The organism is Neorhizobium sp. NCHU2750 (assembly GCF_003597675.1).
Lineage (GTDB): Bacteria > Pseudomonadota > Alphaproteobacteria > Rhizobiales > Rhizobiaceae > Neorhizobium.
On record NZ_CP030827.1, the window covers coordinates 3276617 to 3334287 of the forward strand.

Consider the following 57671-nt stretch of genomic DNA (forward strand, 5'->3'; position numbering starts at 1 on the left):
AACTATGTCGACGCCATGGTGGAACTGCGCAAGTCCAAGGGCATGACGCCTCCCCAGGCGATCGCCCAGCTTGAGGATACCGTCGTGCTCGGTACGATGATGCTGGCAGTCGGCGAAGTGGACGGCCTTGTTTCCGGCGCGGTCCATACCACCGCAAGCACGGTGCGCCCTGCCCTGCAGCTGATCAAGACCGAACCAGGCCAGAGCATCGTGTCCTCCGTCTTCTTCATGCTGATGCCCGACCAGGTTCTGGTCTACGGCGATTGCGCCATCAACCCGAACCCGACCGCCGAGCAGCTGGCGGAGATCGCCGTACAGTCCTCGCAGACCGCCAAGGCCTTCGGCATCGACCCGCGCGTCGCCATGATCTCCTATTCGACCGGCACATCCGGCACCGGCGGCGATGTCGACAAGGTGCGCGAGGCGACCGAGCTTGCCAGGAAGGGCAATCCGGACCTGTTGATCGACGGCCCGATCCAGTATGATGCGGCAAGCGTCGAAAGCGTCGGCCGTTCCAAGGCACCCGACAGCCCGGTCGCCGGTCGCGCCAACGTCTTTGTCTTCCCCGACCTCAATACCGGCAACACCACCTACAAGGCGGTGCAGAGATCGGCGGACGTCGTCAGCGTCGGCCCGATGCTGCAGGGACTGCGCAAGCCGGTCAACGACCTGTCGCGCGGTGCGCTGGTCGATGACATCGTCTTCACCATTGCCCTCACCGCCATCCAGGCGGACCAGCAGGCACCGGCAAATGCCGATTCCGACGCCCGTCCGGCGCCCGCAAAGAAGGACGCGGTCAACGCATGAACATCGTACAGCAAGACCCGGAGAGCCGGGACAAGATGACCTCGGCCTTCTTCCGGGGGCCGGAGGCAGGTGGATCCCTGACACCCGACGCGATCGCGGTTGCCGCTGAGGAAATGGGCGTCAAGAAGGCCAGCTACGATACGCTGACACTGCTTGGCCTGGCCGTCCTTGCCGGAGCCTTTATCGGCCTCGGTGCCATGTTCGCAACGACGACAGGCGCCGGTGCCGACGGTATGCTTCCCTATGGCCTGACCCGGCTTCTCGCCGGGTTGAGCTTCTCGCTCGGCCTGATCCTCGTACTGGTCGGCGGCGCCCAGCTTTTCACTGGCGACATGCTGATGGTGATGGCCTGGGCAAGCCGGCGTATCGCTACCCGCCGCATGGTAAAGGTCTGGGTGCTCGTCTGGCTCGGAAACCTGGTCGGCGCCGTCGTCATAGCCGGTCTCGTCTTCTTTTCCGGCCAGTACACGTTCGGCAACAACGCCATCGGTGTCACGGCCCTGCACTATGCAGAGGCCAAGGCGGCGCTCCCGGTCGTCAACGCCTTCGCGCTCGGCATTCTCTGCAACGTCCTGGTCTGCCTTGCCGTCTGGCTGGCGCTCGCCGGCCGCACCGTCGCCGACCGCATCCTGGCGATCGTCTTTCCGGTCACCGCCTTCGTCGCCGCAGGCTTCGAGCACTGCGTCGCCAACATGTATTATCTCAGCCTCGGCCTGATGATCCGTTATGGCGCGCCGGAAACCTTCTGGACGGCAATCGGCCATCCACCGGGCGAAATCCCGCTGAGTGGCGTATTCACCAACCTTGCCGTCGTCACCGCCGGCAACTGGGTCGGCGGTGCGCTTCTCGTCGGCGGCGTCTATTGGTTCATCTACCGCCGCCCCGGCAAACCGGGACATCATTGAACCAAAGCGATTGATCATAAGGGCAGGAATTGCTCTTATGATCGTCATCGCAGCAAGAATGACACCCCATGATCCTCCTCGGCCTTTTCGAACGCGCAGCATTGATGCTGATGGTGCTGTTCTTTCTGGGGCGCACCAGGCTTTTCAAGAACGTCCTCTGGAAAGGTCAGCTCAGCGGCATGGAGCTGGCTTTCATATCTGCCCTCTTTTCCGGCTTTGCCGTCGGCGGCACCTATACCGGCATTCCGGTGGAAGGCGCTCTCGTCAACGTCCGCACCATCGCCATCATGTCCGGCGGCATCCTGTTCGGGCCTTGGGTGGGCATTCCTGCCGGCATCATTTCCGGCCTGCACCGTTACCTCATCGACATCCATGGCTTTTCCGCCATCCCCTGCCTGATCAGCAGCGTCTGCGCCGGCCTTTTGTCGACGGTGGTCCATTATCGTGGACGACGGAAATGGCTGTGGCTGGTCGGCAGTCTTGCCGGCATGGCCTGCGAAAGCCTGACCATGCTCCTCATCCTGCTGCTGACCCCGGGCGATACCGGCATCAACATCGCGGCCGAGATCGCCTGGCCGATGATGGCGGGTTCGATCTGCATCGGCATGATCATCAAGCACATTCAGGACATCGAGGACGAGAAGGAACTGACGGCCGCGCGCGAGGCAAGGCTCGCCCTTATCATCGCCAACCGCACCCTGCCCTTCTTCCAGAACGTGCAGGACGACACGCTGACGAAGGTCTGCGAAGTGATCCACGACTGCCTCGAGGCGGATGCCGTGGCGATCACCGACCGCAATACCGTCCTCGCCTATGTCGGCCAGGGCCATGAATATTACGACGAGCAGAAGCATAAGGATTTAAACGAGTTGACCGCCGATGCGATCCGCCACGACCGCATCACCGTCAACAACAACCTGCATCGTTACCCGGCCGCCGATTTCCGCTCCGTCGCCATCATTCCGCTGCGGGAAAACGGCCTCGTCACCGGTACGCTGAAAATCTTCTTCACCCGTCCCGATATGATCACCGATTCCATGCGCGAACTCGGTGTCGGCCTGTCTCAGCTTATCTCCACCCAGATGGAACTGTCGCGGGTAAAGGCGCTCCGCGAAATGGCTGCAAGGGCCGAATTTCGCGCCCTGCAGAGCAAGATCAACCCGCATTTCCTGTTCAACGCCTTGAATGCGATCTCGTCGCTGATCCGCCTTCGCCCTACCGAGGCGCGGCACGTCATCGCCAAACTGGCAGATTACCTGCGCCAGAACCTGTCGCTCAGCGACGGCATGATCGATATCCAGGACGAGCTGCGGCAGGTGCAGGACTATGTCGCCATCGAGCAGGCCCGCTTCGGTCCGAAACTGACGGTTACCTTCGACATCGACGATGTCCATATCGATATCCCGAGCCTCTCTCTTCAGCCACTGGTGGAAAATGCCATCCTGCATGGCATCCAGTCGCAGCCACGGCCCGGCGAAGTTCATATCGCCGTCAAGCGCCTGAACGACCGGGTCAGCGTCTGCATCCGTGACACCGGCCGCGGCATCGATCCGGACGTCATCAAGTCGGTCGCCAATGGCGAAGCCGTGCGCGACCGGATCGGGCTGATGAATGTCAACGAACGCCTCAAGCTGCTGCACGGCAACGGCCTGACCATCGAACGCCTCGAGCCCGGCACGTCCGTGAGTTTCGACCTGCCGCTCGAAAACAAGGATGCTGCATGAGGGCTCTGATCGTCGAAGATGAATATCTGGCACGCGACGAGCTGAAATGGCTGATCGAGAGCCATAGCGCAATCGAGGTCGTCGCCACCGAGGAAGACGGTCTGGCGGCCCTCCGCTTTCTCCAGGAAAACGACCTCGATGTCGTGTTTCTCGACATCAACATCCCCTCAATCGACGGCATGACGCTGGCGCGGACATTGCGTAAACAGGCGACCCCGCCGAAAGTGGTGATCGTCACCGCTTACAAGGAATATGCGGCCGAGGCCTTCGAACTCGAAATCTTCGACTACATCCTCAAACCGTTCAACGAACAGCGCGTCGCCAACACGCTGCGCAGGCTGGAAAGCCAGCAGGCGCCCGCAGCCCTTCCTGCCACCATTGCGCCTGCCTCTCCTGCGACCAAACGCACCGTCAACATTCCGCGCAAGGACAGCATTCTCGTGCTGCCCGCAGACCTCATCTATTATGCTCGCGCAGACGAGAAACTGACCTATGTCCACACCGCCAAAGGCCACTTCGTCATCCCCACCAGCATCGGCGATTTCGCCGAAAAACTCCCCACTGACACCTTCTTCCGCTGCCATCGCTCATGGTGCATCAACACCTCCAAGATCAGGGAGATTTCTCCTTGGTTTAACGGCACTTACGTGATCAAGCTGCACAATTTCGACGATGTCGAAATTCCCGTCAGCCGGTCGCATCTGAAAGAGTTCAAGCAACTCATGCAGCTCTGATTGCAGCTCATTCCAAGGATCGCGCATTTCACGCTTTTTCCGGACAGAGGTAATAAAGAGAAGCTTAGATTTCCTCCGTATTCATAAAGGAGGAAACGCTCATGAGCGCCCTTTCAAATTCAAAGCGTTATTACACACTGGTCGGCACCATTTTGTGCCAGTTCGCCCTCGGCTCGGTCTACACATGGAGCCTGTTCAACGAAGGGCTGTCGCATAAGCTGTCTCAGCCGCTCAGCCAGGTGGCCTTCACCTTCGGTCTGCTGAGCCTTGGTCTCGCTGTCGCTTCATCGCTTTCGGGCCGCATGCAGGAAAAATTCGGCCTGCGCGCTGTCGCCATCACCGCCGGCCTCGCCCTCGGCCTCGGTCTCTATCTGACTTCGACCGCAACCAACCTGACCATGCTCTATATCTATGGCGGCATTCTTGTCGGCGCGGCTGACGGTACCGGCTACCTCCTCACCCTGTCGAACTGCGTGAAGTGGTTCCCCGAACGCAAGGGCCTTGCATCGGCCTTCTCGATCGGCGCCTATGGTCTCGGCAGCCTCGGCTTCAAGTATCTCAACCTCGCCCTTCTTAACCGTTTCGGCATGGAAAGCGCCTTCGGCATCTGGGCAATCGTCGCACTCGTTCTTATCGTCGGCGGCGCGTTTCTGATCAGCGAAGCCCCGCAACCGGCCCTCGGCAATGCCCGCGCCCGCGCTGCAGCCGGCGACTACACTCTCGCCGAAGCCGTCCGCCAGCCGAAATACTGGATGCTGGCCCTGATGTTCCTCACCGTGTGCATGAGCGGCCTCTACCTGATCGGCGTCGCCAAGGATGTCGGCGAACGCTACGTCGGCCTGTCGACCTCGGTTGCCGCCGATACCGTTGCCATCGTCGCTGCTGCCAACCTTCTCGGCCGTCTGGTGCTCGGCGTCCTGTCGGACAAGATCCCGCGCATCCAGATCCTCAGCATCGCCCTCGCCTGCGCTTTGGCCGGCATGCTTCTCCTGCTCTTCGTGCCCCTCAACGAATACTCGTTCTACGTTGCGGTCGCCTGCGTCGCCTTCTCCTTCGGCGGTACGATCACCGTCTATCCCGGCCTCGTCAGCGACTTCTTCGGACTGACCAACCTCGCCCGCAACTACGGCCTGATCTATCTGGGCTTCGGCATCGGCAGCGTCATCGGCTCGATCGTATCGTCAGCACTCGGCGGCTTCCTGCCCACCTTCTACCTCTCGCTTGTGCTGCTGGTCGTCTCGCTCCTGTGCTCGGTCAGCCTATGGCCCAGCCATTCGCATGGCTCGAAGCCGGTAGCAGCGGCTCACTAACCCTCCAGTCGATCCCGAAAAATCGACCTTGCCGTCCGCCGAAAGGCGGGCGGTTTTTTGTTCTTCTGATCGGGGAGTACCCAACGCCTAAGGCGAGGTCAGGCCTTGGCGGATACCTGAGACACACCGCCTCTCGCCCGCAGACCCGCGAATGCGAGCAGAAAGAAGACAAATAGCGGCGAGAAATAGATGCGTCCGTCATGCAGCGGGAAGATCACGAATTTGGCGGCTATCGCCAAAAGCAGTGCCAACATCAGAGCCTGACGGCGCCGGTTAGGCAAAAGTCCCTTGAAATAGATCATCGCACCGCAACCGATCGCCACGATATAGGCGGCAAGCCACGTATTGAGGAAAAGTGAACGATAGAGGTTGAGCGCGATCGCCTCGATATAGACCTTCAACGAGAAGGCCGGCTCGAACCCCGTCATGTCCTCCTGGATCTTGTAGGTAGAGAACCAGAAATGCGGCCACCAGCCTGTCGGATGAAAGGTCTGGCTGAGTATGACATAAGCGACAAGACTGGCGGCAAAACTCGCAGCAAAGACGAGGATGCCCCTGTCACGCAGGAACCAGACACAGGCCATCAGAACGCCCGCCACGGCAACCTGATCGGGTCGCAGCAGAACCGAGATCAGCATCAGGATGGATCCGAGAACGTCCCGGCCCCGATCATAGCTCAAAAGCGCAGCCACCAGCAGGGCATTGGCCAGGAAATCCGGCTGCTGCGTGACGGCAAACCCTTGGAACTGCAGCAGGAAGAGCAGGCCCACGACCAGAGGCGCATAACCCTGCAGCTTCGTCGCATTCAGCCACAGGCCGATCGCAATGGTCAGGATGATCAGCGCCCCGCCATTGATCACGTCGAATGCGAGAACCGGGCCGACCACCGGGATGAGCAATTTCAACAGGAAGACATAAAGCCATTTGACCTCGTACATGCCAAGCATGGAGGCAAAGGCCTGAGGGTCGGCAAACTGGCGTGTGCGGTAGGCATCCGCCTGGATGAGTTGGGTGAAGTCCTGCGCCGGTGCAGCGTTCTTCACGATCGAATAGGCGTAGGAATGAATATCGGTCGCACTTCCCATGCGGCCGAGTTCGGTCGACGCCAGATAGGCGAGCATGTCCCAATTGTAGATCCGGTGCACTTGGCCGAGCACCAGCATCATGGCCGCGAAGGCGACAAGCACGACGACAGAGATCAGGCCGGCATGTCGCCAGTAGATGCCGTTCAATCGGGAGAGCATGGCAAAGAGGATGGCGCGGGTCACATCCCGCAGGTCGGCCCTCAAGGCAGGCTGGTGGCTCGCCACCTTGCCGTCGTTTCCGATCTCCGCCACCTCACTTCACCTGCGCAGCAACGAAATCCTTCACGATGCGCACGATTCCGCGCGACATGACCTCGTCGAAGGCTGCGATGAACTCGTCCACATGGCTCTTCTCGCAGACGAGCGGCGGCTCGAGCCGGATGACATTGCGATTGTACTCGGTAAACGCCACGAGCACGCCGTGGTCGCGCAGAAGATGGCTGCCGATAAAGCCGGGCAGCGAGCCCTTCAGCTTGTCGTCCAGCATGGCGACGACCGGACGCAGCACCAAAGGCATGGTCTTCGACAGGTCGTGGAACTCGATGCCGATCATCATCCCCTGGCCGCGCACGTCCTTCAAAAGCGAGGGATAGCGTGCCTGAAGCTCTTTCAGGCGGGAAAGCAGATAATCGCCCATATTGGCCGAATTGTCGATCAGGTGCTCGTCATAGAGCACGTTCATCGCCTCGATCGCCGTGACGCAGGCCTCGCCGATGCCGCCGAACGTCGCCATGGCATGGATCATCGCCGTCTTCGGCGTGCCATAGGCCTTCATGTAGACGTCGCGCTTGGCGATCATCGCGCCCATGGCCGACTTGCCGCCGCCGAGAGACTTGGCAAGCGCCGTCACGTCCGGCACCACGCCGTGATGTTCGAACGCGTAGAACTTGCCGGTCCGGCCGAAGCCGCACTGCACTTCGTCGGCAACCCACAGCACGCCATGCTTGTCACAAAGGGCGCGCAGCTGCTGCCAGAAAGCGGTTTCCGCCTGGATGATGCCACCGCCGCCCTGCACGGTTTCAAGCACGATCACGCCGATCTCCGGATCGTTGCGGAAGGCATTCTCGATCGCATCGATATCGCCGAACGGCACGCGAACGGTATTGTCGACCAGCTTGAACTCGCCGCGATAAAGTGAGCCGTCGGTGATCGACAGGACACCCTTGGTCTTTCCGTGGAAGGAGTTTTCCGCATAGACGATCTTCGGCCGCTTCGGGCCGGCAGCGCGTTCGGCAACCTTGATCGCCGCCTCCATGGCTTCCGAGCCGGAAGAGCCGAGGAAGACCATGTCGAGTTCGCCCGGCGAGCAGGCGGCGAGGTTATGCGCCAGCGCCGTCGCATATTGCGACATGAAGGCGATGGCGATTTCCTGGCGATGCTCGTCCTGGAACTTGCGGCGCGCGTCGAGAATGCGCGGATGGTTGTGGCCAAGCGCCAGCGAGCCGAAACCGCCGAAGAAATCGAGGATCTTGCGGCCGTTCTGGTCGTAGTAATACATCCCCTCGGCACGCTCGATCTTCACCTTGTGGAAGCCCAGGAGCTTCATGAAGTGAAGCTGGCCGGGGTTGAGATGGCGGGTGAAGAGATCGGTCATCTTCGCCACGTCGAGCGCCTTGGCGTCCTCGACCGAGAGAAGCGCCGGCTTGGCGATCGGCTCGTGGACCGCGTTGGCGGAAACGTCGATCATCGCATCGTCATCGTGATTGTTGAGGCTGACTGCATTGGCCATCGTTCTTGTCCTCTCAGGCTGCCTTTGCGTGGGAAACATTGTCCTGCGAACCGCCGGCAAGCCCCTTGCGATATTCGGAATAGGCGGCGATCAGCATGTCCTCGTCGCGGTATTGCGGCACCCAGCCGAGCTCGCGCTCGCCCTTGGATACGTCGAGAACGCACATTTCGTCGGCAATCAGATACTGTTCCGGATCCATGATCGGCATGTTGATCATATCGAACAGGTCGAGCGTGCGCTTTACCGCCCAGGCGGGCGTCGGCAGCAGGATCGATCGGGAGCCCGCATGCTTGACGAGATCGCCCAGCAGCTTGCGCACCGGCGGCGGATTGAGCGAACCGAGATTGTAGACCTCGTTCGGCACGCCAGCGGTAAAAGCGGCATGGGCGGCAGAGGCGCAGTCGAACACCGAGATGAACTGATAGGGGTTCTTGCCCGAACCGATCATCGGCACCGGAAGATTGTTGTCGATCAGCTTGAACAGCTTCGACAGGATGCCGAGACGACCGGGACCGATGATCAGACGCGGACGAAACAGCGAGATGTTCATGCCGCGCTTGCGCCAATCGGCTGCCAGTTCCTCGGTCTTGAGCTTGGAAAGCCCGTATTCGCCGAGTGGAGCGACGGGATGTTCCTCCGTCTGCGGCCAGACATAGGTGTGCCCATAGACCATGTCGGTGGTGAAATGGACGAGCGATTTGGTGCCCGCCTGATCCATCGCCTTGATGATGTTCTCGGTGCCGTAATAATTGACCGGGAAGAAGAAGTCGTGCCGCTTGGCGCGCACCTGTAAGGGCGACAGCATCTTGGCCGAGAGATTATAGACCATGTCGTCGCCCGTCATGCCGACCTTGGCAATCGATGCCGGATCCGTGACATCGACCTGGTCGAAGCGCATGTCGCGGTAATGCGGCAGATCGCTCTTCGCGATATCGGCGACGATCACCTCATGACCGGCGGCCTGCAGCCTTGGCGCCAGATGACGCCCGACGAAACCGTCTCCGCCGAAAATGATATGTCTCATAGCTTAATCCCCCGTCGTTCTGTCGGTTCGTCGTTGGTCTGATCAGGAATTGCTGCGCTCGAGCGCCGCAGTCTCAGTGTCTGCCTGTTTCGTTCCGCTCTGCGCGATCAAGACGGTACCGACGCAGATGAAGGCGATCCCGGCAATCTTCAGCGCCCCCAGTTCCTCCTTGAACAAGAGCCAGGCGCAGATCGCCACGGCCACATAGGCAAGGCTCAGGAACGGATAGGCATAGGAAAGATCGACCTTGCTCAGCACGTAAAGATGCGAGGCCATGGAGATCACGAAGGTGGCAAGTCCGGCAAAGACCCAAGGGTTGAAGACGATCTGGAACATCCGCTGGATGAACGTGTCGGCCGAAATGCTGATCGAGCCGAGCGACATCATGCCCTGCTTCAGCAGCAACTGTGCGGCCGCGTTGGTCATGACCGTGAAAAGGATGAACGGAATATACTTCATGATTGTCCCCGTGGGTGGTCCAAGGTGGAAAGCGCCGTCCGGCGCCAGAAATCCGAGCAGAAGCTCGTGTCGCGCAAAGCTTCAAGCCGCGGCCATTCCGGAAACGCCGACGTGAAGACTTCGGCGCTCATCCGCTGATCCTTGTAGGGATTGATCCGGCCGCCGGCCTCAAGCGTCATCCGGTCGAGCCGCTCCATCAGATCGAGCGTCGCACGGCCGTGATTGGGAAAATCCATGGTCAGGGTGTAGCCAGGCCGCGGAAACGACAGGATGCCAGGCGAGCGGACATCGCCGAACCGCTTCAGCACGGTTAGGAAGGACGACAGCCCCGCCTTACGGCTTGCCTCGAGCATGGCCGGAACGACGGTACGCCCTGCCTCGAACGGAATGACACTCTGGTGCTGATAGAGGCCCGCCGGACCATAAAGCCGGTTCCAGTCCCCCACGCCATCGAGCGGATAGAAGAACTTGCCATAGCCCGCGAGATGCGGCGTGGACTTGCGCTTGTTGGCGCCAAAGTAGGCCGCATTGAACAGGCTGAGGCTCAAGCGGTTGAGTGCCGAAAACGGCAATTCGAAGGGAACGCGCAGCGCAGCGCTTGCCGCCTCGGTTCGAAAATTGCCGTTGTCGGCATGATTGCCGGTGATCAGCACGCCACGCCCCGCGGAGGAGCCGGATGCGAGCTGGTCCACCCAGGCGACGGAATACTCGTTCTCCTCGTCGGCCGCTGCCGCGAGATCGAAATACCCCTCCATGCTCGAAAAGGCGGTAATCTTCTCGTCTATATCGAGCGAGCCGACCTTCATCAGCCTCAGCCGGGCGGAAAGGATCAGGCCGGTCAGGCCAAGTCCGCCGATCGTTGCCGAATAAAGCTCGGCATTTTCGCCGACGCTGCAGCGATAAACCTTTCCATCGGACCGCAGCAGGTCGAAGCTTTCGACATGGCAGCCGAAAGTGCCGCGCAGATGATGGTTCTTGCCATGCACGTCGTTGGCGATCGCGCCGCCGAGCGTCACGAACCGCGTGCCGGGCGTCACCGGCAGGAAAAAGCCGTGCGGTGCGATCTGCGCGATCAGCTCCTCGAGCGAGATCCCCGCCTGTGCCTCGACCACAGCGGCTTCGACATCCAGATGCAGGAGTGAACTCTGCTGCCGCATGGCTACCAGTGTGCCTGCATCGTTGTGGCAGCTGTCGCCATAGGATTTGCCATTGCCGAAAGCCAGGAAACTCGACAGCACGCCTGCACCATCACGCAAGGCGCTCACCGCCTGATCGGCGGTGACCGACTGCCTGAAATGGCGGCTTACCCGGCCGAAGCTGTCGAAGCTGGCCTGCATCAGATGACACTCGCGATGATGAACAGCACGGCACCGGCCGCGATGAACAGCTGGCTGCGCCAGTCCGTTGCAATGAACACGACCGGATCGTCATCCATCTCCTTGCGATGAGCGAGGATCCAGATCCGCACGTTGATATAGAGAACCATAGGCACCAGCGGCCAGATAACCCAAGGCTGGTGGTAGAGCGCCCGGATATCCGGGGACTGGATATAGAGCGACAGAACCATCGCCGCTGCGAAGGCCGATGCCACGCCGGACTGGGCAACGATGTCGATGTCTTCCGGACGATAGCCGCGGCCGGCAATGCGGTCGCCTTCGTCCACCGTCGCATAGCGCAGCTCGACATAGCGCTTCACCAGCGCGAGCGACAGGAAGAAGAACAGCCCGAAGGCGATCAGCCAGAAGGACAGCGGCAGGTCGGTCGCCGCCTTGCCGCCCAGAATGCGCAGGCTGTAGAGACCGGCAAGGCAGATCACGTCTATCAGCAGCATACGCTTGAGCGCCAGCGAATAGGCCGTGGTCACGACCAGATAGAGCACGATTGTCGCGGCAAACTGTAGTGGCAGCAGCGTGCAGATCGAGGCCGTCGCCACGAGCAACAAGACAGAGATCAGCAGACCGTAGGGAATGGAAATCGCACCGCTGGCAAAAGGCCGGTTGCGCTTTGTCGGATGCTGCCTGTCTAGAGGCAGATCGAGGATGTCGTTGATGATGTAGATCGCCGATGCCGACATCGAGAAGGCCACCAGGGCCAGCGTCGTATCGACAAAAGTTTCCAGCTGGAAGACGGTATGCGCAAGAACCGGCGAGGCGAAGACCAGGAAGTTCTTCAGCCACTGATGCACGCGCAGCATCTTGATATAGGTCTTGATCGTTGTCGGCTTGCTGTCGAAACGCGTGGATGAATGCGCCTTCTGATAGCGATCGGCGGCAGCATCCGGCGCCACGACGACCGCATCGCGCGCGGCTTCGAAGACCGCGATATCCGCCCGGTCGTTGCCGGCATAGTCGAAACCCTGCGGCCCGTAGAGCTTGGACAGCAGGGCTGCCTTTTTCTCGGACGCCAGATTGGTCTTGTCGTCGGTGTGATAAACGGCGCTGAACAGTCCGAGATGTGCGGCAACCGCCTTGGCGAAAGGCTCTGCCGCAGCCGTAACCAGCACGAGTTCACGCCCGCGCACGCGCTCGGCCCGCAGATAGGACACAAAGTCTTCCCGGTAAGGCAGATGGCTTGCATCGATCGTCACGCGCCGGGCGATCTCGCTCTTCAGCCGCGCCTTGCCCGACAGAAGCCAGATGGGCAGAAGAAAGAAGTAAAGCGGATTGACACGGAGAAGTTGGAATACGCTCTCCCAAAGCAGATCGGTCGAGATCAGCGTACCATCGAGGTCGACTGCCAGGGGTATGTTAACGATGTTCTGCAAGCGTACATTCATTGTCGATGTCATTCCCCTTGCCGCCCCTCGTCATCCACGCGAACACTATCAGATCTGAACGGGAGAAGGCTCCGCATATTCTCGTGTATCCGAAGCGGAACACACGGATCAGTGAAGTTTCACGCAAGAAAACAACCCTAGACTTGTATTTCAACTACGCGAAAAATATGCCGCAAGCACGAACCAGATATTAATGGCGACCGCCATCGCGCCATTTCGTGCCACGTTTTTGGAAGCAATTCCGTTTAGGGTTTAGAATTTACTCGGACGCGTCACTAACGAAGCGTTACCTTATTCCCGACAATTACTCGGAAAATTGCAGCTTCACTTCCCAAAAAGTCGCAAAATCGGACAAGTTTACTACAGCAGCGCCAAGCGAAGACACAAATGTTCAAGATCAAGTCATGGTTAAGGCTGCGGCCGCGGGCAGAAGGCACTTTCACCCGTCTGTCAGCTACGACCGGCAAACCGGTCTATGACCTGCATCAACGGCTTGACCTTGTAGTTGCGATCGAGCGGCAGGGGCCGATTGAGGCTGCCATCGTCACGGGTGAAGTACATCGGCACCCACGTGTACTTGTCTGAAATCCCCCAGGTGAGGATAGCGGTCGGCGGCGCCACATCGAAAACCGCCTGCAGCAGGTCGGTGACGCGACCGGCAATCGCCTCGTCGCGCAATGTTTCATCGGCGGGCAGAAGATTGTCGATCACATCGAGTTCGGTGACAAGAACATCGACATCCATGGCCTTAAGTTCGGCAACGAAGGAGGAAACACCTTCCTTGTCTATCTCCAGCTGTCCCTTCAGATGTCCCTGGAAACCGACGGCATGGACCGGCGCATCGCGGTCGCGCAGGTCCCTGACGACCCGGAGCAAGGCCTCGCGCCTCGCCTTGGACCGTGCATCGACACACTCGATGTCGTATTCGTTGATCACCAGCTGGGCCGATGGGTCGGCCGCGGCCGCCCGGCGGAACGCTGTGTCGATATAGGTCTTGCCCATATTGTCGAGCCAGAGGCTTGGACGCAGGTAATCGGATTTCGTCGGCTTTTCGGCAATCGCCTCGTTGATTACATCCCAGCTCGGAAGCTTCCCCTTATAGTGTCCGACAACGGTGTCGATATGCTTGCCAAGCGCTTTCTCGGTAGCGCTCTTGCCGCGGATCGACGAAGTCCAGTCGGGCATCGACGCATACCAGATCAGGGTATGCCCGCGCATTTTCATGTCGTTCTGGTCGGCGAATGCGAGAAGCTTGTCACCCTCGTAAAACTCGAAACGGTCCTCCGACGGTCGCACGGTATCCCATTTGAGACCACCTTCCGGCACAACCAGATTGCAATGCTCTATAAGCGCCGCGCGATAGTCCGGATCGTCCACCAGCGCATCGCCGCGAACGGCCGAACCATAGGGAATTTTGGTCTGCGGCGCAGCGCCGGCGGAAGCCATCGGCAGAACAGCCTGGGCGGCAATGGCGAGGCCGCCCTTCATCAAATCACGTCTGCGCATCCGTCGGGCCTCGCGATGGTCTCTTTGCAAAACGGCCGGCATCGCCGCCCAGCATTATATACAGGGAAAACTAATCTTCAGGCGTTATGATAATATTACCTGGTCATTGTGGCGGTTCTTCATCGCCGATTAACCTCTGTCGGGCTCCAGTTGAAGGAAGCGCGGCATATCATCTGCGAGGACGACGTTTTTGGCTGTGAAGGAAGCGGCGCAAATTTCCGGCACTGGATCGCCGGCTGGCGCGGGCACGGCGCGCGCCACCTGGAATGCCGGCTCGTTCATCCTGCTGCTGATCTTCGGCTATTTCTGGATCGGCATTGCGCCCTTTGCTCATTACGACGGCAAGGAGGGCCTGCCGACGACGGGCAACCTCCTCAACCAGGTCGTGGTCATCCTGCTGTTCACTTTTTCGATCGCCAATGTCTGGCGAAGCGACAGCAGAGAGGCGCTCTTTGCGCCGCGCTCCTTGTTGCTCGCTATCATCTGCTGGTTCTGCTTCGTCTCGCTGATCTCCTTCGATCCTGCCACCGCGCTGCGAAGGATCGTCTACACGCTGCTGGTCTGCGCCTGCGCCAACGCAGCCCTCCTGCTGCCGCGCGATACCCGCGATTTTGCAAGAGTCATCGCCACCGGCACGATGGCGGTGTTGTTCCTGAGCTATTTCGCCGTCGTCGCCATGCCGGTCGTCGGCATGCACCAGGCGAGCGAAGTGGAAGGAGCGCTCGCCGGAGACTGGCGTGGCATATTCGGCCACAAGAACGCCGCCGCCGCCGGGATGGTCTATCTCATCATCCTCGGCCTCTACATACGCAAGGCCTATTACCCCAAGATTGGAACGTTGATCATCCTTCTGGCGGCGATTTTCCTGTTCTTTGCCCGCGGCAAGACATCCACCGGCATGCTGCCGGTCGTGCTGGTGATCGCCTGGCTGTTCGAGCGCTTCCGGCCATTGCGCGTGCCGCTCACCATCGGCCTTGTCTTTGTCATCAACGTCGTGCTGATCGGGCTTTCGAGCTCGCCCGCCGCGAGTTCGCTCCTCACCAGCGTCGGCATCGACGCAACCTTTACCGGGCGAAGCTCGATCTGGGCCTTTGCCCTGCAGCGCGTGGCCGAGCATCCCTTTTTCGGCTACGGCTTCCAGCTCCTCTGGGGCAGCCAGTATCTGCGCAACATCACCACCGAATCCTGGGCCTACCTTGCAGCTCATTCTCACAATTCGTTCCTCGAAACCTTGCTGAACGGCGGCATTCCGGCGCTTCTTCTCATTCTTGTGTGGCTGTTCGTCCTGCCGCTGCGCGATGCCGGCCGCGCCTTCGCCAGCGAGAACGATGTCGTGCTGACCCGCCTCTTCCTGCGCCTGTGGATCTTCTCGATCCTGCTCGCCTGCCTTGAGAACCTGTTCTTCGCCAATAGCGGCCCGCTGTGGTTCACCATGCTGATTGCCGTCTTCGGCCTCAGGCTTCAGGCCAGGGCCAGCCTCAGGAGAACGGATGAAGGCTCCGTCGGCGCCGCAGGCAGCCACCCCACATGACGTTAACTGAACGGGCAACATGAATTTGTCATCGCTGATACTCTCCCGTATTGAAACCTGATGGAACCCTGTTCTGCCTCTCCTCTTCAAGGGTGGCGAACGTGAGATAGCACGGAGAGTCCAGCGTGCCGGACGACAGCAGGACGTCGGTTGAAGCCGTCATTTGCATCCCGACTTTTCGCCGCCCGGCAGGAGTGGCGAAGACGCTCAGATCGCTGCTCGCCCAAGAGGGCGACGTCAAGTTTGCAATCGTCGTCGTCGAGAACGATGCCGAAAAGGCGGCCGGTGCCGAGGCAGCCACAGCCGTGCTTGAAGGCTTTGATGGCCCGTCCTTGGTGACGATCGAGCCGCGGCAGGGCAATTGCCACGCCATCAACCGGGCTTTCACCGAGGCAAGGGAACGTTTTCCCACGGCAGACTATCTGCTGATGATCGACGATGACGAGATGGCAACGCCGCAATGGCTGTCGCAGATGGTTGCCACGGCACGCCGGACCGGTGTGGAGATCGTCGGCGGCCCGGTCATCCGCCAGTTCGACGTGCCCGTGTCGGAGGCGGTGAGCCGGCACAGTCTCTACGGTTTCATCGGCGGCCCGACCCGCGCGGTGCCGGTCATTCACGGCACCGGCAACTGCCTCATCCGCCGGGATGTATTCTCCCGGCTGGCCGATCCGCTTTTCGACGTCACCTTCAATTTCCTCGGCGGCGGCGACATGGATTTCTTCGCCCGCTGCCGCACGGCAGGCTGCCGTTTCTGGTGGTGCGAGGAAGCGGTCATCTACGAAACCGTCGCAGAGGAGCGCACCAGCGCCAGATGGCTGATGCGCCGCTCGGTGAGGACCGGAAGCATCAATTACGAGATCGACCGCAAGCGCGCCACGTCGTCCCTCGCCGTCGCGGGGCTTCACGCCAAGAATGTCATCTCGCTGGGGCTGAGCCTGTTCAAGGCGATCGGCATCCTCGCCCGCACGCGGCATCTCCTGCCCGCGACCCACCCGCCGCTGATGTCGGTCGGCAGGTTCACCGCAAGCTTCGGCTTTCTCCCCGCGCCTTACAAGGCAAGCCAGATCGCCGCAGTCGAAAACAAGACGACGCTGCCGGCAAGCGCCCACATTACCAAGCGCTGACGCCGGGATTTGACACCGGCGGTTCCCAGGCATGCCGCAAAAGTTTCAGGCGGCGCGTGGATCGCTTGGTTCGGCGCGATCGTCGACATCGGTCGGCGGCGTTTCCGCCATGACCGCCTTCTGTGCCGCAAACAGCGCCTGCCAACCGAGAACCGCGATGAGGATTTCGATCCCATAGGTCGCAACGACGACGCCGGTAACGCTTGCATAATAGGCGGCAGCAGCCACCAGCACCGCTCCAACGATGTTGGAGAGGTTGAGTATCCTTGCCCGGATGCTCTGCAGGCTCGAGGCACCGAGCGCCTCGAAGGCCGTCGCACTCACCGCAATCGGAATGACCGCCCAGCAGAGCGAACGGGTGATCCATGACAGCGACACATATTCATGACCGAACAGCATGGGCAGCCAGGGCGTGACGATCCAGACGAACAGGCCGCTGGCAATGCCGATGACGGTCGTCAGAAGCAGCATCTGCTTGGCCCGGCCGAGAACCGCGGCGATCCCGTTCAAAGCCGCCGCCGCATAGCTTGGATAGACGATCCGGTTGAGCGCTTCGACAGCCATGTAGGAGGCTTCCGTCAGCCGCCGCGCGATCGAATAGCTGCCGACGATCTCGGAGCCCGCGACCGCGCTCAGGACCAGAATATCGGCATTGCTGCGCCCGGCCTTGAAGAAGAACTGGCTGGCGAACATGATGCCGATCGGCACTTCTTCGCGGACGATCCGGAATTTCGGGCGCCCCAGCCGGCGGATCGCCACAAGCGCCACGGCCGCGACGATCGCATGCGCGGCAAAATTCCACACCGCCCATTCCGCCACGGTGGTGATGTTGAACACCAGGCAACTGACGACGGCCGCCGCCATGCGCAGGATGGCGAACAGGAATTCGATCCGGTTGGCGACGGAAAAGCGCGAATGCGCAATATAGCTGTTGGTCGCAAGCCAGATGATCTTCAATAGGACGATGTTGGTGATGAGGATCAGCGCCGTGGCGAACAGCGTCGTGAAGAGCTGCTCGGACACCGGATAAAGGACCGGAATGGCGATCATGCCGACGACGACAAGGACTGCGCCGGACACAAGGTTGAGAATATGCACATGGCCGAGCATGTCGGGATAGAAGCCGGGCTCCTGCGCCACCCGCCGCACCAGCGATTCCTGCGATCCGAGCCCGCAGATCTGAATGCCGATATTGGTCAGCGCCGTGATCGTCGCATTGAGCGCGAATTGTTCATGACCAAGATGGCGGGCGAGAAGGCCGAAGGTCAACAGCAGCGCGACACTGGAGGCAAGCAGGGCCCCGCTCGATCCTATATAGGAGCCGAGATGGCGGGCGAACTGCCGAAACTCTTGGCCAGACCTCAATTGCACTTGCTCTCTCCAAAGGGGCCTTCGCGTATCGCTCTCCGCACTGCCTCCGCAGGTGGCACGTCTGGAGAACAATATACGGGCATCATGCCCGCTGAGCATCGTTTATACGCAGTGAGTGGAAATCGCCACGACTATGCCATAACGGGATTAACGTAGCCTTAGATCGTTGCTTGGCAGTCTTGCGATCGGTCTTTGCATCAGACCATGAACCATATCAGAGATCAGCGAAACCGGAGCCACAAACCGCATGAGCGCCAATGTCAGTCTCGTGACACCGACCTATTTCCGGGACTTCGAATCCTGCCGCCTGCTCTGCGATTCCATCGATGCGTTCGTCACCGGCTATGACCGGCACTACCTTCTGGTGGCCGATAGTGACCTCGAGCTTTTCTCGCAGCTGGGCAACGAGCGGCGGCTCGTCCTGTCCGACTCCGTGCTCTTGCCGGATGGCCTGAAGCCCCTCCCCGCCTTTCTCAAGTGGAAGGGCCGGCAATATTACTGGGCCCGCGGTGCCGGCCTGCCGGTCTATGGCTGGCACGTACAGCAATTGCGCAAGCTCGCCATGGCCCAGCTGCAATCCTGCGCGCGGGTGATGTGCATCGATTCCGACAATTGCTTCGTGCGCCCTTTCGACGTGGGCAAGTTTGCGGGCAACTATTTGTCGCCGCTCTATGCCGATCTCGCCGGTGTCAATCAAACGCGGCCGAGCCATGTCCTGTGGCAGAAGAATGCCTATCGCCTGCTTGGCGAGCGCGAGCCGCCTTTGCCGGGTGACGATTATATCGGCCAGATGATCGTCTGGGACCGGGAAAGTCTGAACGCCATCCTTGAACGGATAGAAAAGGCGACGAGCCTGCCCTGGTGGAAAGCACTGTGCAGGGCGCGGGACTTTTCCGAATATATTCTCTATGGCGTCGGAATTGCCTCCAATCCCTCGCTGATGGGCCGTCACCAGATCGTCGAACGCAGCCTCTGCGCCACCTACTGGAGCGGTCCGGCACTCGATGCGGCGGGGATCGGCGCACTGATAGACGGGATGCACAAGGAACAGTATGCCATCGCCATCCAGTCGCACACGGCAACCGATCCGGCACTGATCCGGCGGATCGCGCTGACCCGCAATCTCTGGAGTTAGGCCTCTCTTCTAGACCTGCCCTGAACATTATCGAGCCTGTCGATAATCGAGGCCCACAGCGCAGTCACCTCGACATTCATGTCGAGTGCCGCTGGCGTCTGGCCGATCACCCTGCGGACGGCCTTGGCCATTGTGGGAGCATCCGCGTCATGCGGGCAGATCACCACATTGCCGTTGTCGATCAGGGACTTGAAAAGCCTGTGATGGTCGAGCGACGCCGGGTCTTCCGGCGCGTTGGTCACCACGGTGCGGCCTGCAAGTGCGGCGGCCAGCACGCTGCCGCGCCGGGCGGTCAGCCCCTCGGAAAACCGGTAGCAGAAGATGTCGACCTCACGGCAGGCGGCAAACACCTCCTCGTCGGTCGCAATATAGCCAGTGACCATCACCCGATCGGCAAGGCCAAGCGCCTCGACCTGTCGGCGAAAATCCTCCTCGACATTGTCGAGCCCCTTGATGAACGAGCCGACGAAGGCCACGGCCACATCGACACCCTCGTCCTTGAGTACCCGCGCGATCTCCAGAAGTTCGGCGCAATTCTTCTTCGGATAGATCGAGCCGAACTGGCCGATGACGGTTCTTCTCCCCGCCTTCAAGGCCCTGATGGCAAGCACTGCCGGGCCGCTCTCTTCGGGGCCGCCCTCTTTGTGTTCGCTGGGCAGCATGTTGGGCGGAATGGGAACGATCGCCGTCGAACGGTGGCCGAATGCCGGAAAATGGCTCTGGCGCCATTCCCGCTCGACTTCCGGCGCCGAGAACAGCAGGCCGTCGGCAAAGAGCAGGACCGGCCACAAGACCACGCGCCGCTTCCAGTCGAGGCTCGCCCACTCATGCAGTACCACCGTCACATGCCTGCCCTTCAGCCGTGCGAGTGCTGCAGCGAGGAAAGGCTCGAAAAGGCGCTTCTTCCAGGCAACGATCGGAAAATTGAAGATGAGGGTATCCGTGTCGGCAAGACGGGCAGCAAGTGCTCCCATCCGCCCGTCAAGCACATGGCTTTCGGCGCGGGCACCAAGCCGGCTCGCCAGATTGCGCGTGAACGCCTCGACGCCGCAGACCGTGGAGGCGTCGGATCTGAGGACGAGATAACGCATCGGCGGGACAATCCATTCAAAGCGGAGAACAGCCCCACAAGAAGCCAAAAATCTTAAGCTTTTACCATCGGGACAGAATCCTGTCCCAATAAGCGCAGAAAAATGCGATCAGGCGGGGCACGCTTTACCGCTTATTAGCGTAGTTAGGGTCTTATCGACCCCGAAAGGTAGGCTAGGCCGCATGTATGCCATCCTGAGACCGCGTAGGGACAATCGAGCCAAGAATGCTTCGGATGGGAAGTCCGACGCTGCCGGCAATGATTCATCCGTCGGCGGACAGCCATCCCTGCTCTCCTATATGGGACCGGATGAGGACGCGCCGCAAAAGGCTGCGCCCCGCAATCCCGAGCCGTTCTCCATCTCGATCCCGGAAATCAGCACGGCCATGGTTATCGGCTGGCTGTGGGTCGGCAAGTGGCTCATCCTGCTGTTCATTGTGCTTGGCGCCCTTGCGGGCTACGGCTTCGGCGTATTTTCCAAGCCGAAATTCACGGTCGGCTCACAGATCTTCATCGATCCCGCCAACCTCAGGGTCGTCGCCGACGACATCTTTACCAGCAACAACCAACTCGACATGCAGATCTATGATGTCGAGAGCAAGCTGCACATCCTCACCTCGTCCAACGTTCTCAACAGCGTCATCGATGCCCTGCATCTCGACAGCGATCCGGAATTCGGCGACACCAAGCCGACCGATCCGCAGACCGCCAAGCTCGATGCATTGAGATCGCTGGAAAAGCATGTCGACGCCAAGCGCGAGGAAAACTCCTTCGTCGTCAATCTCGACGTATCGAGCCAGTCCGCTCAAAAGGCCCTGCAGATCGCCAACTCGATCATCAACAATTTCCAGGACGAACTGGTGAAAGAGCAGGCCGACGGCGCCGAACGCGCCGCCAAGGAGCTTTTTGCCCGCCTCGATACGCTGAAGGACGAGGTCGCCAAGGCGGATGAAGCCGTGCAGCGTTTCAAGCGCGATCACAACATCTTGTCGAGCTCGGGTGAGCTCGTCAGCACCATCGTCGCAAACCAGACCAACACCCAGTTGGTCGATGCGCAGGCGCGGGTGATCCGGGCACGCAGCCGCTACCAGGAGCTTTCAACCGGAAGCCCGGAAAGCAGGCTCGACAGTGCCTCGATCGACAACCAGACGATGTCGGCGCTGCGCACCCAGTATACGGTCGCTCAGCGCGAGCTCGACGCCCAGTCGGCGATCTATGGCTCCAGGCATCCGCGGATCGCCGCCATGCGTCCGCAGATAGAGGCGATACAGAGCCAGATCACCGCAGAGCAGAACCGGATCCTCGCCGCTGCCAAATCCGAGCTTGCCCAGGCCGAAGCAGCCCTGACAGCGCAGCAAGCTCAGGCGAACAAGATGAAGTCGGTCGTCTTCGCCGATAACGACTCTCTGGTGCAACTGCGCCAGCTTGAGCGGGAGTCGGAATCGAAGTCGAACATCTACCAGGCCTTCATGGCCCGCGCCAAGGAACTCGCCGAGCGGCAAAAGATCAACACGACCAATGTCCGGGTGATCTCGCCCCCGACAATTCCGAAGACCCGCAGCTATCCGCCCCGCACACTGTATCTGCTGGCCGGTGGCATGATCGGCGGCCTCGCGATCGGCGCAGCCTTGGTCATGGTCCTTAGCTTCCTGCGATTGGCATTGAGGCGTCCACAAGGGGAACGGGCGGCCTGACGGCCTCCCGCCATCAGCTTGCTGACCGCACGAGTGCCGCGAATGCGGCTGGCCACTGCCGCGGAAACTGCGGGAACCGGGCCGGCGCATCGAATTGACAAGGTACATGGAAAGAGCGATCGCCAGCGCGAACCAACTTCGTTGAGGCCCCTAAGGACTCCACACCCGGAATTTGATTATCGGGAATAGCGCAACAGCGCGTAGACGGCGACCGGATTGGTCAGCAGGTAACGAAGCGTCAGGCGACGCGGCTCGTTATACATCCGGTATGCCCATTCGAGCCCGCGCCGCTGCATCCACATAGGCGCACGCGGATTCTTGCCCGAGAGGAAATCGAACAGACCGCCGGATGTCTTCACCACGCCAATACCGCGCAGATTGTCGAGATTGCGGCTGATGAACTGCTGCTCATAGGGGAAGCCGAGACCGACCCAGAGAATGTCCGGCCGCTTCTCGCGAATATCGGCGACGATCGCCTCTTCTTCCTCCGGCTTGAAATAGCCGTTACGGCGGCCGGCGAAACGAAGACGCGGATAGAGCTTGGTCATTGCCGCAACCGCCTTCGCATTCACTTCCTCGCTGCCGCCAAGGAAATAGAATGTCGCGCCGGCGTCCTGCGCGCGTGCGGCAACGGCGTGGACCAGATCCGTCGTCGCCACGCGCTCGGGCAGTGCCATATCGCACAGCAGCTTGGAATAGTGCACCATCGGCATGCCGTCGGCATGGATCTGGCCCGCCTGCAGCATGAGATCCATGAAGCCACGATTACGCACGCAAAGCGCAAGAACCTGACCGTTCGCCGATGTGGAATAAAAAGGCCGCTCGTTCTGCCCGCGGGCACGCAGTGCCTGCTCGACGAAGCCGTCGGCTGACTTGTCCATGGTCGCGCACACGACCGGCAGGCCGCCCAGCACCACATGGGGCCAGTCGATCATCCGGGACACATTGATGTCGTCTGCTTCGAGTGCCATTGGGAGCAAAACAAAGAATCCAGCTAACAGGAGACCTCCCGTCTCCGGGGCCATCAAGCACGGGAACATATTTTAGTTCAAACAGAAAAGCCGAAGATGGTTACGATCCGCCGAGGCGCCTTGGTTAAAGCTGTAATAGAATTTGAGAATTAGTTTACCGAACGATCGAGAAATGTAGGAAATTCTTAAATTTACCGTCCGGGCAAGGGGCTCCCGACGAATGACGGATGGTTAATGGATGGCTCGAAAAGGCCCGACCCGAGATGCCGCCAGCGGTAACCGGGGGCGGCAACGCTTTGGAAAACCCGCATCCGGCCCCGATTGCCGGCCCTGCACCATGCCTTCACCAAGGCGTGCATAAGCGCGTTTCACCCATCCGTTTGCGATAAGTCACGAATCACTTATATATCTTTTGAATCTAGGTGCTTGGGAGCGTTTTCCCGCCACTTGTATCGCGTAGGCCGGCCAAAGCTTTCAATCGTCGGCCTATGGAGAATAGATGCGTTCAAGTCGCACCCTTACATTCGGCGTCCTGATCGCAGCCGCCATCATCCAGACGTCCTGTAATAAGACAACGGATAAGCTCTCCGCCAAGCCTGTCACCGATCCGCAGGTCACGTCATCGATTGCCGCAAAGGGCTCGCCCGCCCCCAAGCCCGCGAACGCGATGTCCACGCCCGCGCCCGTAACGGATGTCGAAAGCGCCGTTCGCCGTGTGGTGAGCTGGCATCCGGCCATCCAGGAAGCGGCGGGCAAGATCCGACAGCAGAAGGAGCTGATTGCCGACGCCCGGTCCGGTTATCTACCCGGCGTCGGTGGCGGCGTAGACCTGGCCGCTCAGACCGGCGACAGCGGCCAGTGGGCACCCAAGCTCAATGTATCGGCCTCCCAGATGATCTACGATTTCGGCAAGGTCTCCGGCCGGGTCGAAGCGGAATCCGCCACCTACGACACCAGACGGGCGGAGTTTCTGGCCACCGTCGACGATACGATCCGGGAAACGGTGCTGGCATCGGTCGAGCTGCTGCGCAATGCAAGGCTTGCGGTCGTCGCAAAAGAGCAGATCGACGATGTGAAGGCCATCGGCCAACTTGTCGACGCCCGGACGGACCGCGGCGCCAGCACACGCTCCGACAAGCTGCAGGCCGAAGCCCGTATCCAGGCCGCCCAATCGACTGCCCTCGAAATCAACGCCGACAAGCAGCGCTGGGAAGGCACCCTGAACGCCCTGCTCGGCCAGGCGAGTAGCGTAAAACTGCGTCCTGCCTTCCCCACCGCTCTCAACAAGGCCTGCGCCGGGCCGCCGCCGGACTGGGATACCGTGCCGGTCGTGGTCGCGGCCAGATCCCGCAAGCAGGAGGCGGACGCACAGGTGAAGCTGGCGCGGGCAAACATGCTTCCCACCATTTCCATGGAGGCGACCAGCCGGTTCAAGACATGGGGCAACGACGATTCCGACTATCTGGTCGGCCTGACGGTCAAGGGTGATCTCTATAATGGCGGCGCCTTCAAGGCTCGCCAGAATGCCGCGCGTTATGCCGCCGAGGCTTCCGAAGCCGCCATCGCCTCCGGCAAGTTCGACGCCCAGAAGAACTGGATCGAATCCGCTGCCCAGGTCAACAGCCTCTCGATATTGCTGAAATCGCTGGGCTCGCGACAGGCGATGATGCGCGAGACACGCGATCTCTATCAGAAACAGTTTCTCGATCTCGGAACCCGCACCCTGCTGGACGTGCTGAACGCCGATCAGGAACTTCACGCCGCCCGCTTCGACGAAATCAACACGCGCTTCGATCTCTACAAGCTGAATGTCGAATGCGCCTATTCCGCAGGGCGCTTGCGCGACACATTCGGGCTCTCCTCGGATCCGTCGCACCCGGCCCCTGTCGAGACCTCCGCGCCGATGCGCGAGACGCATGCGGCATCAGCCCCGGCACGGCCTTCAACACAGGCTTCTGCGCAACCTTCAGACACCCCTGCGGCTCTTGCCGGAACAGGCCTGAGATTGGCCCCTAAAATCTAACGGGATTTCGGTTTTTCCGAATTTGTCGCAAAAACTATGCCGGGATGATGCGCCTCACCCGATCCGTCAGGCTGCACTGGCACAGGCGGCAAGAACACGCCGCGTGCGATTCACTCTTCGTTAAACAACTCCATACAAACATAAGCCGAAGCTAATTGAAGATAATCTGAAGTACAGCACCTTCACTCCTGTGTGCTGCTCACAACGTCTTTTTGAGCATCCGCTCTCTCCATCGGTGAGGGGGAAGAGGCGACTTCCTGGACCGGGAAGCAGCACTCCAAAACAGGGCATGACGCCCGGCGCATCAAAAAGGAGAGGATGATGGTCGCTGTAGTGTTGGATAAGGTAAGCGGTGAAACAACGACCGTTTCCGGGAATACCATCGTTCTTTCCGAGGCCAGCACCGTAAGGCTATCGCTGTCGCCCGATCAGATTGCAGCCACCACGCGTGCCGGCAATGACCTCATCATCGACATCCGCAATGGTCCGGACATCCGGATCGAGAATTTCTACAATGGCGAAGGCGGCAACCGTAGCGATCTCATTCTCGACGACGGCAAGGGCAACGTCTGGAATGGTGAATACACCGACGGCCTCGCCAATTTCGAATTCGGTGAAGCCGGCGCCGTCGACCAGCTTGCAGGCGCGGGCGCAGCCGGTGCGGGAGGTGGCGTCGGCGCGTCCATCCTGGGAATAGCTGCGGCATTGGGCGTCGGGGCAGCCGCGATCGGCATGGGCGGAGGCAGCTCTGGCGGCGGTGAGAAGGACGACAGCGACTCGGATTCTGACTCCGATGCGGATGCTGACGCTGACGCCGATGCAGACGCGGACGCGGATGCGGATGCAGACGCTGACGCTGACGCCGATGCAGATGCTGACGCCGATGCGGATGCGGATGCAGATGCTGACGCTGACGCTGACGCTGATGCGGATGCAGATGCTGACGCCGATGCAGACGCTGACGCCGATGCGGATGCGGACGCTGATGCGGACGCGGATGCCGATGCAGATGCTGACGCGGATGCCGATGCAGACTCTGACGCAGACACTGAGGCTCCAGCGGCACCCATCAATCTGTCGATCAATGCTGCCGGCACGACGCTGACTGGCTTTGGCGAGGCAGGCACGGAAGTCACCGTCACCAATGCGGCCGGTACTGTGATCGGCTCGGGCATTGTCGGCGCCGACGGCACATTCTCGATTACGCTGGCGCCGGCCCAGACAGACGGCGGAGAACTGCAGGTCGTACTGGAAGACGCGGCCGGCAACATCTCCGATCCCGGCACCCTGGCAGCACCGGACCTGATCGCGCCCGACGCCCCGACCGACCTTGAAGTCACCGATTCCGGAACGCTCCTTTCCGGCCATGGCGAACCCGGAACGACGGTCACGGTGACCGATGCGGACGGTGTCACCATCGGCACCGGCACCGTCGGATCCGATGGCACGTTCGAAATCGATCTCGATCCGGCGCAGCAGAACGGCGGCGAATTACAGGTCGTGCTGGAAGATGCAGCCGGCAACCAGTCTGATCCCGGCACGATCGAGATCGACGATACTCAGCCGCCGGCAGCCCCGACCAATCTCGGTGTCAATGACGACGGCACGGTACTCACCGGTCATGGCGAAGTCGGCACGACGGTCGTCGTCACCAATGCCGCAGGCACGGAAGTCGGCACCGGAACGGTGGATGCAGACGGTACATTCTCCATCACGCTCAGCCCAGCGCAGTTCGATGGCGGCGAACTTGAAGTCGTCCTAACCGATGCGGCAGGCAATGATTCTGCTCCGGGCTCGGTGCTAGCCCCGGACCCGGACGCGCCTCCGGCCCCGACCGATCTCGACATCAATGCGGACGGCACGATCCTGACAGGCGAGGGCCAGATCGGCGCCCAGGTGCGTGTCACCGACGCGACCGGCCAGACGGTCGGAACCGGAATCGTCGCCGCAGACGGCACATTCTCCATCACGCTCGCCCCGGCCCAGATCGACGGCGGCGAATTGCGTGTCGTGCAGACCGATGCCAACGGCACGTCGCAACCCGGCATCATAGACTCTCCCGACCTGATCGATCCGGCAGCCCCGACCAATCTCGACACCAATGATGCCGGAACGGTCCTAACCGGCCGCGGCGAAGCGGGAACGACGGTGCATGTCACCAATGCCGATGGCGATCCCGTCGGCACCGGCATCGTGCAGCAGAACGGATCCTTCTCGATCACGCTCAACCCGGCCCAGACGGATGGCGGCAACCTGACCGTCACGCTGGAAGACGCAGCCGGCAACACTTCGCCGCCGGCCACGACAGCGGCACCGGACCTGACCGGTCCGGACGCTGCCACCAATCTCGACGTCAACGATGACGGCACGGCTTTGACTGGCCGCGGCGAACCCGGGGCGACGGTCATGGTCAGGGATGCCGATGGATTCCTCATCGGCACGACGACGGTAGGCGCCGGCGGCACATTCTCGGTCACCCTCAGCCCCGCCCAGACGGATGGCGGCGACCTGAGCGTCGTATTGCAGGATAGCGACGGCAATCCATCCGCACCGGCCAGCATTGCCTCCCCCGACCTTCTTGCACCCGATGCCCCGACCGATCTCGACGTCAACGATGCCGGAACGGCCCTCACAGGCGAGGGCGAGTCGGGCGCGACGGTCATCGTCACGGATGCCAACGGCACCACGATCGGCACCGGCACGGTCGGCGTCGACGGCACGTTCACCGTCGCCCTCAACCCGGCACAGACGAACGGCGGCGAACTCGGTGTCGTGCTGCAGGATGCGGCCGGCAATGTGTCCGATCCGGCGACGATCATGCCGGACGACACTCAACCTCCGGCCATGCCGACCAATCTGGGCATTGATGACGACGGCACCACGCTCACCGGCCGAGGCGAACCCGGCACCACGGTCACCGTCACCAATGCCGATGGCGACGTGATCGGCCAGAATACCGTCAATCCCGATGGCACATTCAGCGTCACGCTCGACCCGGCGCAGACCGATGGCGGCGAACTCGATGTCGTGCTGACCGATGCCGCAGGCAACGATTCGGCACCCGGAACGGTGCTGGCACCGGACCCCGACGCGCCGCCGGCACCGACCGACCTTGAGGTCGATGCGACGGGCACGCTGTTGACCGGCGACGGTCAGGTAGGCGCCCAGGTGCGTGTCACCGATGCCTCCGGCCAGACCGTCGGAACCGGTATCGTCGCCGGCGACGGAACGTTCTCCATCACGCTCTCGCCGGTCCAGATCGACGGCGGCGAATTGCGCGTCGTGCAGATCGATGCCAATGGCACGTCGCAGCCGGGCATCACCCTGTCACCTGACCTGATCGATCCGGCCGCCCCCACCAATCTCGACGTCAACGACGCGGGCACGGTCCTCACCGGTCGCGGCGAGGCGGGCACCACGGTAACCGTCACCAACGAGAATGGCGACACGGTTGGCACCGGCACGGTCGCTGGAAACGGCAGCTTCACCATTACCCTCAATCCGGCCCAGATCGATGGTGGCGATCTGACGGTCGTGCTGGAAGATGGCGGCGACAACACTTCGCCGCCGGTAACAGTCCCCTCGCCTGATCTGACGCCGCCGGCTGCCCCCGCCGACCTCCTCGTCAGCGTCGACGGCACCGAGCTGACCGGTACAGGCGAAGCGGGCGCAACCGTGACGGTGCGTGATGCCAACGGCGTTGTCATCGGCACCGCCACGGTTGCCGGAAACGGCAACTTCACCGTCGATCTTGTTCCCGCCCAGGATGAAGGTGGCCAGCTGCAGGTGCGCCAGGTCGACGTGGCGGGCAATGCCTCACCAATAACGAGCGTCGTCTCTCCCGACACGACCGGACCGGCGGCGGCAGCCGACCTCGACGTCAACGATGCCGGCACGGTGCTGACCGGACGCGGCGAACCCGGCGCGACGGTGACCGTCACCAACGAGAACGGCGATACTGTCGGAACCGGCACGGTGGCTGCCGACGGAACCTTCAGCATCGGCCTGACCCCGACGCAGGCGGATGGCGGAGACCTCGATGTCGTGCTGGAGGATGCGCAGGGCAATCCCTCCCCCGCCGCCACCGTCACCACGCCCGACCTCATCGGCCCGGACACTCCGACCGGGCTCGATGTCAACGACGACGGCACGATCCTCACCGGTAGCGGTGAACCCGGCGCGACCGTCACCGTCACCAACGAGGCAGGCGATATTGTCGGAACCGGTATGGTCGGCCCGACCGGCGCCATCAGCATTCCGCTCGACCCAGCCCAGGCTGATGGCGGCGACCTTGAAGTCACCTTGACCGACACAAGCGGCAACAGTTCCGATCCGGTCGTCGTCGCCACACCCGATGCGACCGATCCTCTCCAGCCGGACGACCTTGTCGTCAATGCGGGCGGCACGGTGCTCACCGGTACCGGCGAACCGGGCACCACCGTGATCGTCACCAATGCGGGCGGTGCGACGGTCGGCACAGGCACGGTCGCTGCAAACGGCAGCTTCACCATTGGTCTGAGCCCCGCTCAGGCCGATGGCGGCGATCTGAGCGTCGTGCTTCGGGACGGCGCCGGAAACAGCTCGCTGCCCGGCACAGTGGAGACACCGGATCTCACCGGCCCTTCCGCTCCGACCGACCTTGCCGTCGAGGACGGCGGCCTGATCCTGACCGGCGAGGGAGAGCCCGGCGCCGCCGTCACGGTCACCAATGCCGCGGGCGACACGGTCGGCACCGGCGTGGTCGATCAGGACGGAACCTTCAGCATCGATCTCGATCCGCCGCAGATCGATGGCGGCGACCTCGAAGTCGTGCTGACCGATGCCGATGACAATCCCTCGACGCCCGGCGTCATCGCCTCTGTCGACGAGACGGCACCGGATCTGCCCACCAATGTCAGCGTCAACGCCACCGGTAGCCAGATCACCGGCTTGGGTGAAGTCGGCGCGATCGTCACCGTTTCCAACGGCACCCAGACATGGACAGGCACCGTCGGCGCCAACGGCATGTTCACCGTCGCACTCACGCCGGCACAGGACGAAGGCGGCACGCTGACGGTGACCCTGACCGATGCCGACGACAACACGACGCTTCCCGTCAATGTCGGCACGCCGGACCTCACCGCACCGGATGCGCCGGCAGATCTCGTCGCCAACCCGGAACAGACGGAACTCTCCGGTACCGGTGAAGCGGGAGCAACCATCACCGTCCGCGATGCCGATGGCGTCATCGTGGGGACCACGACCGTCGATACCGACGGAACCTTCACGGTTGAGTTAGACCCGGCCCAGACCGCAGGCGGTACGATTTCCGTCGTCCAGACCGATGCGGCCGGCAATATATCCGACCCGACACCACTCGGCCTCGATGACATCGCGCCGCCAGCCGCACCGACTGACCTGTTGGTCTCCGCCGATGGCGAAACCTTGACCGGCGAAGGCGAACCTGGCGCAATCGTCACGGTGACCAACGCCGATGGCGACAGTTGGACCGGCACGGTTGATCCGGATGGCACCTTCACCATCCCTCTGACGCCCGCGCAACTCGATGGCGGCGAGCTGGATGTTGTGCTGGAAGATGCGGCCGGCAACATATCCGATCCGACGACTGTTCTCGCACCGGACCCCGATGCACCCGCGGCACCTATTGATCTCTCCGTCTCTCTGGACGGTGAAGAATTGACAGGAACGGGTGTGGCTAACGCCACCGTGACGGTCCGCAATGCCGCCGGGCAGATTGTCGGGACAGGGACTGTTGACACCAACGGCGACTTCACCGTCGACCTCGATCCGGCCCAGACCGATGGTGGCAATCTGCAGGTTACCCAGACCAGCTTGGGCCTCACATCCCAACCCGGCATCATCGCCTCTCCCGACCTGGACATCCCGGACGCACCGACAAATCTCAGCCTCAATGCGGATGGCAGCGTCCTGACCGGACGTGGCGAACCGGGGACGACCGTCAGCATCACCAATGCGGGCGGCACCGTCGTCGGTACGGGGACGGTCGCGACCAACGGCACGTTCTCGATCACTCTTGGCACACCGGTGGATGATGGCAGCACGGTCAGCGTCACCCTGACGGATGCAGCCAACAACACATCCGATCCGGGCACGACCACCTCACCGGATCTGACACCGCCGGACGCACCGATCGACCTCGACGTGTCGGCGAATGGCTTGACCCTCACCGGCGACGGCGAGGCGGGAGCGATCGTCACAGTCAGAAATGCCGGCGGCATCGTCGTCGGCACCGGCACGGTCGCGTCGGATGGCAGCTTCACCGTCACGCTCAATCCTGCCCAGCAGGATGGCGGTACCCTGACGGTCACCCAGGCCGATGCGGCCGGCAATGTCTCTGATCCCGGCACGGTCATCACCTCTGATGGCGTAGGCCCCGACGCGCCGACCAACCTCGTCATCGATGACGACGGCCTCGTGCTGACCGGCAACGGTGAGCCGGGAGCAACGGTGACCGTCACCAATGCCGCCGGAGAAACGGTCGGCACCGGCACGGTCGATCTTGATGGCACATTCAGCATCGACCTTGGACCGGCACAGGTCGATGGCGGCGAGCTTCAGGTCGTGCTCACCGACGCTGACAGCAATGCCTCCGATCCGGGCACGATCGACAGCCCCGACCTCACCGGTCCCGAGCCGCCGACGGATCTCGAAGTCGACGCCACCGGCACACTGATCGGCGGCGGCGGCGAACCGGGCTCGACCGTCACGGTCCGCGATGCGGATGGCAACATCATCGGCACAGGCACCGTTGCTCCGGACGGCACGTTCAGCGTCGGCCTGTCGCCCTCGCAGGTCGATGGCGGTGAACTCCAGGTCGTCCTGACCGACGGCGATGGCAATCCATCAGCCGTTGCGACCGTCGATTCACCCGATCTGACGGCACCGCTCGCCCCGACTGATCTCGACGTCAACGGCCTCGGCACCGAACTGACCGGCAATGGCGAGCCCGGCACCACGGTGAGAGTGTACAATGCCGGCATCGAGGTCGGCAGCACGACCGTCGCGGGCGATGGCAGCTTTACGGTTACCCTCAACCCGGCGCAGATCAGCGGTGCCGATCTGGACGTGACGCTGACCGACGCGGCCAACAACGTCTCCCCACCGGCCACCACCGACACGCCCGACCTCCTGCCGCCCGATGCACCGACGGATCTTGCCGTCAACGCCTCCGGCAGCGCACTGACCGGCGAAGGTGACCCCGGCACGACGGTAACCGTCACCAATGCCGGCGGCACAATCATCGGCACCGGCACGGTCGCTGCGGACGGGACATTCAGCGTCGGCCTGTCGCCCGTCCAGGTGGACGGCCAGACACTCAGCGTCACGCTGACCGATGCGGCAGGCAATGAATCCGATCCGACCACCACTCTCGCCCCGGGCCTGGATTTCGCACTTGCCGATGCGAGCGACACGGCAGTCATCGATGTCTCGGTGACCCGCGAGAACGAGACGACGCCGTCGACGGCAACGAGCGAAGTCACCTCGCTTCTGTCGCTCTCGATCGGCAATCTGGCCAATGTCAACCTTGGCGCGTCCAACAATCCGGTCGTCAACTTCAACCTGGCGGGCGGTACCAACACGGTATCCTTCGGGCTGGAGATCGGCGGCATCGTCAATGTCGGCCTGCTCAGCAACTATTCCGTCATCGTCGAACGCTGGAACGGCTCCGCCTGGGTTCGTTCCGACGATCTGACCAACAATGTCGACGATGGCATATTGCGGCTGAACCTTCTCAATTCGCCGGCCGCGACGATCACTCTGAACGATCTCGATGCCGGCCAGTATCGTGCGACGCTTGTGCCCAATCCGGGCGTCACTCTCGGCATCGGCACGGTGCGGGAAATTTCCGTCACGGCAACTGACCAGACCGAGGTCACACATGTCGCCGTCGGTGAAAATGCGAACGGCAACTTCATCGGTGATTCAGCCTCGGGCGTCACCGACGACCTGCGGGTCGGGAATGTCGCGTTCGATGGCGTCAACCACGCAGTCGCAGGCAGCCCGGTGACGATCGAAGGCGATCACGGCACCCTCGTCATCAATGCCGATGGGACCTACACCTACACCCCGGATACCACGGATGCCACCGGCGGCACCGACGTCTTCACCGTCACCGTCTATGATCCCGACACGGGTCATGCGCTGACCGCCGATCTGACGATCGACGTTCAGGCAGACGACGGCTCGCTGACGGTCATGGCCTCCTCGGACGACACGGTCAGCATGGCCTTCGCCGACGATGGCGGCAGTGGTGACGTGACCGACGACGGCTCGTCGAGCAGTGCCCGCTTGGCCTCCGCCGATACGCAGACCACCAGCGCAGACGGACCATCGGCGGACCATGCCACCGCAACCGACCAGACCGATGGAGCCGCCGCAACGACCGACGATGCCTCGACAACCGAGCAAGGTGGCACCGCCGACACGACGCCGGCCGATCAGCCGGAAACCGCCAGCGCGGACACCACCCACAACGCAACGGGTACCACAGCGGATGACAGTGGCACTCAGCATGATGGTGGCATTGGCATCACCCTCGACGAGGGCGGCGCCGAGGTGGACCTGAGCGGCCTCGACAACCTTGTCGATGATCTGTCGGTTTCCGCCCATGTCGACGTCAATGCCGGCAGCGACGCCGGCGTCAGTGCCGATGTCTCCGTCGGTGGCAACGGCAACGAGGATACCGCCTCGACGGTCGACGTGTCCGTCGAGACCCCACCGCTCGATCCCTTCGACAGCCTGAACCAGAACGACGAGATCGAGACGCATAAACTGCCGGTCGTATAGTATGGAGGACTGACCTGATGGATAGCGCGCGGGCAACAGCGGAAAGACCCTCGGAAACCGGGGGGGAAAAGGTCACGGCCCTTCCCCCGCAGAACCCGCAGGATGCTCCGTCTGGCAGCCCGCCCGACAACCGGCCGAAAGACTGGATCGAGATCATGGGGTTGCTGGCGCAGCACTATGGCATCGCCCATTCGAAATTCGCAGCAAGCCACGTCTCGATCATGCAGGAAGCGATCCCGCCGGTTCAACGGATCGAAAAGCTTGCCCGCCGCTTCGGGCTGGAGGCAAGACCTGTCGAACCTCTGGTAGACGGCATTACCGCGCGCCGCCTGCCGCTGCTAATCGAACTCAGCTATGGCGACATTGGCCTCATCACCGAACTGAACGACGGCGAGGCGAAGATCATCTTCGCCGGCGACAATGGTCACTGGACCTGGATCCCGCTCTCCGAACTCGATGGCCTCGTCACCCATCTTCTGATGGCCCGTGACGCCCGCACAAGACCGGACGAGCGGATCGATGCCTATATCGCCCCTGATACCCATCACTGGTTCCGTCACCTCGCCTTGGGCGATCTCAGACCCTATGCCTATGTCCTGCTGGCTTCGCTCGTCGCCAACGCGCTTTCGGTGGCAGGTGTCATCTTCTCGATGCAGGTCTATGACCGGGTTATCCCGGCCAATTCGATGAACACGCTGGTCGTGCTGTTCATCGGTGTCGGCGTCGCCGTGATCTTCGACTTCATGATGCGCAAGGTCCGGACCGCCATTATCGACGTCATCGGAAAACGCGCCGACATCAGGATATCGGACGTGGTCTATGGCCATGCGCTGAGGGTTAAGAACCGCCAGCGCCCGAAGGCGACCGGCACCTTCATCTCCCAGCTCCGCGATCTCGAACAGGTCCGCGAGCTCTTGACCTCCACCACCGTCTCGGCGATTGCCGACCTGCCCTTCTTCTTCCTCTTCCTCGGCCTCTTCGCCTTCATCGGCGGCTGGCTTGCCGTCATTCCGGCATCGGCGCTGGTGCTCCTCATTGCACCGGGCGTGCTGGCGCAGAGAAAACTCAAGCGCAATGCCAGCCTTGCCATGCGCGAATCCTCGCTGCGCAATGCCATGCTGGTAGAATCGATCCAAGGTATCGAGGACATCAAGGCACTGCAGGCCGAAGACGTCTTCCAGAAGAAATGGAACGCCTTCAATGCCGCGAGTGCCGATGCGCAGGTGAAGCTGCGCGACATTACGAGCACGCTGACCGGCTGGGGCCATGGCGTCCAGACCAGCACCTTTGCCGTCATCGTCTTCTTCGGCGCCCCGATCGTCATGGCGGGCGACATGAGCACCGGCGCACTCGTTGCCTGCTCCATCCTCGGCTCGCGAATGATCGCGCCGATGGCGCAGCTCACCCATGTCTTGAGCCGCCTGCAGCACGCCCGCATCGGCCTGCAGAGCCTCAATACGATCATGAAGATGCCGGTCGACCATCCGCCGGCGGAGGCACGGCTGTCGGTCGGCTCGCTGCTCGGCGAATACCGTTTCCGCAAGGCGATCTTCCATTATGGCGAGGCGGTCGGCCGCCCGGCACTGACCTTGCCGGATTTCAAGATCGAGGCCGGTGCGACCATTGCCCTTCTCGGCAAGAACGGCGCCGGCAAATCGACCCTGTTGCAGGCGCTCTCCGGCCAGCTTGAGGCCCATTCGGGCGAGGCGCTGGTCGACAATCTCGCAATCGACCACATCGATCCGTCCGACCTGAGGCGCGAAGTCGGATTGCTTACCCAGAATTCCCGCCTCTTCCACGGCACGATCCGCGACAACGTTTTGCTCGGCGCACAGAATGCCTCGCAGAATACCCTGCTCGAAGCCCTGCAGATGACCGGCGCCGACGAATTCATCCGCGCGCTTCCCAAGGGTGTCGATCACCTGATCGACGAGGGCGGTCGCGGCCTTTCCGGCGGACAGCAGCAGGCGCTGCTGCTCTCGCGCCTGCTGATCCGCAACCCGTCCGTCGTGCTGCTCGACGAGCCGACCGCCTCGATGGACGAGGCAACCGAGCGGCAGTTCATCCGCCGTTTCGCCGCCTGGTCGAAGAACAAGACGATCGTCATCGCCACCCACCGCATGCGCGTGCTGGATCTCGTCGAGCGCGTCGTGGCGCTGGATGGCGGCCGGGTAGTGCTGGATGCACCGAAGGAAGAGGCTTTGCGCGTGCTGAAGGGCGAAGGCCAGAAGCCCGGTCAGGATGCCCGCAAGACCTTGCACAGCGTCAGGAACGAGGAATAGGCCATGTCGATCGCAAGACTGAACGACGAGAGCTGGCAGTTCGGCGGCGACGACGAGGTCCGTCTCTCCAAGGCGAAAACCGTGGTGAAGGTCTTCGTCGCCTTCATTCTCGTCGGCCTCTTATGGTCCTATTTCGCCGTGCTGGACGAGGTCTCGACCGGCGACGGCAAGGTCGTGCCGATCAGCAAGGAACAGGTCATCCAGTCACTCGAAGGCGGTATCGTTTCCAAGCTCTTCGTGCAGGAAAACCAGATCGTCGAGCGCGGCCAGCTGATCGCCCAGCTCGATCCGACCGTCACCGAATCCGGCGTCGGTGAATCCGCCGCCAAATACCGGGCGGCCCTGGCGAGCTCCGCGAGGCTGACCGCGGAAGTCAACCAGACGCCGCTCAACTTCCCTGACGAACTGAAAGCCTATCCCGACCTCATCGCCTCGGAGACGAGGCTCTACGAGGCCCGCCGCAGCAATCTGAACGAAACGCTGCAATGGATCGAAGAATCACTGAAGCTGACGAAACAGGAACTCGACGTCAACGAGGGTCTTTCCAAGATGGGCGCCGCCAGTAGTGTGGAAATCATCCGCCTCAAGCGCGAACAGGCCGAGCTCGAGCTGAAAAAGGTCGAGACCAGCAGCAAATACGTGGTCGATGCCCGCGAGGAACTGTCCAAGGCCAATGCGGATGTCACCTCGCTGTCCTCCGTCATCAAGGGCCGCTCCGACAGTCTCACGCGCCTGACGCTGCGGTCTCCGGTGCGTGGCATCGTCAAGAATATCGAGGTCTCCACCATTGGCGGCGTCGTGCCGCCGAACGGCAAGCTGATGGATATCATCCCGCTCGGCGACCAGCTGATGATCGAGGCGCGCATCCTGCCGCGCGACATCGCCTTCATCCATCCGGACCAGGATGCGATGGTCAAGATCACCGCCTATGACTACGCCATCTATGGCGGGCTTCCCGGCAAGGTCGTGACCATTTCGCCCGATACGATCCAGGACGAGGTCGATCCGCAGATCTATTACTACCGCGTCTTCGTCAAGACCGAGAAGGACGCGCTGGAAAACCACGCCGGCAAGCAATTCCCCATCTCGCCGGGCATGGTCGCAACCGTCGACATCCATACGGGCGAGAAGAGCGTTCTGGATTACCTGATCAAGCCGTTCAACAAGGCGCGCGAGGCGATGCGGGAGCGCTGAGATGACCATGACCGGGATTTCGCCCCTGCTTCTGCACGAACTGAAGATACTGGTTGAGGCCGGCTGCACGAGGCTGCCCGCCCCATACCCCGCTTTCGTGCTGTTCTTTTCAGTCAGCGACGGCGAGGATCGCGCCGAAGTGACGATTGCACGCGGTTCGTCCTTCGAAACCGCGTGGCAGACGGGCATGCAGGCGGTCCGCAAGAGCATGCAGCGCCAGTCCGGCCGCCGGCGATGGCTGAGGGTCGACTGGCCATCGGCCATCGAGGCATCGACCTGGAGCGAATTCCGTCGTGTGCTGGACAACACCAAGCGCAACTATTTCCGCCTCGGCCTGGCGCTCGACGAGAATTTCGATTGCGCCTTTCTGGAGCAGGAACTCAACGCCAATGCCATGCTCTATGGCGGCAACCACCGTACTGCAGCCGAATTGAACGAGAAGAACTTTCTCGTTTATTTCAGGAACCGCTTCCCGGAAAAATCCGCGCCAGATTTTGCCGCTTATGAAAAGATCCATCTGTTTGCCGGTGCCGGCGCCTTCTGTGATGGCAAATCCGTCTATCCCCTCCATGCGACGGGTCGGGACGCCGGCCGCCGGGTGATCGACCTGCTCGATGTCGGCAAGGTCAACGCGCTGATATCGGATGGAGCAGAATTTCTGGCGCGACAGGTCGGGCCCGATGGCCGTTTCATCTACGGCTACCATCCCTGTTTCGACCGCGTGATCGGCACCTACAACACGCTGCGCCATGCCAGCACGACCTATGCGATGATCGAGGCCTATGAGGTGACCCGTAGCGCCACCCTTCGCGAGGCGATCAATCAGTCGCTCTCCTGCCTGACACGCGACCTGATCGTCCATGCCCTGTTGCCGGATGGCCAGCTTGCCGCCTTCCTCAGGGAGGCCAATGGCGAGATCAAGCTCGGCGGCAATGCGGTGGCGATCCTCGCGCTGACGAAATTCGCCAGTGTCTTTGGCGACGACATGCATGACGAACTGATGGAACGGCTGGCCCTCGGCATCTGCTTCATGCAGGACAAGAGGACCGGCGCCTTCCGCCATGTGCTGAGCTTCCCGAGCCTCGAAACGCGGGAGGAATTCCGCACCATCTATTACGAGGGGGAAGCGGCCTTCGCGCTGATGCGGCTCTACGATCTGACGCTGGACGAGCGCTGGCTGGAAGCGGTCGAGCTCGCCTTCGGCCATTTCATCCGGAACGACCACGCCCGCCATCACGATCACTGGCTCGCCTATGCTGCCGCCGAACTCACCCGTTATCGCCGCAGGCCGGACTATTACCGTTTCGCCATGGACAATGTTGCCGGCCATCTCGATTTCGTCGCCGACCGCATCACGACATTTCCGACCCTGCTTGAGCTGATGCTCGCCACGCAGGATACCCTGTCGCGCCTCGATATGGATGAACGCTACCGCCATCTGCTTTCCCGGATCGACCGGCCGCGCTTCGACGAGGCGCTGGAAAAGCGCGCCCATTACCTGCTCAACGGCCACTTCTGGCCGGAAATGGCGATGTTCATGCGCAATCCCGCGCGCATTTTCGGTTCCTTCTTCATCCGCCACCATGCCTTCCGCGTCCGCATCGACGATGTCGAGCATTACCTGTCCGGTTACGTGGCCTACCGGGCGCATCTGCTGACAGCGGTGAGCCGAAGACTGATTGCCGATCCCGACCGCCCCTCCACGCCACCGACAAGCGCCGGAACGACATAAACGACCGGCACCGGCCGATCGCGCGGCAGGCACCGCACAGCGCGACCTATCGTCGCGAGCCAGACCCTGCAAGGTCGTGATTCACCAGCATAAAAACCCGAATACGCGAATATTCGCGACGGTTTTCGACCAAACCTGCCTTGTCAGCCCGCAAAAACAGCCGCTAGCTGCATATCGCGGCAACCGCGGATGAACTTCCCAACGGGAAATTCTTGGCGTGATCCCGACCGATACGATACAGCGTCGTGCTGATGCTCCGAATATTATGCGGGTTGAGACCTGCGAATTTCGGAAACAATGAAGATATGAACTGGGGACGAGACGATTGAAGATAGGGGTTCTGAGAGAACGCGCAGACCGCGAGGCACGCGTTGGGATGACGCCGGACAGTGCTCTGGCCTTGCAGAAGCTTGGCTACGACTGTTTGATCGAGACAGGAGCCGGCAAGGCGGCAGGCTTTGTCGATGAGGCCTATCGTGCCGCAGGGGTCACGGTGGTCGAGACCGCCGATGCGTTGATCGCAGGCTCTGACGTGATCGCCAAGGTGCGGCCGCCGGAAGTTGCCGAAGTCGACAAGCTCGGCCCCGGCAAGACGCTGATCTCCTTCTTCTATCCGGCGCAGAACAAGGACCTGCTGGAACAGGCAAAGGCCAAGGGCGCCAATGTCATCGCCATGGACATGGTGCCGCGCATTTCGCGTGCCCAGAAGATGGACGCGCTGTCGTCGATGGCCAACATCGCCGGCTACCGCGCCGTCATCGAGGCCGGCAACAATTTCGGCCGCTTCTTCACCGGCCAGGTCACGGCTGCAGGCAAGGTGCCGCCGGCCAAGGTCCTGGTCATCGGTGCCGGCGTTGCAGGCCTTGCCGCGATCGGCACCGCCACCTCGCTCGGTGCCATCACCTATGCCTTCGACGTTCGCCCGGAAGTGGCCGAACAGATCGAATCCATGGGCGCCGAATTCGTCTTCCTCGACTTCAAGGAACAGCAGCAGGATGGCGCCGCCACCGGTGGCTATGCCGCTCCTTCCTCTCCCGAGTTCCGCGAGAAGCAGCTGGAAAAATTCCGCGAACTGGCGCCGCAGATCGATATCGTCATCACCACGGCACTGATCCCCGGTCGTGATGCACCAAAGCTCTGGACCGCCGACATGGTGGCCCTGATGAAGCCGGGTTCGGTCATCATCGACCTTGCCGCCGAACGCGGCGGCAATTGCGATCTCACCGTCGCCGACGAACGCGTGGTGTCGGAGAACGGCGTCATCGTTATCGGTTACACCGACTTCCCGAGCCGCATGGCCGCCCAGTCCTCGACGCTCTATTCGACCAATATCCGTCACATGATGACGGACCTGACGCCGGCAAAGGACGGTGTTGTCGTCCACAACATGGAAGACGACGTCATCCGCGGCGCGACCGTGACCAAGGATGGCGAGATTACCTTCCCGCCGCCGCCGCCAAAAATCCAGGCGATTGCCGCCCAGAAGCCGAAGGAGAAGGCCAGGGAGCTGACGCCTGAGGAAAAGCGGGCGAAGGAAGTCACAGCCTTCAAGGCGCAGACCAAGAACCAGGCCATTCTTCTGGCCGTCGCCACCGTGCTTTTGCTCGTCGTTGGCGCCTATGCGCCATCGAGCTTCATGAGCCATTTCGTCGTCTTCGTGCTCTCCTGTTTCATCGGCTTCCAGGTCATCTGGAACGTCTCGCATTCGCTGCATACGCCGCTGATGGCCGTCACCAACGCCATTTCCGGCATCGTCATCCTCGGTGCACTGCTGCAGATCGGCTCGGGCAACTGGCTGGTCGTCATCCTCGGCGCTCTGTCGGTTCTGGTCGCGACGATCAACATCGTCGGCGGTTTTCTCGTGACACGGCGCATGCTCGCCATGTTCCAGAAGTCTTGAGTGCGTAGGGGGTTATTCACATGACGATCGGTATCGTTTCGGCCGCCTATATCTCTTCGGCTGTTCTTTTCATCCTGTCGCTCGGCGGCCTTTCCGGTCAGGAGAGCGCCAAGCGCGCCGTCTGGTACGGCATTATCGGCATGGCGCTCGCCGTCATCGCCACCTTCTTCGGCCCGGGCGTGGCCACCAGTTTCGGTATCGGCCTGATCATCCTGATCATGGTCGCCGCCGGTTCCATCGCCGGCTATTATGTCGCCAACCGCGTGCAGATGACGGAAATGCCGCAGCTTGTCGCTGCCCTCCACTCCTTCGTCGGCCTTGCCGCCGTCTTCATCGGCTACAATGCCCATATCGAAGCCTGGCGTGTCGGCGGGCTGGACGAGGCTGGCCGTGCAGCGCTTGAAGGCTTCTCCGCCATCATCGCCCACAAGGATCCGGTCGAGCTTGCGATCATGAAGGTCGAGGTCTTTCTCGGCGTCTTCATCGGTGCGGTCACCTTCACCGGTTCGGTCGTCGCCTTCGGCAAGCTGGCCGGCAAGGTCGATGGCAAGGCGAAGAAACTGCCCGGCGGCCATGTGCTGAATGCCGGTGCTGCGATCCTCTCCTTCATGCTGCTGCTCTGCTATTTCGGCGGCGGCGGTGCATGGACGCTGATCGCAATGACGTTGCTCGCCTTCTTCATCGGCTATCACCTGATCATGGGCATTGGCGGCGCCGACATGCCGGTCGTCGTCTCGATGCTGAACAGCTATTCCGGCTGGGCCGCGGCAGCGATCGGCTTCACCCTCGGCAACGATCTTCTGATCGTCACCGGCGCATTGGTCGGCTCGTCCGGCGCGATCCTCTCCTACATCATGTGCAAGGCGATGAACCGTTCCTTCGTCTCGGTCATCCTCGGCGGCTTCGGCGGCACGACCGGTCCGGCCATGGCAATCGAGGGCGAACAGATCGCCATCGATGCCGAAGGTGTGGCCAATGCCCTGAACGATGCCGACAGTGTCATCATCGTCCCGGGCTATGGCATGGCAGTGGCGCAGGCGCAGCAGGCCGTCTCCGAACTGACCCGCAAGCTGCGTGCAGCCGGCAAGGAAGTCCGCTTTGCCATCCACCCGGTCGCCGGCCGTCTGCCGGGCCACATGAACGTGCTGCTCGCAGAAGCCAAGGTGCCCTACGACATCGTCATGGAAATGGACGAGATCAACGACGATTTCCCCAATACCGACGTCGTCATCGTCATCGGCTCCAACGACATCGTCAATCCGGCCGCCCAGGAAGACCCGAACTCGCCGATCGCCGGCATGCCGGTGCTCGAAGTCTGGAAGGCCAAGCAGGTCTTCGTCTCCAAGCGCGGCCAGGGTACGGGCTATTCCGGCATCGAGAACCCGCTCTTCTACAAGGAGAACACCCGCATGTTCTATGGCGACGCCAAGAAGTCGGTCTCCGAACTCCTGCCGATGATCAAGTAAGGCAAGACACCAGAATGCAGAAAGGGCCGGATTTCCGGCCCTTTTTCATGCATGATGTTCTGTTTCAGGCCCCGCATTTACCGGGGATTGGCGCTCAGAGCGAAAAACGCGGATCGATGCCCGGATACTGGTCGGCAAGCTCGACAACGCCGGCCCGCACCGCATCCGCCCCGCGACGGGAAAGCACCACGTCGGCAATCAGCCCTGCCAGAACCTTGATACTGTCATCGCTATAGCCCAGCCGGGCGATATCGTTGGCACCGATGCGCAGCGCCGTGCGTGGCTTGCCATCCTCGGGCCAGATATCCGTCGCCGTGGTGAAGATGCCGATCGCTTCCAACTGCGAGCGGAACCCGGCAGCCGGGCCGAAGGGCGTCGTATTGGCCAGCAGCATATGCGATTGCGTGAAGCCCAGTTCGCGCCCGACGACATCGATACCTTCTTCACAAAGCGCCAAAGCCAGCTTCTGCGCCGTCGAAACCACCGCCCCGGTCAGCGCATGCCCGAAGGTCAGCATCTCGGCAAACACCACGCCCATCGCGGCAACGCGGTTGTTCTGGTAATTGTCGAGCCTGACCCGCGTCACCGCTCGCACCCGCTCGGCCGTCTCCGCATCGCGGGAAACGATCAGCCCGCCGATCGGGCCGGGAAACGTCTTCTGCGTCGAGCCGGTAAAGGCGAGCGCGCCGGCATCGAGCGGATTCTGGAACGATTTCCCGGCAATCAGCCCCGCCACATGGGCACCGTCATAGATGACCTCCGCGCCGACGGAACGGGCGATCTCGACCACCTTGTCGACCGGGTAGCCGAACAGGATCTTGGCCGTGCCTATGATGGTCAGCTTCGGCCGCTCCTGCTCGGCAAGTGCCCGCAGCGCCTCGAGATCGATCACCATGCCGCCATCGCTGAACGGCAGGTCGACGACCTTGAGACCCATGAAGCCGGCAAAACCTTCCGGCCGCAGACTCGCATGACCGCCGGCGACCGGCGACGGCGCGATGATCGTATCGCCCGGCTTGGCAAACGCCATCAGCAGCGTTTCATTGGCAAGCGAACCGGACATCGGCCGGTATTCGGGAAAATACGGGTGAAACAGTTTTCCCGCCAGCGAGGCGACGATCTCTTCCATCGCATCGAGCCACTTCGCCCCGCCATGCGCCCGCGATCCAAGCTCGCCCGAAGCGAACTTGGCGGCGAAGCTGGAGCTCAGGCAGGCGATCGCCTGCGGCGAGATGCGGTTCTGCGAGGCGACGAGGTTGACCGACTGCGTCAGCCGGTAGCGTTCGTTCATCGAGGCCGCCTCGGTAATGCCGCGCACGGCCTCCGACAGGAGCGACAGGGATTGGTCCGATTGGTCCACTTGCATGCCTTTCATGCGACGGCTGCCTTCTTTTTGGCGGCGCGCGGCGCCGGCGCACTGCGGCGCAGCTTGGGGCTCAATGCCTTGGTCAGACCATCGCCGAGAAGATTGAGGCTGAGGCCGGTCAGGCTGATCGCAAGCCCCGGAAAGAAGGGCATCCAGAATGAGACGAGAAGAAACTGCTGGGCATTGCTCAACATCGAACCCCAGCTGACAGTCGAAGCATCGCTCAGGCCGAAGAAGGCAAGGCCCGCTTCGAGCAGGATGGCCGACGACATCAGGAGTGATGCGTTGGCGATCACCACCGGCAGGATATTGGGGATGAGATGGCGAAGGATGATGCGCCGGTGGCTGGCACCAGCGGCAACCAGCGCCTCGACGAAATCGGACTTTCGAAGCGTCAGGAACTCGACGCGGGCAAGCCGCGCCACCTGCGGCCAGCTGACGAGACCGATCGTCAGGATGACCACCCAGATCGTCGTGCCGAACAGCGACAGGAGCGCCATGGCAAGAAAAAGCCGCGGCATGACGATGAAGAGCTGAGTGAGACGCTCCAGAACCTCGCCGATGAAGCCGCCGAAATAGCCGCCGACCGCTCCGACGAACAGGCCGACGATCGTCGCGAAGATCACCGACAAGAGGCCGACGATCAAAGCCGTGCGGGCGCCGACGACGATGCCGGCAAAGATATCGCGACCGAGATTGTCGGTGCCGAACCAGTGGCTAAACGACGGTGCGAGCATGGTCGCCGCCGAATTCGTCGTCATCGGATCGACATGCAAAAGAAACGGAGCGGCCGTACCGGAAAACAGAAGCAGGACGAACAATGCGAGACCGATCTGGCCGGGCAGTTCGAGGGCGTGAAGGAAGGAGCGCATCAGCCTGTTCCTCCCACGCGGGTTCTCGGATCGAGCATGTTCTGGACGATCCCGGTCAAGGCATCGACGACGATGGTCAGCACCGAGGAGATCAACAGCAGGCCGATCAAGAGCGGCCGGTCGCGGCCGAGCACGGCATCAAGGATCAGGCGCCCGAGCCCCGGCCAGTTGAACACCATCTCGGTCAGCGTCGCACCGGTCAGCATCGTGCCGAAGGAAATGCCGGTAATGGTGACGACCGGCAGAAGCGCGTTGCGCAGCGCATGGCGATAAAGCACCTGCTGCGAGGCGAGCCCCTTGGCGCGGGCGGTGCGAATATAATCCTCACGCAACACCTGCAACAGGCTGGTGCGGACGAATCTCTGGGTGACGGCCATATGCCAGGCCCCCAGTGCGGTCGCCGGCAGAACCAAGTGCCAGGCGACATCGACGGCCTTCGTCCACTCGCCGCCACGGATGAACAGCGAGCGCATGCCCATCACCGGGAAGACGCTGGCTTTCACCGCCAGTGCATAGATAAGCAGCTGCGCCAGCCAGAAGACCGGCAACGAGAAAGCGAGCACGACGAAGATGCGCAGCGCGATATCGCCGAAACTGCCTTCGTTGACCGCCGAATAGACGCCGGCCACCGTACCGAGCAGCGAAAACACCACGATCGAGGAGGCGAGGAGCAGGAGCGTTGCCGGCAGGCGCTCGGCGAACAGGTCCCAGACCGGCGTCTGGAAACGGATCGAATAGCCGAGATCGCCGACGCAGAGCTTGGCGAGATAATGCCAGTATTGCACAAAGATCGGTTGGTCGAGCCCGTATTCCGCCCGCATCCGGGCAATGAATTCGGGCGACGCACCGCCGTTCTCACCCACAAGCGACTGGATCGGATCACCCGGCGCCAGATGGATCAGGATGAAGCTCAGCGTCACGATGGCCCACAACAGGCCAATGACGGAAAGCAAGCGCCGCAGCAGGGCTATGGTCAGGCGTATCAACACGGAAAATTCGGCCCGGCTCTATCTCGATGAATGGGAAATGCCGGCCCACCCATCATTGGGCAGGCCGGAAATTGCAGTGAAAACGATCAGGCCTTCTCGACGTTTTCGTAGCTATCGCGATGGGTGCCGCCCGGCGGCAGGCCGGTAAACGCCTTGCGATAGGCATAGGCGAAGTCGTCTTCGTAGAGCGGCACGACCGGCAGGTCGGTCATGACAGCCTGGACGATCTTCTGGTAGGTCGCATACCGCTCGGCCGGATCAACCTGCTTGACCCCCTGGTCGAACAGCGCGTCGACCGTGGCATTCTTGTAGCCCATGCCGTTGGTATAGGCGCCCTGGCCGACCATCGCCGCGGTGAAGCCCTTGGCCATGATGGCCGGATCGGGACCGAAGGACGGGTTGCAAAGCCCGAGCTGGAAGTCACGCGCCGTGAACATCTTGTCGATGGCCGCCGCCTCGTCCATCTTTTGGATCTGCAAGTCGATGCCTGCCTCGCGGAACCAGTCACGCATCAGGTTGGCGATCGGCTCATATTCGGCCCAGCCGGTGGAGACGACGATCGACAGCGCAAAACGCATGCCGTCCGCCTTCTTCGGCAGGCCGGCAGCATCGAGCAGCGCATTGGCCTTGGCCGCATCCGGCTTGTAGCTCACGCCGGTCTGGTCGTTCGGCACATACCAGGAGATCGGGTTGTCGGCGATCTTGCCGACATTCTTGCGCACCGTCGACAGGATCTCATCCTTGCGGATGAGATGCGCGATCGCCTGACGCACTTCGAGCTTGCAAAGCGTCGGATCGTCGAGGTTGAACAGCACGCTGCCGGTGCCGCGGAACAGGTAGGAAGCAGTACCGATCACCCAGCCCTTCGGCCCGAGCCGCGTCTTCAGCGTCTCGACCAGATCGAAGGACACGCCGAGCGGGGCGAAATCGATCTGTTCGGCCTCCATCGCCGCAACCATCGTGTTGGTATCGGGAATGATGACAAAGACCAGCTCATCGAGATGCGGCCTGTCCTTCTTGAAATAGTCGGCATTCTTTTCCAGCCGCAGGAAATTGCCCTTACTCCATTCGGCCAGCTTGAACGGGCCGGTGCCGATCGGCGCCGTATTGGCCGGGTTCTGCATGATATCCGTGCCGTCATAGATATGCTTCGGCAGGATCGTCGCGTGGCGCACTTCGAGCAGTTGGATGAACGGCGCATAGGCATATTTCAGCTTGAACACGACCGTGTTGTCATCCGGTGTCTCGATCGTGTCGATGGCGCTGAAATTGACCTTGCCGACCGGATGCAGCGGCAGCAGCACCTTTTCGAAGGAGAATTTCACGTCGGCAGAAGTGAACGGCTTGCCGTCATGCCACTTGATACCGGGTGCGAGATGGAACGTGTAGACGAGGCCGTCCGTCGAGATATCCCAGGACTGCGCCAGATCGGGAACCGGTGTGCCGTTCATGTCGAAACGCGTCAGGGCGCTGTAGATATTGGCGCCGATCAGCTGCACGCCGCCGACCGTGGTCACGGCCGGGTTGAGATGGCGCGGCTCGCTGGTGCGCAGGCCGACCACCAGATTGCCGCCCTCTTCCGCCGCAAAGGCGGCCGAACCGAAGGACAGAACCTCCGCGGCCGCCGGAAGCGCCGCGAGATATGACAAAAGCGTGCGTCTTTTCATTTCCATGTCTGCTGTCCTCGTTCCCTTGTTGTCGTTGAGGAAGGTATTTGCATTCAGGCTGCTGATGCCGCCGGCTGATCGGCGAGCGGGAAATGGCAGGCCACGGCGTGATCCGGACCTTTGGAAGTCAGCGCCGGCTTCTGCACCTTGCAGATATCCTGCGCGCGACTGCAGCGGGGGTGAAAGCGACAGCCTGTGGGTGGATTGATCGGCGACGGAACATCGCCCTTCAACAGGATGCGCTGCTTGCGCACCGTCGGATCGGCAACCGGCACGGCCGAAAGCAATGCTTCCGAATAGGGATGGAGCGGCCGCGAATAGAGCGACTTTGCCGAGGCAAGCTCGACCAGCTGGCCAAGATACATCACGGCAACGCGATCGCTGACATGCTTCACCACCGACAGGTCATGCGAAATGATGATGTAGGAGAGCCCGAGTTCCGACTGCAGATCGCCCAGAAGATTGATGATCTGCGCCTGGATCGACACGTCGAGCGCCGAAACAGGTTCGTCACCGATGATCAGGTCCGGCCCGAGCGTCAGCGCCCGCGCAATGCCGATCCGCTGCCGCTGGCCGCCGGAAAACTCATGCGGATAACGCTTCAGCTGATCGGGACGCAGGCCCACCCGCTCCATCAGATAGGCAACCCGGTCGCGCCGCTCGGCACGTGTGCCGATGCGGTGTATGGTCAGCATTTCGGTGAGGATCTGCTCCACCGTCATGCGCGGATCGAGCGACGCATAGGGATCCTGGAAGATGATCTGCATGCGGCGACGGAATTTTTTCAGTTCCGCGCCTTTCAGCGTCGAGACATCCTGCCCGTCGAAGCGCACCTGGCCGGCCGTCGGCTCCATCAGCCGCAGCAGCAGACGCCCGGTCGTGGATTTCCCACAGCCGGACTCCCCGACCAGCCCCAGCGTCTCACCCTTTTTCAGGCTGAAACTGACGCCATCGACCGCCTGCACGAACTGCCGGCTGCCGAGCTTGCCTTCTACAGGAAAATGCTTGGTGAGATTGTCGACCTCGAGAATATTGCTCATGCAGCAATCTCCTCGTCATGATGGCCCACCGCCCAGCAGCGGACGAAATGGCCGGGAGATACTTCGCGCATCTGCGGCTTTTCCTGTCGACAGAGTTTGTCGCCATGCTCGAAGCGCGGACAGAAGCCGCAGCCGCCGGCCGGCGCCCAGAGCGGCGGCACGGTGCCGGGAATTTCCTGCAGCCGTTCGCCCTCACCCGCCAGTCCCGGAATGGCCTTGAGCAGCCGGCGCGTATAGGGATGCTGCGGATTGGCAAAGAGTTCGCCGACCGGCGCCATCTCCACCACCTTGCCGGCATACATGACGCAGACCCTCTGCGCGGTTTCGGCAACGACACCGAGATCATGGGTGATCAGGATCACCGCCATGCCGAGCTCCTGCTTCAACCGGGTCATCAGGTCGAGAACCTGCGCCTGGATGGTCACGTCGAGCGCCGTCGTCGGCTCGTCGGCAATCAACAGCTTGGGGCGACAGGCAAGCGCCATGGCGATCATCACCCGCTGGCGCATGCCGCCGGAAAACTGGTGCGGATATTCCTTGGCCCGCCGCTCGGGTGCCGCAAGACCGACAAGCCGCAGCATATCGACGGCCGTCTCCCAGGCCTGGCGCTTGCCGACCCGCTGATGCAGCTTGATCGCCTCGGCAATCTGCGAGCCGACGGTCAGTACCGGGTTGAGCGACGTCATCGGCTCCTGAAAGATCATCGAGATCTTGCTGCCGCGCAGATGACGGATCTCGTCTTCCGAAAGTGACGCCAGATCGACGCCGTCGAACAGGATCTCGCCACCGACCACCCGGCCGTTCTTCGGCAAGAGACCGAGGATGGACAGCGAGGTCAGGCTCTTGCCGCAGCCGGATTCGCCGACCAGACAGACCGTCTCGCCATCGCGGACCTCGAAGGACACATCATCGAGCGCAATCACCTTGCCCTCGGACGTATCGAATTCCGTACGCAATGAACGGACCGCCAGAAGCGGCACGGTCATGTCATTGCTGGAAGCATCGATCTGCATCTCGGCCATCTATGTTCGGCATCCCTGATTTATGCAGGGCAGCATAGGCCGAATATGTGGAAAGTCCACGTTAAATATGTGGCAAACCCACATTTACGGTGCAAAATTTGCGATCATACGCTCAGATTTTAGGCATACACCATGGATTTTATGTGGATTTTCCACAATCAATTCTGACTATTGACCAGCCGCAGCTCGATCGCCGCCTCATCGATTGCTTCCATCAACTGCTCGTCGGGCATCTGGTTGGTGACCAGAATGTCGATATCGGCAAGCTCGGAGATAGTCTCCAGATGCCGAATCCCGAACTTGCTCTGATCGGCGATCAGAATGACCTGCTCGACCCGCCCGATCATGGCTCTCAGGTTCCATGCGATCGGCGAGCGGGACTCGTTCGGACCGTCGGCCGTCAGGCCGCTCGCACCAAAGAACAGCTTGGTGCCATGGAACTTGCTGAAGAAAGCCTGAGTCTCGGCCCCCGAAACCGACTGCTCGACGGCATCGAATTCGCCCGGCGCCAGAAGCACGCGAACCCCTTCACGGCCGAAAAATGCGCTGGCGACGCGGACACTGGTCGTCAGCACGGTAAGATCCTCGGCAACCTGCGCCAGATGCTCGGCAAACTGCAGCGAGGTGACGCCGGAACTGATGAACAGCACGTCGCCGGGCTGCACCAGCTTGACCGCCTCCTGCGCCAGCGCGTCGCGCACCTGCACATTGGTCTCCATACGCTCGCTGAACGATGGATCGCGTCCCGGCGCATAGGCCATGGCGCCACCGTAAGTGCGGCTGATCAGGCCCTGCGAATGCAGCTTTTCGAGATCCCGCCGGATCGTTTCCTGGCTGACGGCGAACTCTTCGGCAAGCGAACTCAGCCGGACGCTGGAATTAACGCGAATGGCGGAGAGAACGAGCCGCAGGCGTTCGGCGCGGCTGATTTTCAAGCTTTGCTGCGCAGACTGTATTGTCACTGTGACGCCCCTATGCCGGATGAGAAACCCTGCCGCCGGAACCTGATAACCGGCTCCGATCTTCACGGCGCAAGACCGTTCCGATGTCAGGCCTGCAGTGTTCTTGATGCGCCCCTGGATGGCGCATCGCGGTGTATAGGGCGATTGACGGGGCATAGCAACTGCACCCGAAGACACGCCAGAAGAGCGGAAAAAATCATTGACATTACCGGCTTGAAGGAGGCCGGATTGTGGCTTGCGACAGATCAAGGATGCCGGCAGATGCTGGGGCTAGCCTTGTCGGGAATTGATGTCAGACCTGAGTGGCCATAGCCATGCCGCATGTGGAAGGCTGACGCCCATGAAATGCGAGTTGCAACCATGCCGCCGTTGAGGGTCCGCGCCGAAAGCCAGCAGAATAAGAGTGGGACGACGTGGCTTTCTCCAGTAAGACGTCCCCGGCATTCGATCCGTTTCACGGACCCTGCCAATGAGCGATGACATCCCCCGTCTGGCCGCCATCCCGGCCGAGGAAGCCGGCGACGCAGTGCCGCTCTTGCGTGATATCCTTGCGGCCCTGAGAGCGGATGGCCGGTCGATTGCCGGCAATATCCAGCGCGAGATCGCCACCGATGGCATCTGCTGCCCCGACATGGTTCTGGAGGATATCGAAACCGGCGAGCTTCATTGCATATCGCAGTCGCTCGGTCCCGGAGCCAGCGCATGCCGGCTGGACAGTCAGGCACTCGCCATGGTCGCCGGACGCATGCTGGTGAACCTGGATACGCTGCCCGGCCCCGATCTGCTCTTGCTCAATCGCTTCGGCAAGGCGGAGGCTGAAGGCCGTGGCCTGCGGGCCGTGTTCGAGAAGGCTGCGTCTCTCGGCGTGCCGGTGCTGACCTGCGTCAAGCAGGACTACCGCGCCGCCTGGTCCGATTACACCGGCCCGCTTTCCACCACACTCGCAGCAACGCGGGATGAGGTTCTGGCCTGGTGCCGCTCGGCAATCACCTGCCGACAGTAGGCCGAACAGTAAGGCATATGCTGATGACCAATACCCAGCCCATCTTGCCGGCCTTGATGCAGGCAGCACCCCTGACCGACAGTCTCGGTCGCAAGGTCACCTATCTCCGGATATCCGTCACTGACCGCTGCGATCTGCGCTGCAGCTATTGCATGGCCGAACACATGCAGTTCATGAGCCATAACGACGTGCTGAGGCTTGAGGAGTTCTACCGGCTTGCGACCTTGTTCATGCGCCACGGCGTGCGCAAGATCCGCATCACCGGAGGCGAACCGCTGGTGCGCAAGAACATCATGAGCCTGTTCGAAATGCTCTCCGCCCATCTCGACAATGGCGAGCTCGACGAGGTGGTCGTCACCACCAACGGCTCTCAACTGTCTCGCCACGCGGAAGGGCTGTTCGCCGCCGGCATCCGCCGCATCAACGTCTCGCTCGACAGCCTGAATGCCGACCGCTACCGGCTGCTCACCCGCTGCGGGGATCTGTCCAAGGTCATGAACGGCCTCGACAGGGCGCAGGAGGCCGGGCTCAAAGTCAAGATCAACGCCGTCGCCATGAAGGGCGCTTTCGAAAACGAGGTCGACGACCTGATCCGCTTCGCCCATGGCCGCGGCATGGACCTGACCCTGATCGAGGAAATGCCGCTCGGCAATGTCGGCCATGACCGCAAGGCGAGTTTCCTGTCGCTTGCGGAACTGGAAAAGGATCTCTGGAGTCGCTGGAGCTTGACGCCGCTGGCGTCGGGGACTGGCGGCCCCGCGCGCTACATGCGCATCGAGGAGACGGGCGGAAAGCTCGGCTTCATCACCCCACTCAGCTGCAATTTCTGTTCGAGCTGCAACAGGGTCAGGCTCGACTGCGCCGGAAAATTCTATACCTGTATGGGCAGCGAAGGATCGGTTTCGCTTCGTGAAGCCCTGCGGGATAGTTCATCCGATGAGCGGCTGGAAGCACTGATCTTCGATGCGGTGGCACACAAGCCGCACCATCACAACTTCGCCATGGACCGCGATGTGATGCAGGGCATCGGGCGCCATATGTCCGTGCTTGGAGGCTGACATGAAGATCTTCGTCGTCACCATTTCCGACCGCGCCAGCCGCGGCGAATATCAGGATATCAGCGGCCCGGCGATCGAAGCCTGGCTGACACGGGCGATCGTCAGCCCCTTCGAGATGGAACGCGTGGTCATACCCGATGGCGAAACCGTGGTTCGCGACACGCTGATCGCGCTTGCCGACGAAAGGAAGGCCGATCTGGTCCTGACCACCGGCGGCACCGGGCCCGCGCCACGCGACCAGACACCGGAGGCGATGAAGGGCGTGCTGGAAAAGGAACTGCCCGGCTTCGGCGAACTTCTGCGCCGTGTCGGCCTGGAACAGACGCCGACCTCCATCCTGTCACGCCAGACGGCCGGCACCCGCGGCAGTACGTTCTTCCTGAACCTGCCCGGCAAGCCGGATGCGATCACCCTGTCGCTCGCCGCCGTCTTTCCGGCGATCCCCTATTGCCTCGACTTGATCGGCGCCGACCGGATCGAGACCGATCCCGCCGTGGTCAAAAGTCATCGGCCGGGCAAATGATGCCCGGCCTCCATGACATTGGCTGCATTATTATCGTGTGAGGCCTCATGATGTGAGGCCCGCCGGCCTCACATGACCGCACCGATCTGCCACGGCACGAATTCGGCACCGCCATAGCCGAGCCCTTCGCTCTTCGTCTGCTCGCCCGAAGCAACCTTGATGATCAGTTCGAAAAGCTCCTTGCCCTTCTCCTCGATGCTGACGCCCTCGGTGATGATGTCGCCGCAGTTGAGGTCCATGTCGTCCCCCATGCGCTCATACATTTCCGAATTGGTCGACAGTTTGATGCAGGGGGTCGGCTTGTAGCCGGAAACCGAGCCGCGGCCGGTGGTGAAGACGATCAGGTTGGCGCCCGAAGCGACCTGCCCGGTGACCGAGCACGGGTCGTAGCCGGGGCTGTCCATGAACACGAAACCCTTCCGGTCGATCTTCTCGCCGTATTTATAGACACCGAGCATCGGTGCGGTACCGCCCTTGGCGACGGCCCCGAGCGACTTTTCCAGAATGGTCGTCAGCCCACCGCGCTTGTTGCCGGGCGACGGATTATTGTCCATCTCGCCGCCGTTGCGTGAGGTGTAGTCTTCCCACCATTTCAGCCGCTCGATCAGCTTCATGCCGATCTCGGCGGTTTCCGCCCGTCGTGTCAAAAGGTGCTCGGCGCCATAGACTTCCGAGGTTTCCGACAGGATCGTCGTCCCGCCGTGGCGCACCAGCAGATCCGATGCGTAACCGAGTGCCGGGTTGGCGGTGATGCCGGAATAGCCGTCCGAACCACCGCATTGCATGCCGATGGTGATCTCCGAAACCGGTGCCGGGGTCCGCACCGTGCGATTGGCGAATTCTGCGACGCCGCGCAATTCCTCAAGCCCGCGCTCGATCGTCTTGCGCGTGCCGCCTTCCTGCTGGATCGTCATGTAACGCAGCATGCCGTCCTGGCGGATACGACGACCGCCGATCAGATCCGGGATCTGCATCACCTCGCAGCCGAGGCCGACCAGAAGAATACCGCCGAAATTGGGGTTCTGGGCATAGCCGGACAGCGTCCGGAACAACGTAGCATAGCCCTCGCCGTTATTCGACATGCCGCAACCGGTCCCGTGCGCAATCGCCACGACACCGTCGACATTGGGAAACTGGTCGAGCAGCCCGGACTTTTCCGCCGCTTCAGCAATGAAGCGGGCGACGGAACCGGAACAGTTGACGGTGGTCAGAATGCCGATGTAGTTGCGCGTCCCGACCTTGCCGCCGGCGCGCTTGTAACCCATGAACGTGCGCTTTTCGGTGGCTTCGGGCAGCGGCGTATTGGCACTGGCGAATGCGTAATCCTGTTCGTGCTCCCCCATGCCGAGATTATGCACATGGACATGGTCGCCGGCGGCGATATCGACCTTGGCCTGGCCGATGATCTGGCCGTAGCGCAACACACTGCCGCCCGCCGGAATGGCCTTGGTTGCAATCTTGTGTCCGCGCATGATGGCCTGGCCGACAGCAACACCGCTCGTAGCCAGGATATCGCCTGCAACGAGGTCGCGCAGGGCAATTTCCACATTGTCGGAAGGGTGAAGGCAAATGCTGTTCTTCGTCATGATAGTCGCTTTCTCCTGAACCGGCCCTTGTGCCAGTCGCCGTGCCCGTCATTCGACAAGCCGCGTGAGCACACACAACGCCCTCGCCACCGGTCGATGGCGGATGAAAATCCTGTATTGAATATAGAGTGGAACGAGACCGGCTTATTTGCAGCCGATCAAAATTCCCGAAAAACGTGCAGTTCTGCAGCCACCCCAGGAACAGGAGGCGGAGGATCAGCTGACGGTCGCTTTCGCCCGCTCGGGACGTTTGCGCGAGGGCAAACGTGGCCTGGCATCTTCTTCCAGCCCCAATCCGTCGAGATGCTCGAAAACCGTCCGCAAATGGCTGCGAATGTGCCTCTCCGCTGCTTCCGCATCGCCGGCGATCACCGCATCGGCGATCCGGATATGCTCATCCAGGGTCAAGGCCATGCGGTCATTGTCCTGGATCGTGAGGTAGCGCACCCGGTCGAGCTGTGTCTTGGCCCTGAGGATGGCGCTCCATGTTCCCGCATAGCCGCTAAGCTCTGCAATCAGCGCATGGAACACATTGTCGAGCCGGTAGAACTCGTCGCCGTTGCCGACCGCCGCAGCCTGCTCGCGGATATTGGCGCGAATACGCTCGCGTCCGTCATCATCGAGCCGCTTCACAGCATCCACGACCAGAGCACATTCCAGCTTCTCGCGGATATATTGACCAACCTTGACAGCTTCGAGAGAGATCGGGGCAACGAATGTCCCGAAATGCGGATAGATCACGACCAGCTCTTCTTCCGCCAGCTTGATCAAAGCCTCGCGCACGGGCGTCCGGCTCACTTCAAGCTGCTGGCAAAGATCCGCTTCGGACAAGGGTTCATCCGGAGCAAGACGGCCGTAAACGATATCTTCCCGGATTTTGTCGAACACCTGGTTCGTCAAGCGGGATCGGCTGCGATCCACCATGTGGTCTCTCATCATATATGTGCTGCGGGTTAGGTCGAATTATCCTCCGGAGCGCTCTCAGCTATACCGGCCGTACCGGCGGGAGTAAACCGGCGATACGGCCACGGACTGCAGAACAACATCCTGTCTGTTATGCCACGCGTCCCTCCCTGAATGCCTGAACCGTCTGCATCACGCCGCGAAGCTCTGCGAGCCCCTTGAGGCGACCGACGAAGGAATAGCCGGGATTGGATTTCTGGCCGATATCGTCACCCAGGAGATGGCCGTGATCCGGCCGCATCGGGATTTGCGCAACGGCATGGCCAATCGATGCGCGCCGGTCTTCTTCCGCCATCATCGCGGCCGTCACTGCAACCATATCGGTGTCGCCACCCAGATGGTCGGCCTCATAGAACGAGCCGTCGGCTTCGCGCGTCGTATTGCGCAGATGGACGAAATGGGTCCGCGGCGCAAATTCCTTTGCCATGGCGACCAGATCGTTGTTCGGATTGGAGCCGAAGGATCCGGTGCAGAATGTCAGCCCGCAGGCCTCCTGCGGCACGCCCTTGAACAGCGCCCGCACATCGTCCGCATTCGACAGAACGCGGGGAAGACCGAAAATCGGGAAGGACGGATCGTCCGGATGGATGCAGAGCCGCGCCCCTTCTTCCTCGGCCACCGGAGTGATCTCGCGCAGGAAGGCGATCAGGTTGGCGCGAAGGTCCTCGACGCCGATCTGCTGGTAGAGCTCGAGCATGTCCTTGAAGCTCGAGCGGGTATAGGCGAAATCGCGTGCCGGGAGCCAGTCGATGAGATTGCGCTCGAGCTCGGAGATCTTGGCCTCGTCCATGGCCTCGAACCGGGCCTTGGCCTTGGCCAGATGCTCGGCCGAATAGGAGCTTTCCGCCCCCTTCCGCTGCAGCACGAATAGGTCATAGGCAGCGAAATCGACGCTGTCGTAGCGCAGCGCATAACCGCCGTTCGGCAGTTGATACATCAGATTGGTACGGCTCCAGTCGGTGATCACCATGAAGTTGTAGCAGATCACCTTCACGCCGGCCCGTGCCACGTTGCGGATCGACTGCTTGTAATTGTCGATCTTCTCCTGGAAATTGCCGGTTCGCGTCTTGATTTCCTCACCCACACCGATGCTTTCGACCACCGACCATGTCAGGCCGGCGGCCTCGACCATGGCTTTCCGCTTGGCGATTTCGTCGGACGGCCAGATGCCGCCCTGGTTCATGTGGTGCAGCGCAGTGACGACCCCGGTTGCTCCGGCCTGCCGAACTTTCTGCAGGCCTACCGGGTCATCTGGGCCAAACCAGCGCCATGTCTGTTCCATGTGTCAACTCCTGTAATGAATAAAGTAATGATCTGGTCTCGAAGCCTTCGCCTCAAGCCTCGTTCAAGAATGCCTTGATGGTGTAACGAACCCCGTGGGTGATCATATTCGACAGATGCCTGACGACCTCCCCCCGGAAATGGCCGTTTGTCGGCAGTTCCTCGCCGAAGATCTCGTGCACGGACAACAGCGCATCCGCAAGCCTTGCCGCGTCGCCGCCGGCATTCCTGGCGATCTCCGTCAGCCGATCGGCATGCGGATCGGTGACCGGATAATCCTGCCCGAGTTCGTTGCGACATGACAGGAACCGCATCCAGGCTGCAACGGTCAGCGGGATGACTCTTGGATTTTGCCCCGAGGCGTAAAGCTCGGATGCAGCCTCCAGAAGACGCGGCGGCAATTTTTGCGATCCGTCCCAGGAAATCTGCAGCGTCAGATGACGCACGCCGGTATTGCGGAAGCGGGTTTCCAGATCATGCGTATAGGCCACCACATCGGTGCCCGGCACCGGTGGCAGGGTACGGATCAGGTCGTCGTCCCACAGGCGGCGGATAACTTTCGGCAGGTCCTCGTCGACCATGGCATCGGCAATCGTCTCGATGCCGGCCACGACCGAAAGATAGGCAAGCGTCGAGTGCGAGCCGTTGAGGCAACGCAGCTTCATCAATTCATAGGGAGTGACATCCTCCACCAGAATGGCGCCGGCCTTTTCCCATTCCGGTCGGCCGAGGGGAAAGTCATCCTCGATCACCCACTGGCGGAACGGCTCGGTGACCACCGGCCATGCGTCGGTGACGCCGAGGCTGCTTGCCACGGACTGCCGGTCGGCATCCTGCGTGGCAGGCGTGATCCGGTCCACCATCGTGCAGGGAAAGGAGACGTTCTCGCTGATATAGCGGCCAAGCTCTGCGTCGCGCAGGCTGGCGAAACGGGTAACGATCTTGCGCACCTTGAT

40 protein-coding genes (2 of these 40 running past the window's edge) are annotated in these 57671 nt (G+C 61.6%); 19 read left to right on the top strand and 21 right to left on the bottom strand.

Features of this window, described 5'->3' with window-relative positions; genetic code table 11:
* The 5 genes from pta to NCHU2750_RS16020 form a co-directional block, all read left to right on the top strand.
* Positions 1–807 carry the final stretch of a phosphate acetyltransferase gene (gene pta, locus NCHU2750_RS16000; RefSeq protein WP_119941419.1) on the top strand. Its footprint begins 1350 nt before the window's first position, so 807 of the gene's 2157 nt are visible here — the last part of the coding sequence; the start codon falls outside the window, past its left edge; the stop codon is at positions 805–807.
* Complete coding sequence (locus NCHU2750_RS16005; protein ID WP_245480262.1) at positions 804–1712, top strand: formate/nitrite transporter family protein; 909 nt, start codon at positions 804–806, stop codon at positions 1710–1712. The genes pta and NCHU2750_RS16005 overlap by 4 nt, the downstream gene beginning before the upstream one ends.
* Positions 1713–1780: 68 nt before the next feature.
* Positions 1781–3436: a LytS/YhcK type 5TM receptor domain-containing protein gene (locus NCHU2750_RS16010; RefSeq protein ID WP_119941420.1), complete on the top strand. Its 1656-nt coding sequence runs from the start codon at positions 1781–1783 to the stop codon at positions 3434–3436.
* The gene (locus tag NCHU2750_RS16015; protein WP_119941421.1) at positions 3433–4170 is read left to right on the top strand and encodes a LytR/AlgR family response regulator transcription factor; all 738 of its coding nucleotides are present in this window, start codon (positions 3433–3435) and stop codon (positions 4168–4170) included. The genes NCHU2750_RS16010 and NCHU2750_RS16015 overlap by 4 nt, the downstream gene beginning before the upstream one ends.
* 101 nt (positions 4171–4271) lie before the next feature.
* Positions 4272–5480, top strand: a complete 1209-nt coding sequence (locus tag NCHU2750_RS16020) for an OFA family MFS transporter (protein WP_119941422.1) — start codon at positions 4272–4274, stop codon at positions 5478–5480.
* Between the two features lie 98 nt (positions 5481–5578).
* On the opposite strand, the gene NCHU2750_RS16025 is transcribed toward NCHU2750_RS16020, so the two are convergent.
* The 7 genes from NCHU2750_RS16025 to NCHU2750_RS16055 form a co-directional block, all read right to left on the bottom strand.
* Positions 5579–6817 carry a hypothetical protein gene (locus NCHU2750_RS16025; RefSeq protein WP_119941423.1) on the bottom strand — a complete coding sequence of 413 codons (1239 nt, stop codon included), beginning with the start codon at positions 6815–6817 and terminating at the stop codon, positions 5579–5581.
* A 1-nt stretch (position 6818) separates the two neighbouring features.
* Positions 6819–8252 (bottom strand): aspartate aminotransferase family protein, encoded by a 1434-nt coding sequence (locus tag NCHU2750_RS16030; RefSeq protein WP_245480416.1) that lies wholly within the window; start codon positions 8250–8252, stop codon positions 6819–6821.
* 55 nt (positions 8253–8307) lie between these two features.
* Positions 8308–9318, bottom strand: coding sequence for an NAD-dependent epimerase/dehydratase family protein (locus NCHU2750_RS16035; protein WP_119941425.1), 1011 nt, complete (start codon positions 9316–9318; stop codon positions 8308–8310).
* 42 nt (positions 9319–9360) lie between these two features.
* Positions 9361–9777: an EamA family transporter gene (locus tag NCHU2750_RS16040; protein ID WP_119941426.1), complete on the bottom strand. Its 417-nt coding sequence runs from the start codon at positions 9775–9777 to the stop codon at positions 9361–9363.
* Positions 9774–11114, bottom strand: coding sequence for an FAD-binding oxidoreductase (locus NCHU2750_RS16045; RefSeq protein ID WP_119941427.1), 1341 nt, complete (start codon positions 11112–11114; stop codon positions 9774–9776). Before NCHU2750_RS16045 ends, NCHU2750_RS16040 begins: the two co-directional genes overlap by 4 nt.
* Positions 11114–12553 (bottom strand): UbiA family prenyltransferase, encoded by a 1440-nt coding sequence (locus tag NCHU2750_RS16050; protein WP_119941428.1) that lies wholly within the window; start codon positions 12551–12553, stop codon positions 11114–11116. Before NCHU2750_RS16050 ends, NCHU2750_RS16045 begins: the two co-directional genes overlap by 1 nt.
* Positions 12554–13003: 450 nt before the next feature.
* On the bottom strand, positions 13004–14059 hold the full coding sequence (locus NCHU2750_RS16055; RefSeq protein ID WP_119941429.1) for an endo-1,4-beta-xylanase: 1056 nt from the start codon (positions 14057–14059) through the stop codon (positions 13004–13006).
* Between the two features lie 196 nt (positions 14060–14255).
* Here NCHU2750_RS16055 and NCHU2750_RS16060 point away from each other — a divergent pair, with 196 nt between their 5' ends.
* Together NCHU2750_RS16060 and NCHU2750_RS16065 are read left to right on the top strand one after the other, a co-directional pair.
* On the top strand, positions 14256–15590 hold the full coding sequence (locus NCHU2750_RS16060) for an O-antigen ligase family protein (RefSeq protein WP_245480417.1): 1335 nt from the start codon (positions 14256–14258) through the stop codon (positions 15588–15590).
* A 125-nt stretch (positions 15591–15715) separates the two neighbouring features.
* A complete protein-coding gene (locus NCHU2750_RS16065) occupies positions 15716–16717 on the top strand; it encodes a glycosyltransferase family 2 protein (protein ID WP_119941431.1) in 1002 nt (333 codons plus the stop codon).
* Between the two features lie 45 nt (positions 16718–16762).
* On the opposite strand, the gene NCHU2750_RS16070 is transcribed toward NCHU2750_RS16065, so the two are convergent.
* Positions 16763–18088, bottom strand: coding sequence for a lipopolysaccharide biosynthesis protein (locus tag NCHU2750_RS16070; RefSeq protein ID WP_162939655.1), 1326 nt, complete (start codon positions 18086–18088; stop codon positions 16763–16765).
* Positions 18089–18335: 247 nt separating this feature from the next.
* Here NCHU2750_RS16070 and NCHU2750_RS16075 point away from each other — a divergent pair, with 247 nt between their 5' ends.
* A complete protein-coding gene (locus NCHU2750_RS16075; protein WP_119941433.1) occupies positions 18336–19223 on the top strand; it encodes a DUF6492 family protein in 888 nt (295 codons plus the stop codon).
* Here NCHU2750_RS16075 and NCHU2750_RS16080 read toward each other — a convergent pair.
* Positions 19220–20314 carry a glycosyltransferase gene (locus NCHU2750_RS16080; RefSeq protein ID WP_119941434.1) on the bottom strand — a complete coding sequence of 365 codons (1095 nt, stop codon included), beginning with the start codon at positions 20312–20314 and terminating at the stop codon, positions 19220–19222. The genes NCHU2750_RS16075 and NCHU2750_RS16080 overlap by 4 nt on opposite strands.
* A 181-nt stretch (positions 20315–20495) precedes the next feature.
* On the opposite strand from NCHU2750_RS16080, the gene NCHU2750_RS16085 reads away from it, so the two are divergent.
* Positions 20496–22007, top strand: a complete 1512-nt coding sequence (locus tag NCHU2750_RS16085) for a GumC family protein (protein ID WP_119941435.1) — start codon at positions 20496–20498, stop codon at positions 22005–22007.
* Positions 22008–22183: 176 nt separating this feature from the next.
* On the opposite strand, the gene NCHU2750_RS16090 is transcribed toward NCHU2750_RS16085, so the two are convergent.
* Positions 22184–22978: a WecB/TagA/CpsF family glycosyltransferase gene (locus NCHU2750_RS16090; protein WP_245480263.1), complete on the bottom strand. Its 795-nt coding sequence runs from the start codon at positions 22976–22978 to the stop codon at positions 22184–22186.
* Positions 22979–23477: 499 nt separating this feature from the next.
* Here NCHU2750_RS16090 and NCHU2750_RS16095 point away from each other — a divergent pair, with 499 nt between their 5' ends.
* The 7 genes from NCHU2750_RS16095 to NCHU2750_RS16125 all read left to right on the top strand — a co-directional run bounded on the left by NCHU2750_RS16095 (position 23478) and on the right by NCHU2750_RS16125 (position 42383).
* Positions 23478–25001: a TolC family outer membrane protein gene (locus NCHU2750_RS16095; protein ID WP_119941436.1), complete on the top strand. Its 1524-nt coding sequence runs from the start codon at positions 23478–23480 to the stop codon at positions 24999–25001.
* Between the two features lie 318 nt (positions 25002–25319).
* Entirely contained in the window at positions 25320–33809 is an 8490-nt protein-coding gene (locus tag NCHU2750_RS16100) for an Ig-like domain-containing protein (RefSeq protein ID WP_119941437.1), read from the top strand.
* Between the two features lie 17 nt (positions 33810–33826).
* The gene (locus tag NCHU2750_RS16105; RefSeq protein ID WP_245480264.1) at positions 33827–36091 is read left to right on the top strand and encodes a type I secretion system permease/ATPase; all 2265 of its coding nucleotides are present in this window, start codon (positions 33827–33829) and stop codon (positions 36089–36091) included.
* Positions 36092–36094: 3 nt separating this feature from the next.
* Entirely contained in the window at positions 36095–37285 is a 1191-nt protein-coding gene (locus tag NCHU2750_RS16110; RefSeq protein ID WP_119941438.1) for a beta-barrel domain-containing protein, read from the top strand.
* Between the two features lies 1 nt (position 37286).
* Positions 37287–39017, top strand: coding sequence for a hypothetical protein (locus NCHU2750_RS16115; RefSeq protein ID WP_119941439.1), 1731 nt, complete (start codon positions 37287–37289; stop codon positions 39015–39017).
* 325 nt (positions 39018–39342) lie between these two features.
* Entirely contained in the window at positions 39343–40917 is a 1575-nt protein-coding gene (locus NCHU2750_RS16120; protein WP_119941440.1) for a Re/Si-specific NAD(P)(+) transhydrogenase subunit alpha, read from the top strand.
* Positions 40918–40937: 20 nt separating this feature from the next.
* A complete protein-coding gene (locus tag NCHU2750_RS16125; RefSeq protein WP_119941441.1) occupies positions 40938–42383 on the top strand; it encodes an NAD(P)(+) transhydrogenase (Re/Si-specific) subunit beta in 1446 nt (481 codons plus the stop codon).
* Positions 42384–42477: 94 nt separating this feature from the next.
* Here the strand turns inward: NCHU2750_RS16125 and NCHU2750_RS16130 are convergent, their stop codons facing one another.
* The 7 genes from NCHU2750_RS16130 to NCHU2750_RS16160 all read right to left on the bottom strand — a co-directional run bounded on the left by NCHU2750_RS16130 (position 42478) and on the right by NCHU2750_RS16160 (position 50301).
* Positions 42478–43758, bottom strand: a complete 1281-nt coding sequence (locus NCHU2750_RS16130) for a beta-eliminating lyase-related protein (protein WP_119941442.1) — start codon at positions 43756–43758, stop codon at positions 42478–42480.
* On the bottom strand, positions 43755–44621 hold the full coding sequence (locus NCHU2750_RS16135; protein WP_119941443.1) for an ABC transporter permease: 867 nt from the start codon (positions 44619–44621) through the stop codon (positions 43755–43757). Before NCHU2750_RS16135 ends, NCHU2750_RS16130 begins: the two co-directional genes overlap by 4 nt.
* A complete protein-coding gene (locus NCHU2750_RS16140) occupies positions 44621–45610 on the bottom strand; it encodes an ABC transporter permease (RefSeq protein ID WP_162939656.1) in 990 nt (329 codons plus the stop codon). Before NCHU2750_RS16140 ends, NCHU2750_RS16135 begins: the two co-directional genes overlap by 1 nt.
* 86 nt (positions 45611–45696) lie before the next feature.
* Positions 45697–47283 carry an ABC transporter substrate-binding protein gene (locus NCHU2750_RS16145; protein ID WP_119941445.1) on the bottom strand — a complete coding sequence of 529 codons (1587 nt, stop codon included), beginning with the start codon at positions 47281–47283 and terminating at the stop codon, positions 45697–45699.
* Between the two features lie 47 nt (positions 47284–47330).
* Complete coding sequence (locus NCHU2750_RS16150) at positions 47331–48317, bottom strand: ABC transporter ATP-binding protein (RefSeq protein WP_119941446.1); 987 nt, start codon at positions 48315–48317, stop codon at positions 47331–47333.
* Positions 48314–49339, bottom strand: a complete 1026-nt coding sequence (locus tag NCHU2750_RS16155) for an ABC transporter ATP-binding protein (RefSeq protein ID WP_245480265.1) — start codon at positions 49337–49339, stop codon at positions 48314–48316. Before NCHU2750_RS16155 ends, NCHU2750_RS16150 begins: the two co-directional genes overlap by 4 nt.
* Positions 49340–49497: 158 nt before the next feature.
* Entirely contained in the window at positions 49498–50301 is an 804-nt protein-coding gene (locus NCHU2750_RS16160) for a DeoR/GlpR family DNA-binding transcription regulator (RefSeq protein ID WP_162939657.1), read from the bottom strand.
* A gap of 469 nt (positions 50302–50770) precedes the next feature.
* On the opposite strand from NCHU2750_RS16160, the gene NCHU2750_RS16165 reads away from it, so the two are divergent.
* From NCHU2750_RS16165 to mog, 3 genes are read left to right on the top strand one after another with little or no spacing between them, the layout of a single operon-like run.
* Positions 50771–51304: a DUF2478 domain-containing protein gene (locus NCHU2750_RS16165; RefSeq protein WP_119941448.1), complete on the top strand. Its 534-nt coding sequence runs from the start codon at positions 50771–50773 to the stop codon at positions 51302–51304.
* A 23-nt stretch (positions 51305–51327) separates the two neighbouring features.
* Positions 51328–52362, top strand: a complete 1035-nt coding sequence (gene moaA / locus NCHU2750_RS16170; protein WP_245480266.1) for a GTP 3',8-cyclase MoaA — start codon at positions 51328–51330, stop codon at positions 52360–52362.
* 1 nt (position 52363) lies between these two features.
* Positions 52364–52885: a molybdopterin adenylyltransferase gene (gene mog / locus NCHU2750_RS16175; RefSeq protein WP_119941449.1), complete on the top strand. Its 522-nt coding sequence runs from the start codon at positions 52364–52366 to the stop codon at positions 52883–52885.
* 68 nt (positions 52886–52953) lie between these two features.
* Here the strand turns inward: mog and NCHU2750_RS16180 are convergent, their stop codons facing one another.
* From NCHU2750_RS16180 to NCHU2750_RS16195, 4 genes are all read right to left on the bottom strand, one after another.
* Complete coding sequence (locus tag NCHU2750_RS16180; RefSeq protein WP_119941450.1) at positions 52954–54471, bottom strand: UxaA family hydrolase; 1518 nt, start codon at positions 54469–54471, stop codon at positions 52954–52956.
* A gap of 216 nt (positions 54472–54687) precedes the next feature.
* Positions 54688–55395: a GntR family transcriptional regulator gene (locus NCHU2750_RS16185; RefSeq protein ID WP_162939658.1), complete on the bottom strand. Its 708-nt coding sequence runs from the start codon at positions 55393–55395 to the stop codon at positions 54688–54690.
* A gap of 130 nt (positions 55396–55525) precedes the next feature.
* The gene (gene uxuA, locus NCHU2750_RS16190) at positions 55526–56716 is read right to left on the bottom strand and encodes a mannonate dehydratase (RefSeq protein WP_119941452.1); all 1191 of its coding nucleotides are present in this window, start codon (positions 56714–56716) and stop codon (positions 55526–55528) included.
* A 52-nt stretch (positions 56717–56768) separates the two neighbouring features.
* On the bottom strand, positions 56769–57671 hold the 3' portion of the coding sequence (locus tag NCHU2750_RS16195) for a mannitol dehydrogenase family protein (RefSeq protein ID WP_119941453.1). 609 nt of this gene lie beyond the right edge of the window; 903 of the gene's 1512 nt are visible here — the last part of the coding sequence; its start codon lies off the right edge, out of view — the gene reads right to left on this strand; its stop codon occupies positions 56769–56771.

Bases quoted from the DNA above. Each gene is read 5' to 3' on its own strand.
- NCHU2750_RS16005 (WP_245480262.1), top strand. From the start codon at position 804: ATGAACATCGTACAGCAAGACCCGGAGAGCCGGGACAAGATGACCTCG.
- NCHU2750_RS16010 (WP_119941420.1), top strand. From the start codon at position 1,781: ATGATCCTCCTCGGCCTTTTCGAACGCGCAGCATTGATGCTGATGGTG.
- NCHU2750_RS16015 (WP_119941421.1), top strand. From the start codon at position 3,433: ATGAGGGCTCTGATCGTCGAAGATGAATATCTGGCACGCGACGAGCTG.
- NCHU2750_RS16020 (WP_119941422.1), top strand. From the start codon at position 4,272: ATGAGCGCCCTTTCAAATTCAAAGCGTTATTACACACTGGTCGGCACC.
- NCHU2750_RS16030 (WP_245480416.1), bottom strand. From the start codon at position 8,252: ATGATCGACGTTTCCGCCAACGCGGTCCACGAGCCGATCGCCAAGCCG.
- NCHU2750_RS16035 (WP_119941425.1), bottom strand. From the start codon at position 9,318: ATGAGACATATCATTTTCGGCGGAGACGGTTTCGTCGGGCGTCATCTG.
- NCHU2750_RS16040 (WP_119941426.1), bottom strand. From the start codon at position 9,777: ATGAAGTATATTCCGTTCATCCTTTTCACGGTCATGACCAACGCGGCC.
- NCHU2750_RS16045 (WP_119941427.1), bottom strand. From the start codon at position 11,114: ATGCAGGCCAGCTTCGACAGCTTCGGCCGGGTAAGCCGCCATTTCAGG.
- NCHU2750_RS16050 (WP_119941428.1), bottom strand. From the start codon at position 12,553: ATGAATGTACGCTTGCAGAACATCGTTAACATACCCCTGGCAGTCGAC.
- NCHU2750_RS16055 (WP_119941429.1), bottom strand. From the start codon at position 14,059: ATGCGCAGACGTGATTTGATGAAGGGCGGCCTCGCCATTGCCGCCCAG.
- NCHU2750_RS16075 (WP_119941433.1), top strand. From the start codon at position 18,336: ATGAGCGCCAATGTCAGTCTCGTGACACCGACCTATTTCCGGGACTTC.
- NCHU2750_RS16080 (WP_119941434.1), bottom strand. From the start codon at position 20,314: ATGCGTTATCTCGTCCTCAGATCCGACGCCTCCACGGTCTGCGGCGTC.
- NCHU2750_RS16085 (WP_119941435.1), top strand. From the start codon at position 20,496: ATGTATGCCATCCTGAGACCGCGTAGGGACAATCGAGCCAAGAATGCT.
- NCHU2750_RS16090 (WP_245480263.1), bottom strand. From the start codon at position 22,978: ATGGCACTCGAAGCAGACGACATCAATGTGTCCCGGATGATCGACTGG.
- NCHU2750_RS16095 (WP_119941436.1), top strand. From the start codon at position 23,478: ATGCGTTCAAGTCGCACCCTTACATTCGGCGTCCTGATCGCAGCCGCC.
- NCHU2750_RS16100 (WP_119941437.1), top strand. From the start codon at position 25,320: ATGATGGTCGCTGTAGTGTTGGATAAGGTAAGCGGTGAAACAACGACC.
- NCHU2750_RS16105 (WP_245480264.1), top strand. From the start codon at position 33,827: ATGGATAGCGCGCGGGCAACAGCGGAAAGACCCTCGGAAACCGGGGGG.
- NCHU2750_RS16110 (WP_119941438.1), top strand. From the start codon at position 36,095: ATGTCGATCGCAAGACTGAACGACGAGAGCTGGCAGTTCGGCGGCGAC.
- NCHU2750_RS16115 (WP_119941439.1), top strand. From the start codon at position 37,287: ATGACCATGACCGGGATTTCGCCCCTGCTTCTGCACGAACTGAAGATA.
- NCHU2750_RS16125 (WP_119941441.1), top strand. From the start codon at position 40,938: ATGACGATCGGTATCGTTTCGGCCGCCTATATCTCTTCGGCTGTTCTT.
- NCHU2750_RS16130 (WP_119941442.1), bottom strand. From the start codon at position 43,758: ATGAAAGGCATGCAAGTGGACCAATCGGACCAATCCCTGTCGCTCCTG.
- NCHU2750_RS16135 (WP_119941443.1), bottom strand. From the start codon at position 44,621: ATGCGCTCCTTCCTTCACGCCCTCGAACTGCCCGGCCAGATCGGTCTC.
- NCHU2750_RS16145 (WP_119941445.1), bottom strand. From the start codon at position 47,283: ATGGAAATGAAAAGACGCACGCTTTTGTCATATCTCGCGGCGCTTCCG.
- NCHU2750_RS16150 (WP_119941446.1), bottom strand. From the start codon at position 48,317: ATGAGCAATATTCTCGAGGTCGACAATCTCACCAAGCATTTTCCTGTA.
- NCHU2750_RS16155 (WP_245480265.1), bottom strand. From the start codon at position 49,339: ATGGCCGAGATGCAGATCGATGCTTCCAGCAATGACATGACCGTGCCG.
- NCHU2750_RS16165 (WP_119941448.1), top strand. From the start codon at position 50,771: ATGAGCGATGACATCCCCCGTCTGGCCGCCATCCCGGCCGAGGAAGCC.
- moaA (WP_245480266.1), top strand. From the start codon at position 51,328: ATGACCAATACCCAGCCCATCTTGCCGGCCTTGATGCAGGCAGCACCC.
- mog (WP_119941449.1), top strand. From the start codon at position 52,364: ATGAAGATCTTCGTCGTCACCATTTCCGACCGCGCCAGCCGCGGCGAA.
- NCHU2750_RS16180 (WP_119941450.1), bottom strand. From the start codon at position 54,471: ATGACGAAGAACAGCATTTGCCTTCACCCTTCCGACAATGTGGAAATT.
- NCHU2750_RS16185 (WP_162939658.1), bottom strand. From the start codon at position 55,395: ATGGTGGATCGCAGCCGATCCCGCTTGACGAACCAGGTGTTCGACAAA.
- uxuA (WP_119941452.1), bottom strand. From the start codon at position 56,716: ATGGAACAGACATGGCGCTGGTTTGGCCCAGATGACCCGGTAGGCCTG.